62 protein-coding genes, 2 tRNA genes and 1 other annotated feature (1 of these 65 cut by a window edge) are annotated in these 56,089 nt (G+C 42.1%); of the genes, 9 read left to right on the top strand and 55 right to left on the bottom strand.

Going from position 1 to position 56,089, the window contains the following annotated elements; all coding sequences use genetic code 11:
- From ileS to typA, 13 genes are all read right to left on the bottom strand, one after another.
- On the bottom strand, positions 1-1,745 hold the 5' portion of the coding sequence (gene ileS / locus HMPREF2926_RS03165; RefSeq protein WP_070586409.1) for an isoleucine--tRNA ligase. Its footprint begins 1,048 nt before the window's first position; the window shows 1,745 of its 2,793 coding nt (coding positions 1-1,745); the start codon lies at positions 1,743-1,745; the stop codon falls past the left edge of the window.
- A 252-nt stretch (positions 1,746-1,997) separates the two neighbouring features.
- Complete coding sequence (locus tag HMPREF2926_RS03160; RefSeq protein ID WP_070586408.1) at positions 1,998-2,816, bottom strand: DivIVA domain-containing protein; 819 nt, start codon at positions 2,814-2,816, stop codon at positions 1,998-2,000.
- A gap of 9 nt (positions 2,817-2,825) precedes the next feature.
- Entirely contained in the window at positions 2,826-3,617 is a 792-nt protein-coding gene (locus tag HMPREF2926_RS03155; protein WP_070586407.1) for a YlmH family RNA-binding protein, read from the bottom strand.
- Between the two features lie 6 nt (positions 3,618-3,623).
- Positions 3,624-3,887, bottom strand: a complete 264-nt coding sequence (locus HMPREF2926_RS03150; protein ID WP_003011858.1) for a YggT family protein — start codon at positions 3,885-3,887, stop codon at positions 3,624-3,626.
- A gap of 1 nt (position 3,888) precedes the next feature.
- Complete coding sequence (locus tag HMPREF2926_RS03145; RefSeq protein ID WP_003005962.1) at positions 3,889-4,518, bottom strand: cell division protein SepF; 630 nt, start codon at positions 4,516-4,518, stop codon at positions 3,889-3,891.
- A gap of 9 nt (positions 4,519-4,527) precedes the next feature.
- The gene (locus HMPREF2926_RS03140) at positions 4,528-5,196 is read right to left on the bottom strand and encodes a YggS family pyridoxal phosphate-dependent enzyme (protein ID WP_070586406.1); all 669 of its coding nucleotides are present in this window, start codon (positions 5,194-5,196) and stop codon (positions 4,528-4,530) included.
- 2 nt (positions 5,197-5,198) lie between these two features.
- The gene (ftsZ, locus tag HMPREF2926_RS03135) at positions 5,199-6,464 is read right to left on the bottom strand and encodes a cell division protein FtsZ (RefSeq protein ID WP_003005955.1); all 1,266 of its coding nucleotides are present in this window, start codon (positions 6,462-6,464) and stop codon (positions 5,199-5,201) included.
- A gap of 15 nt (positions 6,465-6,479) precedes the next feature.
- Complete coding sequence (gene ftsA, locus HMPREF2926_RS03130) at positions 6,480-7,868, bottom strand: cell division protein FtsA (RefSeq protein ID WP_070586405.1); 1,389 nt, start codon at positions 7,866-7,868, stop codon at positions 6,480-6,482.
- A gap of 142 nt (positions 7,869-8,010) precedes the next feature.
- Entirely contained in the window at positions 8,011-9,216 is a 1,206-nt protein-coding gene (locus HMPREF2926_RS03125) for a cell division protein FtsQ/DivIB (RefSeq protein ID WP_070586404.1), read from the bottom strand.
- Positions 9,200-10,282 (bottom strand): UDP-N-acetylglucosamine--N-acetylmuramyl-(pentapeptide) pyrophosphoryl-undecaprenol N-acetylglucosamine transferase, encoded by a 1,083-nt coding sequence (locus HMPREF2926_RS03120; protein WP_070586403.1) that lies wholly within the window; start codon positions 10,280-10,282, stop codon positions 9,200-9,202. Before HMPREF2926_RS03120 ends, HMPREF2926_RS03125 begins: the two co-directional genes overlap by 17 nt.
- Position 10,283: 1 nt before the next feature.
- Entirely contained in the window at positions 10,284-11,633 is a 1,350-nt protein-coding gene (gene murD, locus HMPREF2926_RS03115) for a UDP-N-acetylmuramoyl-L-alanine--D-glutamate ligase (RefSeq protein ID WP_070586402.1), read from the bottom strand.
- A 90-nt stretch (positions 11,634-11,723) separates the two neighbouring features.
- Entirely contained in the window at positions 11,724-11,972 is a 249-nt protein-coding gene (locus HMPREF2926_RS03110) for a DUF3165 family protein (protein ID WP_004219693.1), read from the bottom strand.
- 23 nt (positions 11,973-11,995) lie between these two features.
- A complete protein-coding gene (gene typA, locus HMPREF2926_RS03105) occupies positions 11,996-13,843 on the bottom strand; it encodes a translational GTPase TypA (protein ID WP_070586401.1) in 1,848 nt (615 codons plus the stop codon).
- 178 nt (positions 13,844-14,021) lie between these two features.
- Between typA and HMPREF2926_RS03100 the strand changes: the two genes are divergently transcribed.
- Positions 14,022-14,747 (top strand): 16S rRNA pseudouridine(516) synthase, encoded by a 726-nt coding sequence (locus HMPREF2926_RS03100; RefSeq protein ID WP_070586400.1) that lies wholly within the window; start codon positions 14,022-14,024, stop codon positions 14,745-14,747.
- Positions 14,748-14,790: 43 nt separating this feature from the next.
- On the opposite strand, the gene HMPREF2926_RS03095 is transcribed toward HMPREF2926_RS03100, so the two are convergent.
- A complete protein-coding gene (locus HMPREF2926_RS03095) occupies positions 14,791-15,174 on the bottom strand; it encodes a rhodanese-like domain-containing protein (protein WP_070586587.1) in 384 nt (127 codons plus the stop codon).
- Positions 15,174-15,392: a YqgQ family protein gene (locus HMPREF2926_RS03090; protein ID WP_003017930.1), complete on the bottom strand. Its 219-nt coding sequence runs from the start codon at positions 15,390-15,392 to the stop codon at positions 15,174-15,176. The genes HMPREF2926_RS03095 and HMPREF2926_RS03090 overlap by 1 nt, the downstream gene beginning before the upstream one ends.
- A gap of 87 nt (positions 15,393-15,479) precedes the next feature.
- On the opposite strand from HMPREF2926_RS03090, the gene HMPREF2926_RS03085 reads away from it, so the two are divergent.
- Positions 15,480-16,139 carry a prepilin peptidase gene (locus HMPREF2926_RS03085; RefSeq protein WP_070586399.1) on the top strand — a complete coding sequence of 220 codons (660 nt, stop codon included), beginning with the start codon at positions 15,480-15,482 and terminating at the stop codon, positions 16,137-16,139.
- Between the two features lie 7 nt (positions 16,140-16,146).
- On the opposite strand, the gene trpB is transcribed toward HMPREF2926_RS03085, so the two are convergent.
- The 14 genes from trpB to asnA form a co-directional block, all read right to left on the bottom strand.
- A complete protein-coding gene (gene trpB / locus HMPREF2926_RS03080; protein ID WP_070586398.1) occupies positions 16,147-17,334 on the bottom strand; it encodes a tryptophan synthase subunit beta in 1,188 nt (395 codons plus the stop codon).
- 121 nt (positions 17,335-17,455) lie between these two features.
- Positions 17,456-17,696 (bottom strand) — a binding site (T-box leader).
- Between the two features lie 62 nt (positions 17,697-17,758).
- Entirely contained in the window at positions 17,759-18,286 is a 528-nt protein-coding gene (locus HMPREF2926_RS03075; protein WP_070586397.1) for a VanZ family protein, read from the bottom strand.
- Positions 18,273-19,361, bottom strand: coding sequence for a dual-specificity RNA methyltransferase RlmN (gene rlmN / locus HMPREF2926_RS03070; protein WP_003005918.1), 1,089 nt, complete (start codon positions 19,359-19,361; stop codon positions 18,273-18,275). Before rlmN ends, HMPREF2926_RS03075 begins: the two co-directional genes overlap by 14 nt.
- 6 nt (positions 19,362-19,367) lie before the next feature.
- Positions 19,368-19,943, bottom strand: a complete 576-nt coding sequence (locus HMPREF2926_RS03065; protein ID WP_045759156.1) for a YutD family protein — start codon at positions 19,941-19,943, stop codon at positions 19,368-19,370.
- A 147-nt stretch (positions 19,944-20,090) separates the two neighbouring features.
- On the bottom strand, positions 20,091-21,803 hold the full coding sequence (locus HMPREF2926_RS03060) for a cache domain-containing sensor histidine kinase (protein WP_070586396.1): 1,713 nt from the start codon (positions 21,801-21,803) through the stop codon (positions 20,091-20,093).
- Positions 21,800-22,534 carry a response regulator transcription factor gene (locus tag HMPREF2926_RS03055; RefSeq protein ID WP_070586395.1) on the bottom strand — a complete coding sequence of 245 codons (735 nt, stop codon included), beginning with the start codon at positions 22,532-22,534 and terminating at the stop codon, positions 21,800-21,802. Before HMPREF2926_RS03055 ends, HMPREF2926_RS03060 begins: the two co-directional genes overlap by 4 nt.
- Before the next feature lie 58 nt (positions 22,535-22,592).
- Complete coding sequence (gene msrB / locus HMPREF2926_RS03050) at positions 22,593-23,714, bottom strand: peptide-methionine (R)-S-oxide reductase MsrB (protein WP_070586394.1); 1,122 nt, start codon at positions 23,712-23,714, stop codon at positions 22,593-22,595.
- 11 nt (positions 23,715-23,725) lie between these two features.
- Positions 23,726-24,286: a redoxin family protein gene (locus HMPREF2926_RS03045; protein ID WP_070586586.1), complete on the bottom strand. Its 561-nt coding sequence runs from the start codon at positions 24,284-24,286 to the stop codon at positions 23,726-23,728.
- A gap of 56 nt (positions 24,287-24,342) precedes the next feature.
- Positions 24,343-24,666 (bottom strand): hypothetical protein, encoded by a 324-nt coding sequence (locus tag HMPREF2926_RS03040; protein ID WP_070586393.1) that lies wholly within the window; start codon positions 24,664-24,666, stop codon positions 24,343-24,345.
- Between the two features lie 26 nt (positions 24,667-24,692).
- Complete coding sequence (ccdA2, locus tag HMPREF2926_RS03035) at positions 24,693-25,403, bottom strand: thiol-disulfide oxidoreductase-associated membrane protein CcdA2 (RefSeq protein ID WP_070586392.1); 711 nt, start codon at positions 25,401-25,403, stop codon at positions 24,693-24,695.
- Positions 25,404-25,565: 162 nt separating this feature from the next.
- Complete coding sequence (locus tag HMPREF2926_RS03030; RefSeq protein ID WP_031575886.1) at positions 25,566-26,648, bottom strand: SepM family pheromone-processing serine protease; 1,083 nt, start codon at positions 26,646-26,648, stop codon at positions 25,566-25,568.
- On the bottom strand, positions 26,632-27,120 hold the full coding sequence (gene coaD / locus HMPREF2926_RS03025; protein ID WP_070586391.1) for a pantetheine-phosphate adenylyltransferase: 489 nt from the start codon (positions 27,118-27,120) through the stop codon (positions 26,632-26,634). The genes HMPREF2926_RS03030 and coaD overlap by 17 nt, the downstream gene beginning before the upstream one ends.
- Complete coding sequence (gene rsmD / locus HMPREF2926_RS03020) at positions 27,110-27,649, bottom strand: 16S rRNA (guanine(966)-N(2))-methyltransferase RsmD (RefSeq protein ID WP_037607783.1); 540 nt, start codon at positions 27,647-27,649, stop codon at positions 27,110-27,112. Before rsmD ends, coaD begins: the two co-directional genes overlap by 11 nt.
- Before the next feature lie 96 nt (positions 27,650-27,745).
- A complete protein-coding gene (gene asnA / locus HMPREF2926_RS03015; RefSeq protein WP_003005888.1) occupies positions 27,746-28,738 on the bottom strand; it encodes an aspartate--ammonia ligase in 993 nt (330 codons plus the stop codon).
- A 159-nt stretch (positions 28,739-28,897) separates the two neighbouring features.
- Here asnA and HMPREF2926_RS03010 point away from each other — a divergent pair, with 159 nt between their 5' ends.
- The 4 genes from HMPREF2926_RS03010 to HMPREF2926_RS02995 are packed head-to-tail and all read left to right on the top strand — an operon-like array spanning position 28,898 to position 31,665.
- Entirely contained in the window at positions 28,898-29,575 is a 678-nt protein-coding gene (locus HMPREF2926_RS03010; protein ID WP_070586390.1) for a helix-turn-helix domain-containing protein, read from the top strand.
- A gap of 2 nt (positions 29,576-29,577) precedes the next feature.
- Complete coding sequence (locus HMPREF2926_RS03005) at positions 29,578-30,990, top strand: Y-family DNA polymerase (protein ID WP_070586389.1); 1,413 nt, start codon at positions 29,578-29,580, stop codon at positions 30,988-30,990.
- Positions 30,987-31,358 carry a hypothetical protein gene (locus tag HMPREF2926_RS03000; RefSeq protein WP_070586388.1) on the top strand — a complete coding sequence of 124 codons (372 nt, stop codon included), beginning with the start codon at positions 30,987-30,989 and terminating at the stop codon, positions 31,356-31,358. Before HMPREF2926_RS03005 ends, HMPREF2926_RS03000 begins: the two co-directional genes overlap by 4 nt.
- Complete coding sequence (locus HMPREF2926_RS02995) at positions 31,339-31,665, top strand: DUF5960 family protein (protein WP_070586387.1); 327 nt, start codon at positions 31,339-31,341, stop codon at positions 31,663-31,665. Before HMPREF2926_RS03000 ends, HMPREF2926_RS02995 begins: the two co-directional genes overlap by 20 nt.
- A gap of 52 nt (positions 31,666-31,717) precedes the next feature.
- Here HMPREF2926_RS02995 and HMPREF2926_RS02990 read toward each other — a convergent pair whose 3' ends face one another.
- From HMPREF2926_RS02990 to HMPREF2926_RS02945, 10 genes are all read right to left on the bottom strand, one after another.
- The gene (locus tag HMPREF2926_RS02990) at positions 31,718-32,434 is read right to left on the bottom strand and encodes a YebC/PmpR family DNA-binding transcriptional regulator (protein WP_003005873.1); all 717 of its coding nucleotides are present in this window, start codon (positions 32,432-32,434) and stop codon (positions 31,718-31,720) included.
- Between the two features lie 120 nt (positions 32,435-32,554).
- Complete coding sequence (locus HMPREF2926_RS02985; RefSeq protein WP_070586386.1) at positions 32,555-33,652, bottom strand: nucleotidyltransferase; 1,098 nt, start codon at positions 33,650-33,652, stop codon at positions 32,555-32,557.
- A 6-nt stretch (positions 33,653-33,658) separates the two neighbouring features.
- Complete coding sequence (locus tag HMPREF2926_RS02980) at positions 33,659-34,399, bottom strand: class I SAM-dependent DNA methyltransferase (RefSeq protein WP_305366795.1); 741 nt, start codon at positions 34,397-34,399, stop codon at positions 33,659-33,661.
- Between the two features lie 322 nt (positions 34,400-34,721).
- Positions 34,722-35,075 carry a ribosome silencing factor gene (gene rsfS, locus HMPREF2926_RS02975; RefSeq protein WP_049474402.1) on the bottom strand — a complete coding sequence of 118 codons (354 nt, stop codon included), beginning with the start codon at positions 35,073-35,075 and terminating at the stop codon, positions 34,722-34,724.
- A 14-nt stretch (positions 35,076-35,089) separates the two neighbouring features.
- Entirely contained in the window at positions 35,090-35,590 is a 501-nt protein-coding gene (locus tag HMPREF2926_RS02970) for a cysteine hydrolase family protein (protein ID WP_070586384.1), read from the bottom strand.
- Complete coding sequence (yqeK, locus tag HMPREF2926_RS02965; RefSeq protein WP_049506414.1) at positions 35,591-36,187, bottom strand: bis(5'-nucleosyl)-tetraphosphatase (symmetrical) YqeK; 597 nt, start codon at positions 36,185-36,187, stop codon at positions 35,591-35,593.
- Complete coding sequence (locus HMPREF2926_RS02960; protein WP_070586383.1) at positions 36,184-36,816, bottom strand: nicotinate-nucleotide adenylyltransferase; 633 nt, start codon at positions 36,814-36,816, stop codon at positions 36,184-36,186. Before HMPREF2926_RS02960 ends, yqeK begins: the two co-directional genes overlap by 4 nt.
- 21 nt (positions 36,817-36,837) lie before the next feature.
- Positions 36,838-37,149: a ribosome assembly RNA-binding protein YhbY gene (yhbY, locus tag HMPREF2926_RS02955; protein WP_070586382.1), complete on the bottom strand. Its 312-nt coding sequence runs from the start codon at positions 37,147-37,149 to the stop codon at positions 36,838-36,840.
- A 222-nt stretch (positions 37,150-37,371) separates the two neighbouring features.
- The gene (gene yqeH / locus HMPREF2926_RS02950) at positions 37,372-38,478 is read right to left on the bottom strand and encodes a ribosome biogenesis GTPase YqeH (RefSeq protein WP_049472983.1); all 1,107 of its coding nucleotides are present in this window, start codon (positions 38,476-38,478) and stop codon (positions 37,372-37,374) included.
- A gap of 2 nt (positions 38,479-38,480) precedes the next feature.
- Positions 38,481-39,008, bottom strand: coding sequence for a YqeG family HAD IIIA-type phosphatase (locus tag HMPREF2926_RS02945; RefSeq protein WP_045759146.1), 528 nt, complete (start codon positions 39,006-39,008; stop codon positions 38,481-38,483).
- Between the two features lie 182 nt (positions 39,009-39,190).
- Here HMPREF2926_RS02945 and HMPREF2926_RS02940 point away from each other — a divergent pair, with 182 nt between their 5' ends.
- The gene (locus tag HMPREF2926_RS02940) at positions 39,191-39,805 is read left to right on the top strand and encodes a TVP38/TMEM64 family protein (RefSeq protein WP_070586381.1); all 615 of its coding nucleotides are present in this window, start codon (positions 39,191-39,193) and stop codon (positions 39,803-39,805) included.
- Positions 39,806-39,874: 69 nt separating this feature from the next.
- On the opposite strand, the gene HMPREF2926_RS02935 is transcribed toward HMPREF2926_RS02940, so the two are convergent.
- From HMPREF2926_RS02935 to rlmD, 14 genes are all read right to left on the bottom strand, one after another.
- Positions 39,875-41,449 carry a hypothetical protein gene (locus HMPREF2926_RS02935; RefSeq protein WP_070586585.1) on the bottom strand — a complete coding sequence of 525 codons (1,575 nt, stop codon included), beginning with the start codon at positions 41,447-41,449 and terminating at the stop codon, positions 39,875-39,877.
- A gap of 77 nt (positions 41,450-41,526) precedes the next feature.
- Positions 41,527-42,747 carry a DNA cytosine methyltransferase gene (locus HMPREF2926_RS02930; protein ID WP_070586380.1) on the bottom strand — a complete coding sequence of 407 codons (1,221 nt, stop codon included), beginning with the start codon at positions 42,745-42,747 and terminating at the stop codon, positions 41,527-41,529.
- A gap of 62 nt (positions 42,748-42,809) precedes the next feature.
- Positions 42,810-43,895: a hypothetical protein gene (locus tag HMPREF2926_RS02925; protein ID WP_141751767.1), complete on the bottom strand. Its 1,086-nt coding sequence runs from the start codon at positions 43,893-43,895 to the stop codon at positions 42,810-42,812.
- 1 nt (position 43,896) lies between these two features.
- Positions 43,897-45,414, bottom strand: a complete 1,518-nt coding sequence (locus HMPREF2926_RS02920; RefSeq protein ID WP_070586378.1) for an AAA family ATPase — start codon at positions 45,412-45,414, stop codon at positions 43,897-43,899.
- A 51-nt stretch (positions 45,415-45,465) separates the two neighbouring features.
- Positions 45,466-48,117: a valine--tRNA ligase gene (locus HMPREF2926_RS02915; protein ID WP_070586377.1), complete on the bottom strand. Its 2,652-nt coding sequence runs from the start codon at positions 48,115-48,117 to the stop codon at positions 45,466-45,468.
- Positions 48,118-48,130: 13 nt separating this feature from the next.
- Positions 48,131-48,601, bottom strand: coding sequence for a ribonuclease H family protein (locus HMPREF2926_RS02910; protein WP_070586376.1), 471 nt, complete (start codon positions 48,599-48,601; stop codon positions 48,131-48,133).
- Positions 48,602-48,612: 11 nt separating this feature from the next.
- The gene (locus HMPREF2926_RS02905; protein WP_070586375.1) at positions 48,613-49,194 is read right to left on the bottom strand and encodes a GNAT family N-acetyltransferase; all 582 of its coding nucleotides are present in this window, start codon (positions 49,192-49,194) and stop codon (positions 48,613-48,615) included.
- Entirely contained in the window at positions 49,181-49,759 is a 579-nt protein-coding gene (locus HMPREF2926_RS02900) for a flavin reductase family protein (protein WP_070586374.1), read from the bottom strand. Before HMPREF2926_RS02900 ends, HMPREF2926_RS02905 begins: the two co-directional genes overlap by 14 nt.
- Positions 49,760-50,131: 372 nt before the next feature.
- Positions 50,132-50,479, bottom strand: coding sequence for a helix-hairpin-helix domain-containing protein (locus HMPREF2926_RS02895; protein WP_003011968.1), 348 nt, complete (start codon positions 50,477-50,479; stop codon positions 50,132-50,134).
- A 180-nt stretch (positions 50,480-50,659) separates the two neighbouring features.
- Complete coding sequence (locus HMPREF2926_RS02890; RefSeq protein ID WP_013903179.1) at positions 50,660-50,914, bottom strand: DUF1912 family protein; 255 nt, start codon at positions 50,912-50,914, stop codon at positions 50,660-50,662.
- 2 nt (positions 50,915-50,916) lie between these two features.
- The gene (locus HMPREF2926_RS02885; protein WP_070586373.1) at positions 50,917-52,263 is read right to left on the bottom strand and encodes a DUF438 domain-containing protein; all 1,347 of its coding nucleotides are present in this window, start codon (positions 52,261-52,263) and stop codon (positions 50,917-50,919) included.
- Entirely contained in the window at positions 52,263-52,496 is a 234-nt protein-coding gene (locus HMPREF2926_RS02880; RefSeq protein WP_003005810.1) for a DUF1858 domain-containing protein, read from the bottom strand. Before HMPREF2926_RS02880 ends, HMPREF2926_RS02885 begins: the two co-directional genes overlap by 1 nt.
- Before the next feature lie 13 nt (positions 52,497-52,509).
- Entirely contained in the window at positions 52,510-52,953 is a 444-nt protein-coding gene (locus HMPREF2926_RS02875; protein WP_021152718.1) for a cytidine deaminase family protein, read from the bottom strand.
- Between the two features lie 7 nt (positions 52,954-52,960).
- Positions 52,961-54,313 (bottom strand): 23S rRNA (uracil(1939)-C(5))-methyltransferase RlmD, encoded by a 1,353-nt coding sequence (rlmD, locus tag HMPREF2926_RS02870; RefSeq protein ID WP_070586372.1) that lies wholly within the window; start codon positions 54,311-54,313, stop codon positions 52,961-52,963.
- 37 nt (positions 54,314-54,350) lie between these two features.
- On the opposite strand from rlmD, the gene recX reads away from it, so the two are divergent.
- Together recX and HMPREF2926_RS02860 are read left to right on the top strand one after the other, a co-directional pair.
- Positions 54,351-55,133, top strand: coding sequence for a recombination regulator RecX (gene recX / locus HMPREF2926_RS02865; protein WP_070586371.1), 783 nt, complete (start codon positions 54,351-54,353; stop codon positions 55,131-55,133).
- Between the two features lie 95 nt (positions 55,134-55,228).
- The gene (locus tag HMPREF2926_RS02860) at positions 55,229-55,762 is read left to right on the top strand and encodes a nucleoside tri-diphosphate phosphatase (protein ID WP_003005798.1); all 534 of its coding nucleotides are present in this window, start codon (positions 55,229-55,231) and stop codon (positions 55,760-55,762) included.
- A gap of 96 nt (positions 55,763-55,858) precedes the next feature.
- Here HMPREF2926_RS02860 and HMPREF2926_RS02855 read toward each other — a convergent pair.
- Positions 55,859-55,932: transfer RNA gene (locus HMPREF2926_RS02855), tRNA-Pro, on the bottom strand.
- A 19-nt stretch (positions 55,933-55,951) separates the two neighbouring features.
- Positions 55,952-56,025, bottom strand: a tRNA-Arg gene (locus HMPREF2926_RS02850).
- Between the last annotated feature and the right edge of the window lie 64 nt (positions 56,026-56,089).

The raw sequence follows: 56,089 nt of genomic DNA, 5'->3' as shown, positions 1-56,089 counted from the left end.
ATTTGTTTATAAGGCGCTACACCATGGTTCGCCACAGAAGTGATAAGAGATGAGTTGAACCAACCACGGTATTGGTCTGAACCTTCCAGGTAAAGATCAGCTGGATATTTGAGTTCTGGACGGTTAACTACAACCCCATTCCATGATGAACCTGAGTCAAACCAGACGTCCATGATATCTGTTTCTTTTGTAAATTCGCCATTTGGTGAACCAGGATGCGTAAATCCTTCTGGCAAGAGGTCTTTCGCTTCACGTTGCCACCAGATGATGGAACCATGTTCTTCAAAGAGTTGCGCTACATGTTCGATGGTTTCAGCTGTCATGATTGGTGTTCCGTCTTCTGCATAGAAGATTGGAAGGGGCACACCCCAGGCACGCTGACGAGAGATGACCCAGTCACCACGGTCACGAATCATGTTATAAAGACGCACTTTCCCCCATTCTGAGTGGAATTTCACTTTTTCAATTTCGTCCAAGATATCTTGACGGAATTTTGATACAGAAGCGAACCACTGTGGCACGGCACGCCAGATGATTGGTTTTTTCGTACGCCAGTCAAATGGGTAAGAGTGAGAGATTTCTTCTTGAGCAAGGAGCAAATCTCCAAGTTTTTCGATAACCGTTGGAACAACCTTGTCATAGAACTGACCTGCAAAGTCAGGACCAGCATTCTCCATCATGATTCCGCGTTCATTAACAGTAACAGCAACTTCGAGGCCATTGGCAATCCCTACATTGTAGTCATCCTCACCAAAACCAGGAGCAGTATGGACGATACCAGTACCTGAATCAAGGGTTACATGCTCACCAAGGATCACCAATTCATCCACTTCCGGATCCCATGGATGTTCTGTCACGATATGGTTCAATTCTTTCCCTTGGTAAGTCGCAAGGACTTCAGCATTTTCCCAACCGAATTTTTCAGAAAGACTTGGTAAGAGTTCAGAGGCTACGACGTACTTGCGGTCAGATCCAGCAGGTTTTACTACGACATAATCAAACTCTGCACCCACCGTCAATCCACGAGAAGCTGTAACCGTAAATGGAGTTGTTGTCCAGACAACGATGTAAGTGTCTGTATCTAGGACACCCTTACCATCTTTAACTTTGTTCGCATAGTAAAGGGAAGTTGAAACCAAATCATGGTATTCAATTTCTGCTTCAGCAAGGGCTGATTCAGAAGACCAAGACCAGTAAACTGGCTTAGCTCCACGGTAGATATAGCCTTTATTGGCCATTTCACCAAAGACGCGGATTTGTGCTGCTTCATAGTCAGGCGTCAAGGTTACATAAGGATGGTCCCAATCACCTGAAACACCTAAGCGTTTAAAGTCTTCGCGTTGTTTATCTACTTGAGAAAGCGCATATTCACGACAGAGTTTCAGGTACTCAACTAAGTCCATTTCTTTACGTTTCACACCTTGTTTAGCCAAGACTTGCTCAATTGGCAAACCATGGGTATCCCAACCTGGAATATAAGGGGCGTAAAATCCTGACATAGATTTGGAACGAACAATGATATCTTTTGAGATCTTGTTCATGGCATGTCCCACGTGAATATTTCCGTTGGCATACGGAGGGCCATCATGAAGGGTAAAATGCGGTTTCCCTTCATTCAACTCTTGACGGCGTTGATACAATTTTGCATCTTCCCATTCTTTTTGCCAAACAGGTTCTTTCGTTGGAAGCCCAGCCCGCATTGGAAAAGCTGTTTTTCCAAGATTCAATGTTTCTTTGAGTTTCATTATGTCTCCTTATTGATTTAAAAGCTATAAAAAAACACGAGCATCCTAAAAAGGACGATTGCTCGTGGTACCACCTTTGTTCGAGAAGTCGCAAGCGACCTTCTCCTCTCATCCCGTAACGAGGGAAACGTCCGTTCTTACTCAAGGGTTCAGAACGAATACTGTAAAAGGATCATCCATTAAGAGGGAGTGCAGACCTTCCACCATCATCTGCTCGCTAGACCTATCATTAATGGACCTGTTTTTACAAAATTATAAAATATTGACAGATTCACGATTCGTTTCGTCTTCTAGTTGAACCGGTTCCTCAACAACCGCCTCATTTTCATGACGAGCGTGCTCTGCTTCTTCTAAAGCGGATTGAACTTTTTCATTCAAACCTTCAAACGCTTGTGTTGCACCCAATTCTAAATTAGCTGCTTCGATGCGTTTTTGCAATTCTTCGATTTCAGCTGGAGAGAATTGACGAGTCAAATCGATATTCTCATTTTCTGGATGATGGTGCACTGATTCACCCAAAGCTTTTTCCACAATTTCACGGAAAGCTTCATCACTTGTCTGAATATACATAGCAGTTGGACGAAGAATTTCATCCCATTCAGGCGTATCGATAATGCTCAATTGGCTTTCGATGGTTGATTTCAAACGTTGATGGAAGACACGTGTCTTGTTTTTCAATTCTTCCGTTTCAACTGCAACTTTCTTGGCATTATCCGTTGCATGACGAAGGATTTCATTTGCTTTTTGTTTTGCTTCATCCACTAAGTGCTGTGCATCTTGTTCAGCTTGACGAACAATATTTTCAGAACGTTCGTTAGCGGCTTGTTTGACACGTTCCGCAGTATCTTGTGCAATCAAAACAGATTGACTCAATGAATCTTTCATTTCATCAAAATAGTTTAAGCGTTCTTCAAGAGCTTGAATTTTTGCTTCTTGATCATGATTTAAACGAACAAGATCTTCATAATCGCGAACAACGATATCTAGAAATTCTTCTACTTCGTTCGCATCATACCCTCTAAATTTAACGCCAAAAGTTTTATCTTTAATTTCTAAAGCAGTAAGAGCCATAACTCCTCCTCATTTTTTACTTAAGAGTATTTCAACAGTTACTTTATATTTTCCACTCTTTGAAATACCATTTTCAGAAACAATTTTAAGACGCCCAAAGCGTCGGACACTGACTAAATCATTCAGACCTACAGCATAGCTAACATTGGAAGTAGTCGCATAGTTAACTTTCACTAGACCAGAACTAATCAACTGACTAGCTTGTGAGCGCGAAAGCTTGAAGGTTCCAGCAATCACCTTGTCTAACCGAAAACTCGACACGAGAATATCTCGGTGCTGGCTTTCTTCCTCTATGATCATTTGTTCAGAGAGAGGAACTTCCCTCAGCTTAACAGGTACCCGAGAAATTTTCTGGATGTGATCCATGAAATAGTGAACAAAACGCTGTTCAACAAATACTTGGATCTTTCCATCACTTGTCAGAATATCTCCAAAGGACTTGCGCTCCACACCTAATTGGTGAACAATGGTCCCCAGTACCTGGGAATGAGTCAAGTGATGAAATTTTGAAGCATAGACCATTTCCAATAGGGCCAGATCAAAGTCACTTGGATCTAATTGGTAATAATCCGGAGCAACGATAACCTTGGCATACTCCATTTTCTGCTCATCACTGGAAGCAAAGACCTGTAATTGGTAGCTTGCCGCGACATTTCGTAAAATAGTGACCTGATGAGGGTTTAAAAAACCCGTCACCTCAACAGAATAGCGTTCCACCACTCTTTCAGACAATTCAATACAACGATCAATGAATTCGTGATCTTCGCGATTGAAATGTTGATAAATCTCTGTCTGTCCCATCGTATTCTATCCAATCAAAAGTAGGAACAAGCGGGCTAATAACTGATTCATCAAGTTCAAGACCAAAAGTGCTACTAGAACTGTAAAATCCAAGCCCCCAAACTGCAATGGTAACTTTCTAAAAAGGCTCAAAAATGGTTCAACTAGGCGGTGAACCATTTGTCCAAGAGTACTCTGAGGTGCCCCAGGGAACCAAGATAGTAAGGCATAGATGACAAGAATGATGGAATAGATTTGAATGATATTGGATAAGTATTGAAAGATAACCATCTTAACGATTACGTTTCATATCATAGTCAAATTCTGTCACTTCCACATCATTTGGAAGGCGGATATCTTCAATGTTAACGACTACATTAATTGGAGTCAACAAGTACATGGTACTTGCAACACGACGAAGATTTCCTGCTAAAACATAACGAGCCCCATCCAAATAATCTAAACAACGACGTGCTTGTACTTCAGTCATATATTGGAAGTCAATCAAGATACTCTCATTAGATAGTAATAGATCAACAATTTCAGTCGCTTCCTCGTATTTGCGGGGATAGCGTACATCAATGGTAATCTTTTCATCTGTATTCGCACGATTAGCAGCCAATTCACGTTGACGTTCATGCAAGCGAGTAATATTTTCAGATGTATTTTTCGTTGTTGAAACAGGTTCCTTCACTGCCGCTGTAGACACTGGAGTCGTAACAGGTGCGACAGGAGTCGGTTTTGGTTTTACTGGTTCTCTTTGACTAATCTGTGGACGTGGAGAAGTCACTTGAGGAGTCGGCTGTGGCTGTGGAACTGGTTGTGTTTCCGCCCCAGCTGCTTTTGCCTCGCGAACTTCTACTTCTTCACCGTCTTCTGTGAAGTAGTCAATAAAGTTGTTAAATTTATCTTTTAATGACATAGTTCTTTCCTATTTAAAAAATGATGTCCCAATTCTTACATAAGTCGCTCCGTTCGCAATGGCTACTTCAAAGTCACGACTCATACCCATACTTAGTTCTGAAAAAGGCATATTTTTTAATTGTTTCTTTTCTAGTTGTTTCTGAAGTTGGTGAGTTTTTGAAAAAATATCCTGCAACTCTTCTTGACTAGCCTCAAAAGGAGCCATCGTCATTAAACCAACAATTTCAATTTTGTCCAGCTGTGCAATTTCCGCTAAAACATCATCCAGTTCATCGGGTGCAAATCCATGCTTACTTTCTTCACCAGAAATGTTCACTTGGAGGAAACACTTGATCGGGTGTTCTGCTCGCTTTTGAATTTCTTGAGCCAGCTTCACCGAATCCAAGGCATGAAAGTAATCGACGAGATTGATCACGTCTTTTACTTTCCGCCGTTGTAGGCTCCCAATCAAGTGCCAAGTGAGGTCATACTCTTTTAGAGCTTGATACTTTTCTAGGAATTTATCGACACGATTTTCACCAATATGTTGGATACCTGTTTTCACCAGTGCTTCTGCTGTGGCAACATCCACATACTTGGTGACGGCTATCACATTAACTTGATCTTGACGGTTAGCTTTGTTTCTTGCTGTTTCTACTTGTTGCCGGACAAGATCAGCATTCTCTACCAGATTCATGATTAACGATTCCGGAAGAATGGTGGTGTTTCCAATTCATCATCATCTGAAGATGAATCTACGTAACGATCAACTTGATGTGTTGATGTTGGTTCAGTTTGGCGAACGATATTCTCACGACGAATATCCCAATCACCAAAGGCTGAGCCACGGTTTGGTTCTACCGCTGGACGACTTGGAGTTGTTGGCAATTCAACATCTTGTTTCAAATCAAATTCACGGTCAAATGGTGCAGCTTGTGGGCGTTGTTCACGTGGTCCTGTTTTATAAGGACGTTGTGAGGAAGCAATTCCGCTAACGCGTTCTACCTTGTCTTGACGGACACCAGTTGCAACAACCGTCACGCGGATTTCATCTTTAAGAGATTCATCAATAGATGTACCCAACCAGATATTCACTCCGTGACCTGCAGCTTGGTTCACAATTTCTGAAGCTTCTTCAGCTTCGATCAATGTCATATCCAAACCACCTGTTACGTTGACGATCACGTCTTCTGCACCATCAATTGTAGTTTCAAGAAGTGGAGAGTAAATGGCTTTACGAGCCGCTTCGATAACGCGTTCTTCACCGCTACCAACACCAATACCCATGAGGGCATTTCCTTTGTTTTCCATAACAGTCTTCACGTCTGCAAAGTCAAGGTTGATCAATCCAGGACTTGTGATCAAGTCAGTGATCCCTTGAACACCTTGACGAAGAACGTTATCTGCTTCACTCAAAGCTTCAAGAAGCGGTGTCTTCTTGTCTACAATTTCAAGCAAGTTGTTATTAGAAATAATCAACAATGTATCTACATGTTCGCGAAGTTCGTTGATCCCTTCAATAGCGAAGTTGCCACGTTTTGAACCTTCAAACCCGAATGGACGAGTGACAACTGCTACTGTCAAAGCACCTACAGCTTTGGCAATACGAGCGATGACTGGTGCAGCACCTGTACCAGATCCACCACCCATCCCTGCAGTGATGAAGACCATGTCTGCACCTTGCAAAGCTTCTGTTAATACTTCTTCGCTTTCTTCAGCTGCCTTACGACCAACTTCAGGTTGACCTCCAGCACCCAATCCACGAGTCAATTTTGGACCCAATTGGATAACTGTTTCAGCTTTTGCACTTGAAAGTGCTTGAACATCTGTATTAGCTGCGATGAATTCTACACCGGCAACGCCTTCGTCAATCATACGATTGATGGCGTTTCCGCCACCGCCACCGACACCGATTACTTTAATTACTGCACCTTGTGCCGCTGCTGTGTCAAATGAAAATGTCATAAATACTTACACTCCTTAATCAAACATATTACCGATCAAATTTTTCATTCGGTCTGTGAATGTAGTTTTTGGTTCTTGTTTGCTATTATTGCTTGCTGCTGGAATTTCTTGAGCATCCACTGGAGATTCAATCTTCTCAGCATTGTATGCAGGTACTACTGGTTGTGCTGGTTGAGCAGGTTGTGGTTGTACTTGTGGTTGCACTGGACGATCAAATTGAATCGGTTGTTGACGCAAAACTTCGTCTCCATGAACCGCAGCTTGAGCAATAATATCCACATCTGTCAAATTGCCTGCATATTCAGACAAGCTAATTACATGGGCAAAAGCTGGATTGCGAATTCCAATTTGATTTGGAACAAACAATTTCACATTTACACCAAAGACTTCTTGAGCCAATTCTTCAACACCAGGAAGGATTGCACCTCCACCGATAATCACAATACCACCAGGAAGATCCAACAAATGTCTTCTCTCAAGGTCTTGTTTGATTTGCTCAAAGATGTGTTTGATACGTGCTGAAATGATTTCAGCTAAGTACTTCTCAGTCACTTCAACCGGCTCTACTTCACCGATGACTTCTACATGGAAGACTTCGTTTCCAGCAGATGGCACATAAGCTTCACCATAGTTGAACTTCAAGCCTTCAGCCAATTTTTGAGAAGTTTTCAATACCTTAGAAATATCTTTGGTAACATAATCGCCACCTTCTTGGTAGATATTTGTAAATTGAAGTTCTTGGCTACGAACAGATGCCACCGTTGTTTGGCCACCACCCATATCGATCACCGTTGCTCCGAATTCACGTTCGCCTTCATTCAAGACTGTTTTGATCATCGCAAGCGGTGAAATGATGATGTTTTCAACTTGTAAGCCTGCACGTTCAACGGTTTTACGTAAATTGTGCAAGATTGTACGAGGTCCTGTATAAAGAAGGCCACGCATTTCAAGTCGGATCCCCATCATTCCGCGTGGATCGCGGATTCCTTGGAAACCATCTACTGTAAATTCTTCAGGAATGAAGGTGATTACTTCACGATCCGGTGTCATACTTTTTGTGAGTGCAGATTTGACAACATTTTCAACATCTGCATCTGTAATTTCTTTCGAATCACTTGTGACTGGAATCATTCCTTGAGTTGCTTCGATTTGTAGTAAGTTTGCAGGCAACCCAACATTGACTAGATTGATTGAAATCCCTGCTTTTTCTTCAGCTTGGCTGATTGCATTTTTAATTGCATTTGAAGCAGCTTCGATATCTACTATAATTCCATCTTTGACGCCAGCACTTTTTGCATTGCTGACTCCAATTACATTCATTTCTCCATTGACATGTTCTGCCACCAATACTTTTATTGAACTAGTACCGATATCTAAACCTGTAAAAAAGCCGTCTCTAGCCATTACACCAGTCCTCTCTCTTTATTTGTTTTCACTTTACATCTATTTATAGCCCTTTTAGTTGGAACTATCCAAACTTCATTATATCACAAAGAAGCCTAAAATGGACATTTTTTCTTCAATTATTTGAGATAATTTATGGGCTTTACTCATTCCCAGAAGAATTCTCTCCTTCTGGATTCTGTACTTGATTCTGTTCTTGGCTTGCTTCCTCGGAATGTTCTTCTTGCTTTTCTGTACTTTCAGCCTTTTCTTTTTCAGCTTGCTCTTTGGCATCTGCAATGGATTGTTCACTATAGCTGAATACTCCAGCCTCCATATCGATAGTCGAATCATCGTCTAATTGCTTACTGATCGCCTTATAATAAGGGAGCTTACGGGTAATTTGGGAAACAGGCACCAAGATTTTATTATCGTTTTTCATAGTGATGGTCACCAGATCCTTGGTAACCTTGCTCGGTGTCAGATCAACCGAAACAATTTTATCCGTAATGGAAGAAGAAATAGACTTCATTTCTTGGACAAATTGTCTAACCAATTCTCGATCTGAGAATTTTAAGCTAATATAGGAGGAAGGCAATTCCGAAGCTGGAGTTACTGTCTCCACTACTTCTCCATTTTCCAATACTGGATAGTGGTCTTCTCCCGTCACATAATAGGCAACCACTTTGTGTTCCACGACATTGACTTTAAAGGTCACCGGGAATTGATAATGCATGTGAACCTCTTTAATCCACGGACTGGCCGTTTTCATATTTTGTTCATAGACCGATTTATGAAGGAAGGTCGTCAGAGTATAATCTTCTTCTTTGATGCGACTTTTTTCATACAAGAGTTGCTGATCAACCGCTTTGTTCCCTGAAAATTCAATCACTTTCTGTGTGGACAAGGGACTTAAAAAATAGATGGAGAGAAGGGCGACAATCGAGCTGATTCCGATTACCGGAAGGGCACGATAGATATGGCGTTTTGCCACTGTCGGTTCCTTCTTTGGCTTTTTCGTCTTTAAGCCTTTAAAGAATGAAGGCTTTTTCTCTTGCTTCTCTGAAGGATCTAGCTCCTCTACAGCCGGATCATCCTCTTCTCCTTCTGAACTTTCTCCATCTACATCTGGATCCTCTTTGGCCTCAGATTCAGATTTATCTTCAGATTCTTCCTCTGAGACGGAAGCTGTTTCTTTTTCTGAAAGGTTTTCGTCTTCTTGTGCTTCTTCGCTTTCAGTTTCCTCTGTTTCAGCTTCTTCCGCTTTTTCAAGCGCTTTTTTTTCTAAATATTCTTTGTTTCTTTTTTGCCAGGCTGACAATTCTGTAATTTTGTCATCCGTTGGCGTTTTTTTATTGTCGTCCGTCATCTTTTCCCTTACTGATATCTTTTTGAAGCAGGCCATAAAAATCGTCTAGTGAAAGGAGCTCTGTCGATTTTTCCATTGCTTGGTGGTAGACTTGGCTTTGCTTCAACATTTCTTGAATGGTTTCATTAAAGGTTTCGAGCGTCAATTGATCTTCCTGCAATTGCTCTGCATAACCTTTATCCACAAAATATTGGGCATTTTCAATCTGATCGCCACGGCTGGCTTCTTTTCCTAGTGGTACAATCAAATGGAGTTTGTTCATGGCCAAGAGTTCAAATAAGGTATTAGCTCCACCTCTAGTGACCACTAAATCAGCCTTCTGGAGCATGGGCAAATACTGATCGGTTACATAATCCACTCGATACAAACCGCCCTCAGCATGATTCAATGTTGAATCACCAGTCAAATTGATGATATTGTAGTGCTGCAAGAGCTCTGCTTGATGCTCTGTCACAAATTCATTAAAGACACGCGCACCAGCAGATCCTCCGACAAAGAGAAGGGTCGGCAAGTCTTTTCGGAAACCTTTTGTTTTTTCTTCTAATTCTTCAGAAGTTGTCGGAACATGATCTGTAACCTTGGTTACCGCACCGATATGCGCACTCTTTGTCAAACCATGTGCTTGCTCAAAAGTCGTGTACATCTTGGTAGCAAATTTATAAGCAATTTTATTGGCCAATCCCATAGAAAGATCGGACTCATGAATATAGACAGGGACACGCGTGAGTCTAGCTGCGATCACTGGTGGCACAGAGACAAATCCCCCTTTTGAGAAGAGGACTTGTGGGCGCACACGAAGCAGGATTGCAATGGACTGGAGCGTTCCCCAAGCCACCTTGAACACATCCATCATATTTTGGAAAGAGAAATAGCGGCGCAATTTCCCCGTTGCAATTGAATGGAAGCGTACGTCTAAGCCAGACTTTTTGATCTCTTGGTATTCGATTCCTTTTTTGTCTCCAATATAATGGACTTCCCATCCATCTTCGATAAATTTTGGAATCAAGAGGAGATTAAGGGTCACATGTCCCACGGTTCCCCCACCAGTAAACATTATTTTTTTCATCTTATTTCAACCCTTTTACTGTAGCAAGGAATTCATCCCCACGCACTTCAAAATTCGGATACATATCCCAACTGGCATTAGCAGGACTTAGTAGCACAACATCTCCAGAGCTAGCCAAGTCGAAGGCTTTCTTCGTAGCATCTGCTACATCTGCCGCATCGACATAAGGGACGCCTGCTTTATCGGCTGCACGTTTCACTCGAGGAGCTGATTCCCCTAGAATCACCATTTCCTTTAAGCCAGTAATGTGAGGCACCAATTCATCAAATTCATTGCCACGATCGAGCCCCCCTGCAATCAAGATCACCTTGCTGTTATCAAAACCAGAAAGAGCTTTTTGTGTTGCTAAAATATTGGTCGATTTGCTATCATTGTAGAATTTGACACCTTGAATTTCATCCACATATTGAAGACGGTGTTTCACTCCTCCAAAGGCTGACAAGGTTTCTTTAATGACCTCATTCTCCACACCACGGACTTTTGCAACCGCAATCGTTGCCAAGGCATTTTCTACATTGTGACTACCTGGAACGCCCAGTTCATCTGCACGCATAACAACTTCTCCCTTAAACTTGAGAAGTCCATCTTCCAAATAAGCCCCATCCACTTTTTCGACCGTTGAAAATGGAAGGACCCTTGCCTTGGTTTTTGTAGCGAGTTCCTTGGCCAAGTCTTGGTTGAAGTTCAAGACAATGACATCTTTTTCTATCATGTTCTTTTGAAGATTCCATTTGGCAGCTACATAATTTTCAAAAGAACCATGATAGTCGATATGGGTTGGCATAAGGTTGGTAATCACTGCAATCTCTGGATGGAAGGCTTCAATTCCCATCAATTGGAAAGAAGACAATTCCATGACCAGAACATCCTTTTCTGTTGCTGTTTGTGCAACTTGACTAGCTGGAAAACCGATATTCCCAGACAATAGACCACCTTGGCCGGCAGCCGTCAAGACTTCCCCGATCATGGTTGTCGTCGTCGTTTTTCCGTTTGATCCTGTAATCCCAATAATTGGCGCATCCGAAATCAGATAGGCCAATTCCACTTCAGTGAGGACTGGAATGCCTTTTTCAAGCGCTTTTTCAACCATTGGATTAGAATAAGGGATTCCTGGATTTTTGACCATGACTGCAAAGTCTTCATCCAACAATTCCAGAGGGTGACCTCCTGTCACAACTTTAATCCCTTCTTCCAGTAAACTTTGTGCTGCTGGATTTTCTTCAAAAGGTTTGCCATCATTGACGGTCACAATCGCTCCTAAGCGATCCAACAAACGGGCAGCTGACTCGCCTGACTTCGCCAAACCTAATACAAGAACCTTTTTATTTTCAAATTGTTTCACAAATTTCATGATTTCTTCGCTCCATTTTTATCACTCTCTATTTTACCTTTTTTTAGCAAAATTAAAAAGCCCAAAGGGCTTTAAAAATCACGTCAGCGTTTATTTTTTCTGTTTGGTCGTCATTTTGGAAATATCCACCAAAGCCAGGTAGCCAACAAAGGCGAGAAAGGCACCGACAAAAAACTCAGACGGTAGTTGGAATATCTGAAAAATGGCCAGACAAGTCAGTACGATAATGGAGACGATCAAGACTACCATTGTGACACTGTTTAAGGTACCACGAATACTTTTGGGGGTCATAAAAAGGTAAAAAAGGAGAATCAAAATCCCTAAGATAAAATAGACCATTTTGTTTCTCCTTTCTCTCCATATTATTCAGCAGCTGCTGATTTTTTCTTTTTATTTGCTTTTTCGCGTTCTGCTTTGTTCAAGATTTGTTTCCGCAAACGGATAGATTCCGGTGTTACTTCCATGTACTCATCGTCGTTCAAGAACTCAAGAGATTCTTCCAAGGTCAAGATACGAGGAGTCTTGATAACCGCTGTTTGGTCCTTAGTAGCGGAACGAACGTTGGTCATTTGTTTTGCTTTCGTAATGTTTACGGTCAAGTCGTTCTCACGAGAGTTTTCACCAATGATCATTCCTTCGTAAACTTCTGTACCTGGATTGACAAAGATCGTACCACGTTCTTCGATAGACATAATAGAGTAAGTGGTTGCTTTTCCGTTATCGATTGAAACAAGAGCACCACGGTGACGTCCACCGATTTCTCCTGGAATCACTGGCAAGTATTGATCAAAGGTGTGGTTCATGATTCCGTAACCACGTGTCATTGACAAGAACTCTGTTGAGTATCCAATCAAACCACGCGCTGGAACAAGGAAGACCAAACGAGTTTGACCGTTACCAGTTGAGATCATATCCAACATTTCACCCTTACGTTCAGAAAGGCTTTGGATAACAGATCCTTGGTATTCTTCTGGTGTGTCGATTTGCACGCGCTCAAATGGTTCACATTGGACACCATCAATTTCCTTGATAATAACTTCTGGACGAGATACTTGCAATTCGTATCCTTCACGACGCATGGTTTCGATCAAGATAGACAAGTGCAATTCCCCACGTCCTGAAACTGTCCATTTATCAGGTGAGTCAGTTGGGTCAACACGAAGAGAGACGTCTGTTTGCAATTCCGCTTGCAAGCGTTCTTCGACTTTACGTGAGGTTACCCATTTCCCTTCGCGACCAGCAAATGGTGAGTTGTTGACCAAGAAGGTCATTTGAAGCGTTGGCTCATCGATGTGAAGGATTGGAAGAGCTTCAACTGTGTCTGTCGGTGTGATGGTTTCTCCAACGAAGATATCTTCCATACCAGAGATAGCAATCAAGTCACCCGCTTTAGCCTCTTGAATTTCACGACGTTCTAAACCAAAGAAACCAAAGAGTTTGGTAACACGGAAGTTCTTAGTCGTTCCATCCAATTTAGAAAGGGTTACTTGGTCCCCAACTTTTACAGTACCACGGAAGACACGTCCGATACCGATACGTCCAACGAAGTCGTTGTAATCAAGCAGGGATACTTGGAATTGAAGAGGCTCATCTGAGTTATCAACTGGAGCTGGGATGTGATCAATGATGGTATCAAAGATCGGTGCCATTGTGTGCTCTTGATCAGCTGGATCATCTGAAAGTGAAGAGGTTCCGTTGATCGCTGATGCATAAACAACTGGGAATTCCAATTGGTCATCATCCGCACCTAATTCGATGAACAGTTCAAGAACTTCGTCTACAACTTCTTCTGGACGAGCAGATGGTTTATCGATTTTATTGACAACAACGATCGGAACAAGATCTTGTTCCAAGGCTTTTTTCAATACGAAACGCGTCTGAGGCATGGTTCCTTCGTAGGCATCTACGACCAGTACAACCCCATCGACCATTTTCATGATCCGTTCCACTTCTCCACCAAAGTCCGCGTGTCCTGGTGTGTCCATGATATTGATTCGAGTTCCGTTATAAGCAACGGCTGTATTTTTAGCAAGGATCGTGATCCCACGTTCTTTTTCAAGATCGTTTGAGTCCATTGCACGTTCTTGCAATTCTTTACGTTCATCCAAGGTGTGCGATTGTTTCAACAATTCGTCTACCAAGGTTGTTTTACCATGGTCAACGTGGGCAATGATCGCAACGTTACGAATATCTTCTCTTAATTTTGTCATGATTTCCTCTATAAAATTTTAAATAATATTTCTAACTGAACAATTATACCACAGTCCTATCTAAAAAACACAGTTCAGCTAGTTGTAAATGTTTTCATCCTCATTTCTTTTCTCCGACTCGATTTCCTTTTCTTTTCATGATACACTGATGATAAGAATTTCAGAAAAAGAGGCTTCCATGAGATTAGATCAATTGATGGCAAACCATCAGTACACTCGCAAAGACATCAAACAACTTCTGGCCCGAAGGCAAATCTTGGTCGATCACCTACCAGCTCAAAAGCTATCCCAAAACATCGACCCTGGACTCCAACAGATTCAAATCGGGGAACGAATCATTCAAGAACCGCGTCACCACTACTACATGCTCCATAAACCAATCGGGGCTGTGACCGCTAAAAGAGACGGCCACCATCCAACGGTGATCGATCTAGTGGACCCTCAGCAAGAGTACCCAGATCTCTATCCGCTTGGTCGCCTCGATCGCGATACCAGTGGTTTGCTCCTCCTCACAGATAATGGTCCCTTAGGCTTTCAACTGCTCCATCCTCAATACCATGTGGAGAAGGTCTATGAGGTAGAAGTCAATGGCCCGCTTTATGCAGCCCACATCGAGCAATTTCAGAATGGGATTTCATTCACGGACGGCCCTATCTGTAAGCCTGCCTCCTTGACCATTCTAGAAAGTACCCCCAGCTACAGCAAGGCCCAGGTCCGAATCTCAGAAGGAAAATACCACCAAGTGAAAAAGATGTTTTTGGCCATCGGAGTCAAAGTAATGACCTTAAAACGCTTGTCTTTTGGTCCCTTCACCTTGGATCCTCAGTTAGCACCTGGCGAAAGCCGGCCTTTGAATGAGGTAGAGCTCACATGGGTCAAAGATTTCCTTGAAAAAACAAGATAAAAAAGCTCTAACCACACATTTGCTGCAGTTAGAGCTCTTTTTATTAAGCGTCTTTTTTCACTTTCCCATTCCAAGAATCAAGACCATAAGACAAGACATAAATGTCTGTATAACCTTTTTTCTTGAGAAAGAGAGCCGCATTGGTTACTCGAGAACTACGGCTATTTTCATAGAGCAAAATTGGTTTATCTTTACGCAAGGCTGCAAGACTCAACTTCAACTGAGTAGAAGGAATGTTGCGTGCTCCTAAAATATGCTTGGCATGAAACTCAGCTGGCTCTCGCAAGTCAATCAACTGCCCTTTACGAATCAGCTCTTCAAAAGTGGCATTATCCACAAATTTAGCAGCTTTACGGATGCGGAAATAATTAAACGCCATCCATCCAAATGCTCCTAAAATAGCCAACCAAACAATGATATTTCCCATCATTCTACCTCACTCTTTTTCAAAAATTCTAATTCTTGCTTGTGTTCTCTTCTTAAAACGGTATCGGCTTCTAAATAATCGAGCCGTTCCATCAGGCCTGCATCATAAAGACGTTGAAGCTCAATTTTCATCAATTCGATGTCATAGAGGCGCTTCCCCACATAAATGATGATTCCAAAACGTTTTAAAAATTGTTGAACATCATACAGGTTTTTCATGTTCATTATTGTATCAAATTTAGAAAGGCTTTACAAGATTTTCAAGCAAATGATGAAATTTTCCGATTGCTTTACGAATAAATAAGTATGATCAACTTTTATTTTTTTACCATCGGTACTTGCATCGCCTCTTTTTTGGGACTAGTTGTCGACCGTTTCCCAAACCAATCTATTCTCGCTCCTCGCAGTCATTGCGATCACTGCCAGCACGTCCTTGGCGTTTGGGATCTCATCCCCATTCTCTCACAACTCCTGCATCGCTTTCGCTGCCGCTATTGTCATCAGACCTACCCATTTTGGTACTGCCTTTTTGAGGTCTGGAGTGGCCTGCTCTTTTTAGCCTGCGCCAATGGTTTTCTTTCCCTGCCTCAACTTCTAACACTACTGGGAGCTGCCGTTTTAGCCATCTATGACCTTCGCTTTATGGAATACCCTTTATTCATCTGGTGCTGTCTCCATTCCCTGGTCCTCTTTTTATCCGGTGGTAATCTCCTCATGCTGGTCTTTTTACTCCTTGCGATCGGAGCTCACTTTTTCTTTATCGGAATGGGAGCAGGAGATTTTCTCTTACTCGCCACCTTTTCGCTCAGCTTTTCTTTTACCAAGATCCTCATTCTCATTCAGATCGCATCCATCTTAGGTATTCTCGTCTTTGCTCTCAAAAAAGAAAGAGACCGGATTCCCTTTGTTCCCTGTCTCTTTCTCAGTTATCACGCTTTACTGCTTTATACGATATTTTGCAGATAAATTCTTTTTATTTTGCAGCCTTCGCTTCTAGATAATCGGCGATGGCAGCCACATCCTTATCCCCACGTCCTGAAACATTGATGATGATGATCTTGTCTTTATCCAATTGTGGAGCACGTCTGACCGCTTCTGCAATCGCGTGTGAGCTTTCAATGGCTGGGAGGATTCCTTCTGTCTTACTGAGAAGAAGAAGAGCTTCTACTGCTTCGTCATCCGTTGCAGCCACATATTCGACACGACCAGAATCTTTAAAGAAAGCATGCTCTGGACCAACCCCTGGGTAGTCCAAACCAGCAGAGATCGAGTACACCGGCGCTACTTTTCCATCTTCGCCAAAGACTGCATAGGTCTTCATACCATCAACCACACCGATAGTCCCTTTGGTCATAGTCGCTGCGTGTTGATCGGTGTCCAAGCCATGACCAGCTGCTTCTACCCCAATCAAGCCGACTTCCCCTTCTGCAACATACTCAGAAAAGGCACCGATGGCATTAGAGCCACCACCGACACAGGCAATCACATAATCCGGCAAACGGCCTTCTTTTTCCAAGATTTGACGTTTAGATTCTTCACTGATCACCTTTTGGAATTCATGCACAATGGTTGGGTAAGGGTGAGGGCCAACAGCAGAACCCAAAACGTAAAAGGCATCCAGATCAGCCATCCATGCTCCAAACGCAGCATCAACGGCGTCTTTCAAGGTCTTAGTCCCGGTTTCAACCGCATGAACGGTTGCCCCCATCATTTCCATGCGAAAGACATTCAAGCGTTGGCGTTCCACATCTTCTGCCCCCATGTAGACATCACAGGCCATGCCAAACTTAGCTGCCGCAGCTGCTGTAGCTACACCGTGTTGACCGGCTCCTGTTTCAGCAATCACGCGCGTTTTGCCCATGCGTTTAGCCAAGAGGATTTGCCCCAAGACGTTATTTAATTTATGCGAACCTAGGTGATTCAAGTCTTCGCGCTTCAAATAAATTTTTGCCCCACCTAAATGCTCTGTCAAACTTTCTGCAAAGTAGAGCGGTGTTTCGCGTCCAGAATAGTCTTTCAAATAATGTTTGTATTCTGCGATAAATTCTGGGTCATTTTTATACTGTTCAAAGGTTTCCTCTAATTGATTGAGCAAGTTTTGAATGGGTTCTGGTACGAAAGATCCACCAAATTGTCCGAAATAGCCTTTTGTTTCTGTCATGATTGTGTCCTCTTTTCTATATCTTCAATCCTGTTTATGATCTTTTTCTCTCGCGGGCCCTTTGAGCTGCAGTCTCACTGGGTTCCTTTGAGATACAAAAAACCTCACACAGAAAAATCTGTGTGAGGACGATTCGATACCGCGGTGCCACCTCAATTGTAGGAAGATATTCTTTCTCCTACATCTCTGACCTGTCTAACAACAGGGTGCACGATAAGGTGTGCTCACCGAATTTTTATTGTTTCAAATTCATCATCATAAACGCATCAGCCCATTTCAAGATTCACCACTGCTTGTTCGCAATCACCACAAGCTCCCTGGAAGTGAGAAAAATCTCTACTTTTCTGATGTCTTGAAGTTATTATAGCTCCCGCTTCTGACTTTGTCAACAAAAATTTTAAAAAGTGGTTAAAATGTTCGGATTTTACATTTCCCCATTTTTTGCTAGCAATCGTGCTCTGCAATACTGAAAGCCTAGATAAGCCAGATAAGCGCCTAAGGTATTGGTCCACAAATCATCTAGCTCAAAGACACGATTGGCATCAAACAAGAGATCTAACAGAACTTGGCTGCATTCAATCCACAAGCTCATGGCAAAGCCGAAGCACAAGACCCGTTTGCGGCTCCTCAACCAGGGCCATAGCCAGAGGAGTTGAAAGACCAGCGGGCTTAACAAAAAGATATTGGCTATGTTTTGGAGAATGACCTTAATGAGTTGGAGGACACTGGTGATCTGACCAAGGTTCATCACCGAATTAAGAGGAACCAGCAGGACGACGATACGACCGAAATGTTGAATACCCGGTGTTTCCATACCTGGCTCTGGCTGTTGGGGCAAAAAACACATCAAACACAAGAGGATAAAATAGAAGAAGCTGCCACTCCGTAACAGCCTTCTTCCTCTTTTTGTTAGTTCTGTATGATCCATCAGCCCTTGTTTAAGGTTGCGCATGTTCAACAATCGCTTTCTCCCGGTCCCGTTTCATGGTATTTGAACGCAATTGGCCACAGGCAGCATCAATATCTGTACCGTGCTCTTGACGCACTACACAGTTAACACCTTGTTTTTTCAAGGTATCATAGAAGGCCATGACCCGTTCTTTTGGACTTCGGCTATATTGGTCATGCTCACTGACAGGATTATAAGGAATCAAGTTAACATAAGACAATTTTTTGATATTCTTGAGCAATTCTGCCAATTCTAAGGCTTGTTCGACCCCATCATTGACTTCATTGAGCATGATATACTCAAAGGTCACCCGACGGTTCGTAGTCTCAATATAGTATTCAATCGCTGCAAACAATTTTTCAATTGGGAAAGCTCGGTTGATCTTCATGATGCTAGAGCGCAAGTCATTGTTTGGTGCATGAAGAGACACTGCCAAATTGACCTGCACACCTTCATTTGCAAAGTCACGAATTTTATGAGCCAAACCAGAAGTAGACACGGTAATATGACGAGCACCAATCGCTAATCCCTTGTCATCGTTGACCGTCCGGATAAATTTCAAGACATTGTTATAGTTGTCAAATGGTTCTCCAATCCCCATGACAACGATATGGCTGACCCGTTCATCTTGGCCACGTTCGTCAAAGTATTTTTGAACCAACATGATTTGAGACACGATTTCTCCATTGTTCAAATCTCGTTGTTTTTTGATCAAACCTGAAGCACAGAAGGTACAACCGATATTGCATCCGACCTGAGTCGTTACACAGACAGATAATCCATAGTGCTGACGCATCAAGACGGTTTCAATCAACATACCATCTGGCAATTCAAAGAGGTACTTGACCGTTCCATCTGCTGACTCTTGCACGATCCGTTGCTTAAGTGGGTTGACGACAAATTGATCATTTAACTTCGCAATTAAGTCCTTAGAAAGGTTGGTCATTTCTTCGAAAGACTGGACGCGTTTGCGATAGAGCCATTCCCAGATTTGTGCTGCACGGAATTTCTTTTCGCCGTTTTCTTCCGCCCAATCAATCATATCTTGGCGTGTTAAACTATAAATGGATGGTTTCATTCTTTCTTACTCCTCTTTTTGTCGAATCACAAAATGACGTTTGTTGTCTGTCTTCGTTGTTTTTTTAGTCTCAGCAGACGGTCTTGTTTTTTTCGAGTTTTTGGCTGGTTGTCCCTTGTCGCGTTCTCGTTTTTGGAAACGATCTTTTTGTTTGCGATTGCGCGAACGCTTCTTAGGCTCTCTTTCTTCTGATTGAGCTTTTTTGACCGGTGATTTCTTATCAAAGGAAGCACGATGAGGCTCCTTATTTTCAAGGACAAAATAAGCACAACCATAGCTACAATATTCTAACAGATAATCGTCTAAGCGACTTAGTTTATCCATCGTTGCAACATCGCGCTCTTCCTTATAGAAGCCACGCAAGCGCAACTGCTCATTGCTCCAATCACCAACAATGTAATCAAACTTGGTTAAAATCTCAGAAAATCGCTGACCAAAAACAGTCGCATCAAAAGCTTCCTTCTCATTTTTCAAGAGCTCAAAGGAGAGGTTTTCTGAACGGATTTGGTCTCCTACCTGATGAAAGACAGGTCCAGGAAATTTATTGTAATTATATAATTCAGGGTCAATCTCTTTTCGCATAGTGTTCCTTCATCAAAATCTATTTACTGTAACACTTTATTTTATCATAAATTTGATGACTTGCGTCAGATTTGACTAGAAAAGAGTTGAAATTCAACATTGAAAGTTTCTAAAAGGAAAAAGAGACAAAGAAGGCAATCTTTGTCTCTATACATGTTCATCAGATGATGAAAGGGGTAAAAATAGAGTAATTTTGGTATAGCTATTGGCCTTAGAATCAATCTCCATATGATAGGCTTCGCCAAATTGAAGATGCAATCGTTGGTCCACATTTTTCAAGCCAACACCTCCTAAACGAAGAAGGGTTTGGTCTGTTGATCCTGATCGGTCAAAGCCTTGTCCATTGTCAAAAATCGATACGCAGGCGTAGTCTCCACTGACTTCAGTTGTCACTCGAATGAGACCTGGCCGATCGATCTCTTTAATGCCATGGTAAATCGCATTTTCCACTAAGGGCTGAAGCACTAATTTTGGAAGCTGATAGTCGCCCAACCGTTCATCTTCTAGAATTTCATAGTTGAGCTTTTCACCATAACGTTGTTTTTGAATGAAAAGATACTGGCGGACATGGTCGATTTCATCTCTCAGTAGGATTTGTTCCTGGCCTTGGTTGAGAGCCAGTCGAAAATATTGAGCCAGAGACTTAGTGATGTCGACCACGCGCCGACTATCATTAAACTCCGCCATCCAGACAATCGTATCCAAGGTATTGTAGAGGAAATGCGGATTAATCTGAGCCGAAAGTGCCCGCAACTCGTAACGCCGTGCGTTCTGCTCCTCTTCCTTGACCTGTTGCATGAGGTTATCGATTTGGTCCAACATGGCATTAAAAGCTTGAGCGAGGTCCACCAATTCTGGAGATCCTTTGGCTGCAGCTCTCACGTGAGCATCTCCTGCTCCAATCCTCAAAATGATAGTCTGAAGGTCTCGTAAGGGTTTGATCCACAAACGCAGAACAAAGCCAATCCCTATTAAACACATAATCAAAGCTAGCAATCCTAGTCCAATGAAAGAGTACAGGAGCTGCGACTGAAGCATCTGAAGTCCTTCAAGTGAAGCCACTCCAATCAAGGTCCAATCACTATCTGGAATCGGAACCTGATAGATAAAATTTTGCCCACCTTTAGCATAGCCATCTTTCACAGCAATATAGGGCTGCATGGCCTGCATTTCTTGGCTGGAGGAATAGACCGCCTTTTTAGGATGGTAGACAAACTCATGCTTTTGATTGATGATAAAACTAAAGCCTTGTTTCCCTAGTTGAAGGTGATCCAAGTAAGCCTGAAGGCTATCGTAGCCAATATCCAAGCGTACTACTCCGAGATTTTGGCCAGTCTGATCGACCACTTCTTGGGTAATAGAAACCACCCATTTTTCTTTTTCCGAGGTCAAGGATTCCTTTCGAGCTGGCGTCAAGACCGGCATGGCTCTTTCCTTAATCGCCTCTTGATACCAACTTTCATTCATCATATCTGAAGAAGTCTGCATGCTGATTTTGGTATCTGTCGCTACCAGACGTCCGTCCTTAGTCACCAGGACTGCTGAGACCAGGTCCGGATCCGTTTCAATCATCGTTCGCATCAAGTGCTGAACCGTTTCTTGATCCGCACTCCTATCTTGGGCAAATTGGCGAACAGCCTGTTCCTTGCTAAGCACTGTTGTGGTCTGCTTTAATTTTTTTAGATAGGAGGTGATAAACTGACTGCTTTGATCGATACTATTTCTTGTCGTCCGCTCTGTTTGCTGGCGGATCGTCCCTGAACTCGTTTGATAATAGAGGCTACCGATAAGACCAAACAGCAAGAGAATGAAGAGAAAAAAGTAGAGGACCAGCTGGATCAGCAAGGGATATCGTTTCATTCATGCTCTCCTTTTTTGTACTGCCTTGGTGTCACCCCAACAACCTGCTTAAAGCGTTGAGAAAAATAGTTCATATCTTCAAAACCCACCTGATCGGCGATCTCATAAATCTTTAAATCCGTCGTGAGAAGCAAGAGTTGAGCCTTCTTCATTCGCTCTTGGATGAGGTAGTCTTGGAAGGGGAGTCCCAATTTTTTCTTGATCAATACACTTAGATAAGAGGCACTGAAACCAAGTTGATAGGCCAGATCCTTTAGGGTTAACTGGGAATCTGCCAAACGAGCATGAATAGCTTCTTCTAAGTCTGTCGAATAACCATGACTGACCAAATCTTCGACTTGCGCCTTCTTTCGCTCTTGATCGAGTTTTCTTTTCACCTTTGCTAACATCTCTTCAATATCATCTTTTGAAAAAGGCTTCAGCAAATAATCATCTGCACCTAACTTAATGGCTTTTCTCGCAAACTCAAAGTCATCATAACCGGTCAAAAAAATGATATGACAAGACGGAGACTGCTCTTTGACGAGATGGGCTAGATCCAAGCCATTCATTTGTGGCATATTGATATCGGTTAGAAGGATATCAGCTGGTTGCTCTTGAAACTTCTCCCAGGCCTCACGTCCATTTTCTGCCTGGTTGATGACAGTCATTCCAAACTGTTCATAGTCCACTAAGGAAGTCAGACCCTGCCGGATAAGCTCTTCATCTTCCACAATCATGATCGCATACATGTCTTTCACCTACTTGTTTTTGCTATACTTATTATAGCAAATTATGGGCTGAATTGTCTCAGACATAGTCCAATAAATAACCGTAGCCCTTTTCTTTCATTTCTGCTTTGGGAATGAAGGTAATAGACAAACTATTGATGCAATAGCGAAGACCGCCTTTTTCCTTGGGACCATCGGTAAAAACATGGCCCAGATGAGAATTTCCCACACGGCTCCGAACTTCTGTCCGCGTCATATTGAAACTCTTATCCTCCTTATAGATTGCCACATCAGGACTAATAGGACGACTGAAACTCGGCCAACCACAACCAGAATCAAATTTATCCTTAGAGGAAAAGAGCGGCTCACCGGTCACGACATCTACATAAATACCGGCATCAAACTGATCCCAGTAACGATTGGAGAAGGCCCGTTCGGTATCATTTTTTTGTGTCACCGCATACTCTTCAGGAGATAACTTCTTTTTGATTTCCTCATCGCTTGGCTTAGAGTAGCGACTAGCATCAATAACAGGATAAGAAGCCTGATTGACATCGATATGGCAGTACCCATTCGGATGTTTCTTTAGATAATCCTGGTGGTAGTCCTCAGCCTTGATGAAATTAGTCAGTGGCTCTTTTTCCACCGCTAACGGTTTGTCGTATTTTTTTGCTACCTCTTCAAAGACTTGGTTAATAGTTGGAAGGTCTTCTTGGGAGACATAATAGACACCTGTTCGGTATTGAGTTCCTTGATCATTTCCTTGTCGATTCTTCGACGTTGGGTCGATAATCCGGAAATAATGCAGGAGCAATTCTTTCAGAGATACCTGCTTGACATTGTAAGTGATATGAACTGTTTCAGCATGGCCTGTTTGAGGGACCAATTCATACTTGGTTGTTTCTCCCTTTCCATTAGCGTAGCCTGATACAGCATCGATCACACCTGGAACACGGGAGAAATATTCCTCTACACCCCAGAAGCAACCACCAGCCAAATAAATTTCGCGCTGATCCTTTGGATCAACCGTTTCCTTTGTTTCCTTTTTGGCTATTGGAGTCTGACTCATCGATGCTTTTTTAATCATCTCAGTGCTTGTTTCTGATTGATCCATTCCGTTTGATCCCTTACTAAAGAAAAAGAAACCAATAGATAATAAGCCAATGAGAAGGATAGCAAACACTTTCCACTTTGTTTCCATTGTCTATCTCCTTACTGCATGTTCTCTAGGGTCTTGAGGATATCCTCTTTATTCATATAGCCAATATGACTCTTTGCTAAAGTCCCATCACTATTGATAAAGAGTGCCGATGGATAAGACCGAATCCCATACTCTTTTAGCAGCTCCCCTTTACTATCCAGCAAGACTGGGAAATCCTTGTAATCCAAAGACTGGTACCAGTTTTTGAAATCTGCTGCTGATTTTTCGCCATTAAAAGTTGGAGCTACAACGGATAAGACCACATAATCCTTACCTGCCTCTTCTTTTGCTAACTCATTGGTATCCTCTAATGTCGATAAGCAAATAGAGCACCAGGAAGCCCAAAATTTGAGGTAAACTTTCTTTCCCTTGTAATCAGACAAGCGGTAGGTCTTGCCATCCACTCCTTGCAGGCTAAACTCCTTCACTTTCTTGCCAGATGTTTGCCTATCCCCAGCTTTGGCTGTTTGTTGGCCCATATCCTTATTGGAAGTAGCCATTCCTTTACTCGAACAAGCCCCCAAAAGTCCAGTACACAAGATTCCTACAGCTACTAAAGCTAATTTTTTCATCATTATCACCTCTTTAAACAAGGAGAAAGTCATCCTCAGATGACCTCTCCCTTCTTTTATTCCTTGTCTGATTTCATATCCGATGATCCACTCTTTTCGTCTTTCATTTCTGAATCGCTAGATTTCATCTCATCTTTTTTCATATCGTCCTTCATTTCAGAACTGCTGTCAGACATCATAGATGAATCTTTCATGTCTTCTTTTTTCATTTTATCATCGGACATGGATGAATCCTTCATATCATCCTTCTTCATATCGTCCTTCTTCATCATACTACTATCGTCCGTTTTTTTCATATCTGAATCCGATTTTTGACCAGAACAAGCTGCTAAAGTAACGAGGCTAAGCGTAGCAATGGTTAGTGTAAGAATTTTTTTCATGATTTTTCTCCTTTAATCCTTTAAGATTAGTGAAACAAAGATGCGAGGCTATTAAGATTTCCAAGCATCAGCAAGATACCCATCAAGATGATGAGGGCACCACCAATTTTTTTCAAGGTTCCCATGTGGGGCTTGAGTTTAGCAAAATGTTGTAGAACCCAGCTAGAAGCCAAGGCCAAGACTAAGAAGGGTAGCGCCAACCCTAATGTATAGACCAGCATCAGGAAGGCACCTTGTAAAGCACCATCTCCTCCAGAAGCGGCAATGGCTAGAACAGAACTCAAAACTGGTCCGACACAAGGGGTCCAACCAAAACTGAAGGTAACCCCTATCAGAAAAGCATTGAAGAATTCATTGCGCTCCCGATTCTTTTTGAGTTGGATGGTCTTTTGTTTTTGGAGTTGTCTCAGATTGATCACTTCCATTTGGTGAATCCCTAATAAGATCACAATCCCTCCTAGCAGATAGCGAAACCATGGAGCATAAAGCACCTGCCCAAGGGCCCCTGCACCGTATCCTAGAATCAGGAAAACAGTTGATAGACCTGCGATAAAACAAAGAGTTTTCACCAAGCCATACCAAGAAATATCTCTTCCAAAAATCCGAACAGTTTTCACACGTTCAGAATCCAATAGAATCCCTACATAGACTGGCATCAGTGGCAAAATACATGGGGAGAAAAAGGATAGAACTCCCGCTAAGAATACTGAAATGGAAAACAAACTGGTTTGAATCATTTCACTACCTCCCTTTCTTTCTGATACCAGTATAAAGAAAAAATCCCTCTAAAAATAGAGAGATTGATAAGCAAAAACTTGAATTTGATTAGAAGGTGAATCTTCCTATCTGCCAACTCTACCTCGTACTTTCAAGTACGAGACTGATCTAGCAAGATACTTCTACTTCTTCTTCAAATAATCAATAGCGTCTTGAAGGGTCTTGACGGGGACAATTTTCATCTTCGAATGAATTTGTTTCGCTGCTTCTTTAGCTGTTTCATAGTTTGATTTGGCCTTGGGATTGGCTTTCTTTTCTTCTTTGGAAACAGGGTTATTAGGGGCAAAGAAAATTTCTGCTCCTTCTTTATCGGCTGCGACGACTTTCTTGTCAATCCCACCGATATCACCAACCGTTCCATCTTGGTTAATAGTTCCTGTCCCTGCAATATGGCGTCCCTGACGAAGATCTGGATCAGCCACTTGAGTGTAGATGGCTAGGCTAAACATCATACCGGCACTTGGTCCACCAATTCCTTGAGTCGCAAACTGGACAGGAACATCGCCTTTGGCTTCAGTCCGGTCGATCAGGCTAATCCCGATTCCGTTTTTCCCGTTGGACAATTTGATGATTTTTCCGTCTGCGGTCTTGGTTTGTCCATCCTCAATATAGGTCACTGAAACGGGATCGCCAATTTTTTGAGAACCGACATAGTCAATCAATTCTTTGGAACTCTTAAAGGTCTTGCCATTCACACCGGTGACGGTATCCGCAATGTTCAAGATTCCCTTAAAGGTCGAGTCATCTGCTACCTGCATGACATAAACACCAAGAAAGTCCATCTGGGTTTCTTTTCCAGCTGTCTTTAACCCTTGGTAGATGGCCATATTTTGCGAGGTTTCCATATAGAATTGGTTAATCCGCGTAAATTCTTGGCTCGAACTACCGCCTGTCATATCCTTGGCAGAGTAGATATCTGTAAAAGGGGTCGCCCAAGCATAGATCAAATCAGCCGGGGTCGCTTCTTTCACTGCTACGGTTACAAAGTCATAAGATCCTGATTTGGTATCCATTTTTCCATCGACTGTCATGACGGATCGAATGTCTTCTGCCGTTCCTGGCATTTCAATATAATAGGGAAGGCGAATCACAAAAGCAGCTAGCAAGAGGAGCAAGAAGAGAACGCCTGCAATCGGCCATCGGTATTCTTTCAATCGGCCTTTTTTCTTTTTAGGGGTCAAGCTTGGTTTATTCGCTTGTGTCATCTTTGATTTCCTCCATTACACTCTCTGGGACATAAGGTGAGATATCCTGCTGAAAAGCCAGCAACTCTCGAATACGCGTTGAACTAATGGCCTGGTAAGGAGGCTGGGCATAGAGATAAATAGTCTCCAATTCAGGCGCCAACTGGTGATTAAAATAATCCATATTGGCTTCGTATACCAGATCCTGTGCATTGCGCAAGCCCCGGATCAAGGTCACCACGCCAAGATTGCGCGCCACTGTCACAGCCAATTCTTGAGTTGACGTCACAATTTCAACATTTTTCAAATGAGCCAAGGCCCCTTCCACCATGCGCACGCGCTGCTCAATGGAAAAGAGTCCGACTTTTTCCGGATTATAAAAAATTCCGACATAGACACGGTCAAACAAGCGACTAGCTCGCTCGATCAATTGCACATGCCCAATGGTAATCGGATCAAACGATCCTGTAAACAATCCATTTCTATCTGACATATACTGTTACCTTACTAATTCCATAGATTTTTTCTTTCCAGATTCCCACTTGTCCGATTTCCTCAGGAAGTTCTACGTGTTTATCGGTTTCACACACAATCATGATGTCCTCTGACAAGAGTTGACGCTCGCACAAGGTTTCGATGTCGCGGACAATCTCTTCCTTGGCATAAGGAGGATCCAAAAACACCAAATCAAAGGTACCCGTTAGAAGCCCCAAGGCTTGCTTGGCCTCCATTTTTAGCAGTTGAAATCGTTCCTTTTCCTTGGTCATGGCAATATTGGCTGCTACAATCTCCTGCGCTCTACGATCTCTTTCTACTAGAACAGCCTCTGACATGCCTCGAGAAACTGCTTCGATAGAGAGCCCACCGCTTCCAGCATAGAGATCCAGCACTCTTCCACCATCAAAGTAAGGACCAATCATATTGAACATGGCCCCTCTGACCTTATCAGAAGTCGGCCTGGTTGTTTTTCCTTCAAGTGTTTTGAGGGGGCGTCCCCCATAGGTTCCAGATACTATTTTCATAGGGACCATTATACCAAAAAAAATCAGAAAATTGCGATTTGATATGGTCAAGCGACAATTAAAAGAGCCGAGCACTCTGCTCGACTCTTTCTTTCCTTATAGGATATTTTCATATTCATCGCGGACAGATTGAGGCCAGACACTGGTTTGGACTTCACCGATATGTTTCTTACGAAGTAAGAACATAGCCAAACGAGATTGTCCAATCCCTCCACCAATCGTGAGTGGGAAGAGACCATTTAACAAGGCCTTGTGCCACTCTAATTGGAGACGATCCTCGTCCCCTGTAATCGCAACTTGACGGCGAAGCGTATCTTCATCGACACGGATCCCCATTGAAGACAACTCAAAGGCTGAACCTAGAACGTCATTCCAGACGAGGATATCACCATTCAAGCCCTTGTAGCCATTTTCAGACTCAGTTGTCCAGTCATCATAGTCAGGGGCACGTCCATCGTGTGGTTTGCCATCTGCAAGCTCTCCACCAATCCCGATCAAGAAAACGGCTCCGAATTCTTTGGCAATGGCATTTTCACGCTCTTTTGGAGTTAAATCTGGGTAGCGTTCCACCAATTCTTCTGTGTGAACGAAGGTAATTTGTTTTGGAAGAACTGACTCAATATCATAGCGCGCCTCTACTGCTAGTTCTGTTAAACGAATCGCCTTGTAGATTTTTTCAACCGTTTCCTTGAGGTAGGCGATGTTGCGTTGACCATTTGGGATGACTTTTTCCCAGTCCCATTGGTCTACATAAACAGAGTGGATGGCATCTAGCGAATCTTCATCTGGACGAAGAGCCTTCATATGGACAAAGAGACCTTCTCCTTCGCCAAAACCAAAACGTGCCAAGGTATGGCGTTTCCATTTTGCAAGTGAATGCACGACTTCATAAGTCTCATCAGGAATTTGAAGGACCTTTACAGATACCGGATGTTCAATCCCAGAAAGGTTATCCTGCATCCCGTCTCCGACCTTGCTCAAAATCGGTCCTTGGACTTCAATGATGTCCAATTTATCTTTTAAATACTGCGTAAACGTCGTTTTAACAAACGAAATTTCTTTTTGTTGGTGGATAAAACTTTTTTTCATATAGTTCCTCATTTATAGACATTTTAGAAATGATTATACTCTTTTTTCAATCAAAATCAAGTCTTTTCATTCGTTTTCAACTGAATTTTTCTCTTGCAAAAAGGATTCATTTTTGATAAACTATACGTAACTTTTAAAACGTTACATAGGAGAAGCGACATGTTTGATGCAAAAAAACTAAAAGAAAGACGCCTGGAAAAAGGCTTGACCCAAGCAGATGTCTACGAGGATCTCAAGATTTCTCGCAAGACTTACTCCAGTTGGGAGAATGGCTTATCGGAGCCACACGAAAAAAATCTCAGGAGGTTGGCCAAGCGCCTCTCCGTTAAAGAGGACTACTTTATTAACAAAGACTCCGCACTCTACACCTACCCTTTATTAACCCCACCTCATCAAAAGAAAGTCGACCAGTTGGCCAGCCAGTTATTGGAACAGCAGCAAAAAGTTGTTTCCTTGACTGCTTATAAGGTTCTTTCGATTGAACTAGCAGCCGGTTTAGGACACACCTTTTATGACAACGAAACGGACTATGAAACTGTCTATTTTGATCAAGAGATCCAGCACGATTTCGCTTCTTGGGTATCCGGAGATTCGATGGAACCTCTTTATCCCAATGGCTCTGTTGCCCTCATGAAGCAGACTGGCTTTGACTATGATGGGGCTGTCTACGCCCTCATCTGGAATGGAAAAACCTACATCAAGAAAGTCTATCGGGAAGCGGAGGGCTTGCGCTTAGAATCCATCAACCCTGATTACGACGATTTATTTGCTCCCTATGAAGACGAGCCCAAAATCGTCGGCATTGTAGTCGGGCATTTTCTTCCACTCGAGGTTTAAATATGCTATTTGATTATTCACGTGAGCCTCATTCTGATATTGCTTTTGTGGATATGAAAAGTTTTTATGCTAGCTGTGAATGTGTCCGTCTGGGGCTCAACCCCTTGACGACTTCCCTTTGCGTCATGAGTCGGAGCGACAATTCAGCCGGCCTGATTTTGGCGAGCTCTCCCGTTTTCAAACAAGTCTTCGGCAAGAAAAATGTCAGCCGTAGCTACGACCTACCTTTTGACCTCAAAACCAGAAAATTTAATAGCTACGCCGCTAAAAAGCAAGGATTGCCCACAGATCCAGTCTTTATTGCATCCATTGAATCCTGGGCTAAGAGGACCCTGATTGTGCCACCACGGATGAATGCCTACATTCAGGTCAATATGGAGATTCAAAAAGTCTTTCAGGAATTTGCGGCACCAGATGATATTTTCCCTTACTCGATTGACGAAGGCTTTATCGATCTGACTTCTTCTTTAAATTATTTTATTCCAGATTCCTCCCTCTCTCGAAAGGAGAAACTGGATCTCCTTTCTGCCAGGATCCAAAAAAGGATCTGGCAGGAAACTGGAATCTACTCTACCATCGGCCTCAGCAATGCCAATCCCCTTCTTGCCAAGCTAGCCTTGGACAATGAAGCCAAGCATTGCCGAAATATGCGCTCCAATTGGTCTTATGAAGATGTAGAAAGCAAGGTCTGGAAACTGCCCCAGCTTACTGATTTTTGGGGCATTGGACGTCGTACTGAAAAGCGATTGCAAAAGATCGGGATCACGTCTATTGCCGAACTGGCTCAAGCTCACCCAGATCTCTTAAAGAAAGAATTCGGAGTCATGGGTCTGCAACTTTGGTTCCATGCTCATGGTATTGATGAAAGCAATGTCCACAAGCCTTATCGTCCGAAATCACGAGGCATTGGTAACTCTCAAATCTTGCCCTTTGACTACCATCTACAAGCCGACATTGAACTGGTGTTTCGGGAGATGGCTGAACAGGTGGCTATTCGCTTGCGACGGAAAAAAAAGAAGACCCAACTGGTCTCCATTCATGCCTCCTACTCCAAAATCGAGGGACTTCCGTCCATTCACTGCCAGCAAAAGATTGAGCCTACCCAATCCACCAAGGTTTTATCCGATACGGTTCTGCGGCTCTTTCGCTCCAAGTACGAAGGAGGCGCCATTCGGCAGATCGGCGTTTTTTATGGAGAACTTGTCGAAGAGTCTCTTCAACTCTTTTCTCTCTTTGATGACCCAGTAACCCTGGAAAAAGAGGAGAAACTTCAGCAGACCATTGACCGCATTCGGGATCAATTTGGCTTTACCTCTCTTCAGAAAGGCTCCTCATTACTAGAAAACTCACGCGCCATTGCACGTAGTAAACTAACAGGCGGACATTCCGCAGGAGGCTTAGATGGATTAACATGATCGACCGTTCTTATCTCCCTTATCAATCCGCCCGCGAATTTCAAGATCGTGGCATGGCCAAATGGGCTGGCTTCTTTTTATCCGAGCACACAACCGCCCTGCATACAAAAGAAATTGACCGCAGTCAGCTCACGGTTCTTCCACTTGCCGAGCAGATCCAGCTGCTGGAGCAGGCCTTTCAACAACAAACGACGATCTCGATTACGACTCTAGAGGGGAATCAATTTGCAACCTACACAGGTTCGATTCACACCTTATCTGCTTCTGAGGTTCTTCTCAAAAGCGACGGCCACTACCACCGTCTCCTCGTAGACTCTATCATTTTTATTGAATCTGAGGAAACACCGTATGAAACCTATTCAGACTAAACACGAATTACAATTTGATTATTTTTCGGAGAATTACCACCAATTTGAGACGGACTTTTACGAGTGGGCCGCTACTTCTACGCCGCTCGTCTTTTTAGAAGACGATATTCTCCACTCTATGGCAGCAGGCCAGCGAAACTACTTTCGTCTTCACCACACCAAAAGTCGGGATCATCGAGACCATTATTTCTATTTTAAGGTTTCCACACTCTCCCAATCACCCCTGACCCGTATTTACGCTTATACAGGACATCACTTACAAAAGATAGATCCTCATCAGACAGAGAAAAAGGATAGCTTGATCTGAGAAGCTATCCTTTTTCTTGATTTATGGAATTCACTACAGTCCTTACGAGTGATTAGAATCCATCTACGTTTGTGTAGATTTTTTGTACGTCCTCGTCGTCTTCAAGAACGCTGTAAAGTTTTTCAAATGTTTCCAAATCTTCACCTGACAACTCAACTTCTGATTGAGGAATCATTTCCAATTCTGTTACTTGGAATTCTTCGACACCTGATTCACGCAAAGCAACGATCGCTTTGTGAAGATCAGTTGGTGCAGTGTAAACAGTGATTGTTCCTTCTTCTGCTTCGACATCATCTACATCAACATCTGCTTCAAGCAAAAGCTCAAAGATGGCATCGGCATCATCACCAGCAAAGACGATAACACCTTTGTTGTCAAAGAGGTAAGATACAGAACCTGAAGCTCCCATGTTCCCACCGTTTTTACCAAAAGCAGCACGGACATTGGCAGCTGTACGGTTAACGTTTGAAGTCAAAGTATCAACGATCAACATCGAACCATTTGGTCCAAATCCTTCGTAACGTCCTTCTGTAAAGGTTTCGTCAGTGTTTCCTTTTGCCTTATCGATCGCTTTATCAATCACGTGTTTTGGCACTTGCGCTTGTTTAGCACGGTCAATAACGAATCTCAAAGCAGTATTTAGTTCTGGATCTGGTTCACCCTTTTTAGCAGCTACATAGATCTCCACACCAAATTTAGCATATACTTTTGAGTTGGCACCATCTTTGGCAGTTTTCTTGGCAACAATATTGGCCCATTTACGTCCCATGAGGATTCTCCTTAAATTTTTTCAAATTATTTTCAATCTTTTATATTATATCACAAATCACAAGACTTGGAAGAGTTTTTTGCGTATCCTTCCAATTGGAGTTGCTCGACTATTCACCCTTTATTTATCTTCCACCCTCACTGGCACCCGGCCCCAGATCTGTTCTGGCAGTTGGGGATGGCCTAGTTGATACACCTGATCCGCTTGTTGGGTCAAAGCATCCCAAGGTTCCTTACCAATTCGGGTCACGATTTCTACTGATTTTTTCAAGCCTTTGAGATGAGCTTGTCCCTTTGCGGAAAAACCTAAGACATGAATGGCGTCGGGAAGGGCTTGTTCCGTTGCCCCTACCAAGATGTAGGTCAAGATGCGGCGCACTCGCGCCTTAGTATAGCGCTTGGTTGCGACTTTCTCCACCATGTCTTCCACAGAACTAGCACTTCGAACCACATCCTTTAGCCGATTGACCAGTTCTTCATTGACCTGAAAAATCTGTGTCAGATCTGGATGGGTTAGGATTTGATAACGGAGCAGTTGGTCAAAATTCTCCCAAGATACCTGTGGAGCTGACTGAAAGAGTTGACTATTGGGCATGAATCTAGCGACAAAGTCCTGATCTTCCTTGTGTAGGCGTAGACTAGTCGCAGAAGCATAGGCCACTTCTTTTTCTTCTGAATGGTAGCCTGCTCCCTGGCGTTGAATAGGCTTGAGCGCAATTCCCTTCCCAGCACAAGCCTTGGCATAGGCCAAACCCAGGATATGATTGGGAGTATCTCCTGTGAACTCCACTCCAGCAAAGGTTTCCCACATTTTTTGGGTCTTTTGTGGATAGGATAAATCGTCTGAAAGACTTCGCAGGAAACCTTCCATTTCCGTTTCTTTCTCCGAATAAACAGTCGCAATTGCTTGGTAATCTAAGACCTCTTCTGTCCCAAAAGTCAATTGGTTGATTCCTAGGCGAGATAAGATTTCTACCGCTCCCTTGGCAAAATGGTCAGCCGACTGAACAGCCACGAGAAAGGGGAGCTCGACCACCAGGTCCGCTCCATTTTCCAAAGCCATCTGCGTGCGAATCCACTTGTCTACAATGGCAGGTTCGCCACGTTGAACAAAATTCCCAGACATGGCAACAATCTTCAGCCCTTCTGCCTGTTTGAGCAGGTACTTGTGACCATTGTGAAAGGGATTAAATTCTGCAATAATACCTGTAACTGTCATGTTTTCCTACTTCTGTGCTACAAAAAACCAACGTTTGCTGGTCTTTGTTGGCTCTTTGTCTTCAAAATCTGCATACAATTTGAAAGATTTAAAGCCAGCCTGCTCCAATAAGATGTCATAGGTTAAAACTTCATAAGTGCGTTCCTCATGAACTTCATCGTGGCGACTAAAGCTGCCATCCTCTTCTTGGACAAAGAAGGTCAGCTCATGGACGATCGAGTGAGGTGCCGCATCCTCATAGGTATCCCAGAGCATGGCAAAGTCTTCGGCATTTTCGTGGTAGGAATAGCCTGGGAAAACCTCATCTGTCTGGTAGGTCGAATGGACATCAAAGATAAAGACCCCATCTTCATTAAGGGCATTGTAGACTTCTTTAAAGACGTCTCCTACTTCCACCTCGTCCTTCATGTAGCAGATAGAATCCGAGTAGCAAGTCACGAAATCATAAGTGCCTGCTTGCGACAGGTCCAGCATATTGCCCTCGATAAAATCAATCTTCTGCTTAGCTGAAGCCGCTCTTTTTTCAGCAATTTTCAGCATGTCAGCACTCAGGTCTAATCCTGTCACATCAAACCCAGCTTGAGAAAAGCGAACAGATTGAATCCCTGTCCCACAAGCCAATTCCAGTAATTTTTTCTTATCTTTTGTTTTTGGGAGATGGCGGAGGGAAAAATCCGTCCACAAATCATACAGACTGTCATCCATGACCGCATCGTAGACCGCCGCAAACGTTTCATAAGTCGCCATATTCATGATACCAAGTCCGCCCGTAATCCGATAGAAAATTAGGAGCACGACGATGGAGCTAAGCTCCAAGGAGAGCTATCTATTTTCCGAGGATTACAGGACGGGTTCAAATCCTTTCTAAGATACAAAGAGCCTTAAAAGCATAGAGAAAATAGGAGACTTTCTGCCGTATCGTCAGATACAAAGGAAGTTACTCTTTTTCTCACAGCTTTTAGCTCGTGTTCAATTATCAAATTAACCAAACACGAGGCCCCATCCTTTCTTTCCATAGAATTTCAATTTAACCAACAAAACTCAGTTGCTACCAACTGAGTTTACCTGCTTATGCTAAGGCTGCTGAAAGATCGACAGCACTTGCTTCGTGCCATAGCTTTTCTAGGTTATAGTGGGCACGCATTTCTTCTGAGAAGACATGGACCACTACACCACCTAAGTCAAGAAGGACCCAACCTCCAGCTGAATCACCTTCGACGTGGCTGGCATTCCCACCAGCTTCAATGACCTTCTCGCGAATATTTTCAGCAATAGCCTCCAATTGGCGGCTGTTCATAGAGCTTGTGATGACAAAGTAGTCTGTCACGCTGGTCAAGCTTTGAACATCCAAAGCGACAATGTCTTCCGCACGCTTTTCATCTGCTGCTTTGACAACTAGTTCAAGTAGTTCTTTTTCTTTCATGTAATCCTCTTTCCTTAAAAAATTGATTTGTAATCTAAGACATCCGCAAAACGTTCTGCCCAAATATTTTCATAAAATTCATTAAGCGTTTCTGCCGGAATATCCTCTCCATCAAAGGTTGTGACAGCTCCTTCTGGAATGACCAGCTTGTAGCCGTATTCAAATCCCACTTTGACGGATGTATCGACACAATATTCTGTCTGCATACCACACAGGACCAGTTGTTCAATCCCTTGTTGATCCAAGTACTCTTTTAATCCTGTCTCTTTAAATATGCTATTGTATCGCTTCTGAAATACCTTTTCATTCTCTTGTCTTTTCAACAGAGGAGATAATTGCCAATCTTCCGAAGTTAAAGCCTCTGGCGTTTCAATATGCTGCATGTAGATGATTTCAATCTGCTGTTTTCTAGCCTGATCTTGCAAATAAGCGATCTTCTCTAAGAGCTTTTCTGTCTCAAAACCTGTTTCCACTAGGATATTTTGTACATCAATAATGATAAAAGCTGTCTTCACTCACTGCTCCTCTTTCAAATACTTCACAAAGGCGTTATAGGTTTCAAGGGTTTGGGGATAAATGGGCAATCCTTGGTGGGCTAGGTGTTCGACCGTGCGAGCCGTCTCATAGGCCACGGCACGATCCAAAGAGACTTGGGCGATATCACGTGCTTGATCTACCCCTGGAAAGGTCCGGTTGTGCTCAATGTAATCAGCCACATAGACAATCTTGTCTAAGGTCGACATCTGTCCACTCCCCACGGTGTGGATCTCAATACTGCGAAGAATGGCTGGATCTGTCAGTCCGAGGTCTTCTTGGATCTTGTAAATCCCGACCATCCCATGCCAGACATTGTTGCCCCAGTTTTTTAATGCTGGATCCAGCTCATAGCGATCGATCAAGTCCAGAAATTCCTGATCTGATAATTTCTTGGCGTAGTCATGTAACAAACCTGCTAGACCAGCCTGCTCTTCATCAGCCCCATAGCGTTTGGCCAAGTCACGCGCAGCCTTCTCAACTCCTAAACAGTGAGTAAGCCGCTTTTCTGGCAGGATTTGGCGCATTTTTTCAAGCAAGACCTCACGAGAAAAGCCTAGATAGTTTTCATAGGTCATTGATACAATCCTTCTTTCTTGATGTAGTCCAAGACTGGTTTTGGCAACATAAAATTCGGCGTCCGGCCTTTGGCTACAAAATCACGCACCATACTAGAGGAGATGTCCATTAGAGGAACATCCACCCAGATCACCGGATAAGAAGTCCCCGCCTTATAGCGTGGTCGCTGTACTCCGACAAATTGCACAATCTCCACCAATTCATCGATGCGGTGCCATTTTGGTAAATAATCCACCATATCTGCACCAATGATGAAGTAATAATCTGTGTCTGGATCCCGTTCATTGAGCAAGAGCATGGTGTCGTAGGTATAGGAAACCCCTTTCCGCTCGAGTTCAATCGTCTCGATCTCCAGACCTTCAATGCCTTCAATGGCTAATTCCAGCATCTTAAGGCGATGGTGCTCTGCAATCGTCCCCTTGGTATCGACATGCGGTGGTTCATATTCAGGCATCAAGAGCACCTTATCTAACCCTAATTGTTGGCGCACTTGATCCGCAACAACCAAATGGGCATTGTGGACCGGATTGAAATTCCCCCCCAAAATACCAACTTGTTTGCGTTTCTTGTCTTTGATCTCTGGCTCTAACTCTACCTTGGTAAAGGGAGTCAATAGTTCAATTGCCATAGGTTTGCTCTCCTCGATGTCTTAAATTTCTTTTACCTTCGCTGAAATTTTACGATTTTCTTTTTTGCTTGATTGTTTGAACAAGATGAGAATGCGTCCAATTTTTTGAACCGTATCCACACCAATTTCTTCTTCCAAGATTTCTGCTACTTCATGGATATTCTCATCCGTATTTTGAAGAAGGGTCACCTTGATCAATTCGCGCGCATCAAGCGCTTGGCGCACACTGGTTTTGATTTGGTCATTGAGCCCGTTTTTCCCGATTTGGATAATGGGTTTGAGGCTGTGGGCTTGGCTGTTGAGGAAAGCCCGTTGTTTAGATGTTAATGTCATATTTTTACTTCCTTTTTTTGATCGTTATTTTAAGTGGTGGGGACGGCCGGAACTAATTTTTCAAATATCTCATCTTTGAAAAATGGATTTCCTCACCTCAAAATGGAGCCTTGGTCTCCATTTTGCCCTTGCCAATCTCACGATTGGCAACTACACCACGGCAATAACGATCTCTTTATGAGCTCACTTTGTTCGCTCTTCAGATATATTTTTTCCTGTTTTTTAAATGATAGCTTTGCGGGTAACGACGGCGACGCCTTCTGGTGCCCAGACGGCTACTTTGGCTTCTCCATTGACGCGGATCCAACCGAGTCCTGAGATGACCAGGTCTGTCTTATCCTTGATGGTAAACTCATGAGAAACCAAGGGTGGGAATTCTTCTTTTTCCTTGCTATTAGGTGGAGTTAATAAGCCACCGACATGCTTGTCATAAAAGGCAGTCGCTCCTTCGAGTTTGGTTCGGTGAAGCTTGAGTTCGTTGTCAAAGAAGGCGGTGAAACCTTGCTTTTCTCCCTTAATAAAGTCAAAACGTCCCAAGCCACCCAAGAAGAGGGTTTGCTCTGGATTGAGCTGATAGGTCTTGGGCTTGATTTCCTTTTTAGGGCTGACATACTTGAGGTTTTTCGCCGTCAAGTAGTGAGCCATCTGGTGGCGATGGATAATCCCTGGTGTATCGTAGATGTAGGACCCATCGTCCAGTGGTATTTCGATCTTGTCCAGTGTCGTCCCTGGGAAGCGAGAGGTCGTGATGATATCCTTATCCCCAGTGATTTCTTGGATGATCGCATTGATGAGGGTTGATTTTCCAACGTTGGTCACACCCACCACATAGACGTCACGGCCTTTGCGGTACTGCTCGATCTTTTCCATCAAGTCCTTGATCGCGCTCTTGTTTTGAGCAGAGGTGAGGACCACATCGACAGGACGCATGCCTTCTTCGTGAGCCCGCTCCATCAACCAATGGGTCACCTTGCTGTCCTTGACAGACTTGGGCAAGATATCTTTTTTGTTCCCGACCAAGAGGACATCATTTCCTGCTACAAAGCGTGGTAAGCCAGGAATGACGGAGCCATTAAAGTCAAAAATATCGACTACATTGACCACGAGTGCGTCACTATCCCCTACTTCGTGAAGGAGTTTTAGGAAATCATCATCTGTCAGATGCACATCTGTGATTTCATTGTAGTGACGTAGACGGAAACAACGTTGGCAATAGACTTCGCCTGTTTCCAAGCCCTTTTCAAGAGCTGATTGGGGAGTATAGCCTAGCCCCTCTTTGTTTTCTGTCTGAATGGGGGCTCCACAGCCAATACAGAATAATTCTTCCATTCTTAAATTCCTTTTTTGTATACAATCGGACCATATTTCTCGGCCATTTGCTTCATGACTCGGCGTTCACGCGCCCGGTTGATCTGCGTCTTGATCGAGTCATGCTCGACCAAAGGCTTGACCAAAATCGAACGAATGCCTGCACGATGGGCAGCCCGGATATCCGTCATCAGTTGATCCCCGACCATGACCACTTCATTTTTTTCATAGTGGAAACGTTTGAGGGCACGATCAATCCCAAAGGTAAAGGGCTTGAGCGACCAGGCTTCATAGTCAATATCAAATTTCTCAACAGCGCGCTTAACCCGTTTGGGACTATTATTAGACACCACGATAACCCGAATCCCTCCATCACGAAGGTCATGCAACCACTGGCGCATCTCAGGGGTACCATCCGGATTATTCCAAGCAATCAGGGTATTATCCAAATCCACAAGGACCGCCTTGATACCCTGTTTTTTCAAGTCTGCAACGGTGAGATCATAAGCTGCTTCCACCGCAAAATCTGGTTTGTAATTTTCGATTGACACGTTTTTCTCCATTTTTTATACTCCTTTCATTGTAGCATAAAAAGGCCCATTTTGCACCCGCTTCACGACTAAAACAGCGACAGACTCCAATCAGGTCGCTTTCACTACTCAAAAAATAGACAAAATACTTACAAAGTTCCAAAAACATGGTATAGTAGAAGAAAAAGAACTCGGAATTTTTTATGAAACAAACAAGCTTAAAAGAGGTCTCACCTCTTCTCCAGCGCATCATCAATTGGTCATCCATCATTGGGGCCCTCGCAACCCTTGCATTCTGTATCTGGGCCTACTTTTCTGGAATCCTTCAATCCAAAGAAACCTTGTCAGCTTTTATTTTGCAAGCCGGAATCTTCGGGCCACCGCTCTTTATCTTTCTTCAGATCCTTCAAACAGTGGTCCCTATTATTCCTGGCGCCCTGACATCTGTCGCTGGTGTCTTTATCTATGGCCATATTATCGGGACCATTTACAATTACATCGGAATTGTCATTGGCTGTGCCATTATCTTTCACCTTGCGAGAATGTACGGGCCTAAGTTCGTCCAATCCATGGTCAGTCAGAAGACTTACGACAAGTATATTAACTGGCTCAATGAAGGCAAGCGGTTCGATCGCTTCTTTATCTTCATGATGATCTGGCCAGTTAGTCCTGCCGACTTCATCTGTATGCTGGCAGGTCTGACCAATATGACCTTCAAACGCTACATGACTATCATCATCCTCTGCAAACCTATCACCCTTGTCATCTACACCTATGGCCTGACCTATATCATCGATTATTTCTGGCAAATGGTCTAAAGCATAACACCACTTCCTAATTGACTAGGAGGTGGTGTTTTTGTAGTTCTATGAATAGTCTGTTACTCTCTATTTCGCAACCCAACCAATCGCATCTGCAGGAGGATTGTCCACATCAATCCAGATGAAATCAATGCCGATTTCACCGTTTTTGTATTTGGAAAGACGAATACCATTGATTTCTAGCTGAGACAGTTTCTTACCCGTTAAGATCTCTCTATCTTTTAGCTGAAAGACCCCACGAAGAATCCAATTACCAAGAATTTCTTGCTTATCAGTTGATTGAATGGCCTTCCCAGCTTCTTGGTTGATATAGGCCGTAATCACATCACCTGATGATAAAAATCGTAGTTTAAAGGTCCGTTCTTCTTTTTGGAGCACAAGTTTACTTGTATCTGGCTCAAACCTTCCAATATCTTTACCAAAAAAGTCCGGACGCTCCTCATGAAAATGTTTGGAGTCTGGAAGAGGAATATACACTTCACTGACTGGACGATACACCAGCTGTTCAATTTCTTTGATTAGTTTTTCATTCCCCGTCTCGTGTACAAAGCGAATCAAGTCCTCGCGAATAGATTTCATCTGGGCTTTTTCTTCCTTGGTAGACCATTTTTTCAAGAGGATTTCTTCTAAAGAAAAAGTCACAAAAGCTAGTTCTTCTGGAGCCAGACTGTCTTTAAATTTTTCCTGAATCTTTAAAATCCGTGGCAAGCGGTCCTTCTTGGCCAACTTTGATCCACCATTAAAGGCATTAAAGCCAGAATTTTCTTCTACATTTCCATGCTTGTCTGTGATCACCCAAGAAACGGTTTCAAGAATTTCCGAATCACTTTTTTCTGAGGTCAATAAGTGAAGGTGTTCAAAAAGATAAAAGGGATCCTCGACATAATTCACATCCCAAGTATCAACCACAATCTCCCTATTCCTAAAGGTCATATGGAGCTGACTATCTGCAGCCGTGTATTTGTAGTCATGCTGGCCGTCCGTAAAACGGAAATTTGTCGGATTGTTCTTGGTTGTTGATCCTAAAATTTTGAGATGGTCCAGATCAACGGGCAAATAAGTCGTCTCTCCTACATGGATCTGAGGCTTGTGTCCCTTCGAGGTCGGCATCAAGACATGATAGACGGCTTCTACATGACCAGCATCAGAATGAAATCCTTTTATGAGTGCTTTAGATGATTCAATCCGTTGATTTCGCAAGGTCGCAATCTCACGGGCCAGTTTTTCATAGCGGGCATCATTTTCTTTATCAGCTGTTTCCTTGTCCGGTGAAATATCAGCATGAAATCGAATTTCACTCAACAACTCATTCCAAGACTGTGAATCTTTCTTGAACTGAGCAATTTTTTGATCCCCTGAGTCCAAACCAAAGGATTTAATCCCAACCAAATATTTATGTTGCTCGTCAACGACCAGCGAAGCATCATAAGAGGTGTTGGCAATATCCTCCCCAACCGCATGAAAAGCTTTTTGGAAAACAGTCTCTTGGAATTTTGAATTGACAATCGGAGCAACGTAGTTTTCTCGATCATTAGAATCTTCGGCTTCTGCCTTTTGAGAAAAGGCCTCACTCAGACTAGCAAAATTGGTAATGAGCGTCTTGTATTTTTCCTTTTGTTCTTGTTTTAGGTGTTCCCACATCATTCAATCCTCACTTCTTATTTAAGTATATCAAAAGAAGACTAGTTTTTCACTAGTCCCCTTACTTATATAATTCGTTAAATAATGCTGTAAAACTCTAAATTCCCACGTTTTTTTACCAATCTGAAATAATCTTCGTCGGATAAAATCGCAAGCCCATCCTCATAGGAAGCAATCTTCTTCTCTGCTTCCTCATAAGTAGAGACAAAATCTTTCACATAAGACTGGCCTTCAAACTGACCATTCATCTTGGTGTAGATGATGGCAAATTTTCCTGAGCGATCCAGTTGAGACGGCCCTTGACTTTCATTCAAAGCTTTGGCAACATTTTCCGCGATACGTTTAATCACGGGAACAACTACGCTATTTCCAGCTTGTTTGTAGAGCTGACCATTGGAAACCCCTTCTGGGATTTTAAAGGACTTAGGATACCCTTGGACATTAAAGGTTTCTTTGGGAGTCAACTTCCGAATCTCGCCACTATCTGTCAAAATCAATGGAACGTTATGTCCACCTGTTCCCATATTGGCTGTCAAGGTAGGTACGACACCGTTTTTGTTTTCACGGACATATTGGCGACGCCATTGGTAGACCGTATCTTGACTAGTCACTTCAAACTTCAACTGATCGTAGAAATTCTGCTTGCCTTCACGATAGTAGTAAATCTCATCAAGCTTATCGCCGAAGTTAATGACGTCTTGAAGAGAAGTCGTGAGCTTGATTTCCTCTGGAAATTCAAACAAGTCATAAGCTTCCTTTGTATCAAAACCGACAATGTAAATACGCTCACGGTTTTGTGGGATATTTCCATAGTCTTTCCCGTTGAGAACCTTCCACTTGATGAAGTAGTTGTTCTCGGTCAAGGCTTCACGAATAACTTTGAAGGTATTGCCATGGTCATGACCGACCATGTTCTTGACGTTTTCGATGAAGATGGCACGAGGTTTACGCCCCTCAATCATGCGAAGCAACTCAAAGAAAAGATCGCCACGATCATCATCAAAGCCCTTGCGGTAACCCGCAATGCTAAAGGCCTGACAAGGGAAACCTCCCATAATCACATCCACGCGCTCAGCCGGAATATCCTCTGGCTGAACATCGTGAATATCGCGATCATCCAAATAGGTATCTGGATGGTTTAACTGATAAGTCTGACGCGCATACTTATCAAACTCATTGGCATACACCACTCTGAACTCGTTGGTCTGTTCAAATCCCAACTCAATTCCCCCAACACCTGAGAAGAAAGCTGCAATATTGTACTTCTCAGATCGGTTCGAACTTACAGAATTTGTCATGTAGTAACCTGCTTTCTAAAAATATATAACTAAATAGTATAACAGCTTATATAAAAACAACATTATGAAATTCTTCTACCAACACAACCCCAAGTAAAAATTTCTTTTCCAATGGCGGTCCATTTTGAATCGACAAATGTATCTTTTACAAAGTTTTCAAATATGAAAATTAAATCATCACAGTTCCCTAAACTCTTATCAGGAAGGTATCCAATGACTTTTTTCAATAAATCACATCGACTAATAATAACTTTTGAAATATATAAACTTTTTAAAGTTTCACTTACTTTAAATGATTCAACACAATCTTTCCAACAAGCATTATATTCATCAGTATATGTTTTATTGGCTTGGTAGATACCCTTTTTCATATCAAAGTAAAAATACAAATTTGATCTTTCCTCATACAATCTATTTAAAAACTTTATAGTATTTTGTGCATTAATTTCTCTACTATCATATATTTCTTCAATGAGTTTTAACGGAATTAAGTTCTCGGCTTCATGGACACCCTGCTCAGCTAATGAAATACATTCAAAAAACTTTCTATCTTTTGAGTCTATTATCTCTAGTACAGCTTTTAACGTTCCACCTATTGTATCCCCGGGATATTTTTGGTCGCCATCAAATATACCGAGTAATAATCTATTTTCTTGCTTAATTAACCCATCAAGAATAGTAGCAGAATTTTGTCCACCTCCGGGGACTATATCAAACGAAAGGTGATAATTAATTCTATTTTTAGAGGCAAAATACAATCCAATATAGTGATAAAAATCAAAGTCGGTCGAATCTTCAACTAAAAGTTGTGTTTTCGATGAAAACTCATTTTTAAGAATATCTGATACTGTAATAATATGACAATTATCACATTCGATACTATTATTAGCAACAATTGTATAGTATCTACTTACAACTTTTTTTAATTCTTTTGTTTCGTGACTTTTTCTTCTTAGATAAGCAAATAACCTCTGAGCATTAACCTCAAGAAGTGTACAGTTTTTTAAGTAATCTAGCACATCACGATCTGCAATAATTACGTTTAATCCCTTTCTCCTATTTGTCGCTAAACTATTTAGCATAGAACATACGTCTGGATCTTCCTCTGCTAATAATTGCAGACAACTTTTATGAATTTCAAATATCATTTTAGAGATAATTCCCCTCATCAAAGAATCCAATAGGCCAGTTTTTAAGAAATCCTTCCTTATCATATGATGCGGACTCAACGATTGTTTCCATTTTCCCATTCCTCTTTGAAAAAATTTGTATGTTTACATCTTTGTTTCCTATTTTTTTATTGTAGATTAAGTCTCCAATTTTGTTAATAATTGTTTCACTGTGAGTTTCAATAATAAATCGGAAATTATGATTAGCCAAACTACATATCGCTGAAATCAGCTTACTTTGTAGTTTTGGATGTAAATGAAGCTCTGGCTGTTCAATAATAATTGTAGTAGGGTATCTCAATAAATATAATCTTTTCTTCGGATTATTAGCAATAAACCAAAGTTGAGTTACAATTGGAAGGATTTGACTATAGCCAAATCCAGTATCAGACAGGTTATAACGGTTTTGATCACCACTTTTTCTAATATAAATAGACACATATCCTTTATTAATACCATCGTAACCTATTACATCTTTTTCTACTTGGAAGCCTAAAAATACATTTGTCCATTTCTGAAATTGTTGAAACATTTCATTATCAAGATTATACAAAAAGTCAACAAGATTCCCACCACTAGAGTCTACTTCTTCAATTGATAAATTTCTTAGCCTATAATATCTTTCAGCAGTAGCTCTAATAGGAGCAATATAAACAGACTTATTAAAATAGGACGTGATATAGTTATCAGAAATCTTCAGAATTATCTCCAAAAATTTAATCAGTAGTATATCTTTATAAATTATTAACTCGTTTTTTGATAATTCCTTAACATTTATAATTTCAAACTCGTCATTATCATGGTTTACTTTAAATAACTTTTCCAAATCTCTTTTTATAATATCATGATATTCCCAAAAGGTCGGTATATCATCACTGTTTATTTCATTAATTATGTCTCCTAATTCTTTTTCGAGAATCTCTTCTGAATCAAGTAAATTATTTAGTTGAAAAACACTATCTAATCTATGTATATATCCATTATCTGAAGTAAGTAATCCATATTCTCTATCACCTATATTTATTTTCTTACTTTGCACATCAATCGTTATGTCTTCACCCAATATAGAAATAGTTACTCTTGAAATTCTCTCTAATTCATTACTTTTATTTTTTTCTAAACAAATTGAAATAGTTGTTTTGTTGAATTTAGGTACTTTTTCAAAAAAGGATCGTTTGTTTAATTTGTAAAAACGAGCGTATTTTATTATTTCGTTCTTAGAAACGTCAAATGAAAATGAAAATTCCATTTTATCGTGTCCCTTTTGATTATTAACCGCTGTGTCAAAATCACCAAAATCTACGTCGTTTTGATCATAACCACTCCAAAACAAAACACCTCGAATCTTTCTATTAATAGTTTGTTTTAATAAAGGAAAAAAACGTAGAAAAGTACTTTTACCCGAGCTATTAGACCCCAAAATAATATTTAATGGTTTAATTTCAATATCCCCAGTATCTACAAGGCTTCTTAAATTCTTAAGTCTAATCGAATCCATATATCCGCTCCACTTCTTTTGTTCAGTTATAGAAATTAAATCACTTCCACACTACTTAACCAACTTCTTCATCTCATCAATACGTGCAACAGTCGCATCGTACTTCGCTTGGTAGTCGGCTTGTTTGTCGCGTTCTTTTTGGACGACTTCTGGTTTGGCATTGGCTACGAAGCGTTCGTTAGAGAGCTTCTTACCAACCATGTCGAGTTCTTTTTGCCATTTGGCTAATTCTTTTTCAAGACGAGCCAATTCTTCTTCGACATTGAGAAGGTCAGCGAGTGGCAAGTAGATTTCTGCGCCTGTGATAATGCTTGACATAACCAAGTCAGGTACTTTGACATCTGCTGCAATTTCCAAGTGTTCTGGGTTTGTGAAGCGTTTGATGTAGTTGACGTTATCATTGAAGAAGGCATCAAGCTTGCTGTCGCTTGTCTTAATCAAGATAGTGATTGGCTTGCTTGGCGCTACGTTCACTTCTGCACGTGAGTTACGAACAGAGCGAATCACATCTTTAAGAGCTTCAACGCCGGCTGCTGCTTCTTCGTTTTCAAACTCTGGACGAACCACTGGGTATTCCGCAGTCACGATCGTTCCTTCAGAGATTTGGCCATAGATTTCTTCAGTCACAAATGGCATGATTGGATGAAGGAGACGCAAGATTTGATCCAAGGTGTAAAGAAGGACAGAACGAGTGATGACTTTTTCGGCCTCATTATCACTATAAAGCACTTCCTTAGTCAACTCAACATACCAGTCCGCAAACTCATCCCAGATGAAGTTGTAGAGGATGTGACCAGCCACACCGAATTCAAACTTGTCAAAGTTTTCAGTGACCTTACCGATCGTTTCATTGAGGTTGTGGAGAATCCAGCGGTCTGTCACGTTACCTGCTTGACCAGCAGCCACTTTAGCCACATTTTCACGAGCCACATCCAAGGTCAACCCTTCATTGTTCATAAGGATATAGCGAGAGATGTTCCAGATCTTGTTAATGAAGTTCCATGACGCATCCATTTTCTCGTAAGAGAAACGCACGTCTTGCCCTGGTGCAGAACCGTTTGAAAGGAACCAACGAAGGGCATCGGCACCGTATTTCTCGATAACATCCATTGGGTCAATCCCGTTACCGAGTGACTTAGACATCTTGCGTCCTTGCTCGTCACGAATGAGACCGTGAATCAGAACGTTTTGGAATGGCTGACGGCCTGTGAATTCCAATGATTGGAAGATCATACGAGATACCCAGAAGAAGATGATGTCGTATCCTGTTACCAAGGTTGATGTAGGGAAGTAACGTTTGAAGTCTTCTGAGTCGACATCCGGCCAGCCCATAGTTGAGAATGGCCAAAGGGCTGAACTAAACCAAGTATCCAAGACATCTTCATCTTGTTTCCATCCGTCACCTTCTGGCGCTTCTTCGCCAACGTATATTTCACCCTCAGCATTATACCATGCAGGGATTTGGTGACCCCACCAGAGCTGACGTGAGATTACCCAATCATGAACATTTTCCATCCATTGAAGGAAGGTATCGTTGAAACGAGGTGGGTAGAATTCTACCTTATCGTCTGTGTCTTGGTTAGCAATGGCATTCTTAGCTAATTGATCCATCTTCACGAACCATTGCGTAGACAAGCGTGGCTCAACCATAACTCCTGTACGCTCTGAGTGACCAACTGAGTGGGTCATCTTCTCAATCTTAACAAGGGCACCAATTTCTTCTAACTTCTTGATAACAGCCTTACGAGCTTCAAAGCGGTCCATGCCGTTGAATTCGCCAGCCAATTCATTCATGGTACCATCATCGTTCATAACGTTGACTTGCGGAAGATTATGACGTTGACCAACCAAGAAGTCATTAGGGTCATGGGCAGGAGTGATCTTCACCACACCAGTACCAAATTCAGGGTCTGCGTGTTCGTCCCCTACGATTGGGATTGGCTTGTTCAAGATTGGCAAGATAACATTTTGACCAATCAAATCTTTATAACGGTCATCATTTGGGTTAACCGCTACAGCAGTATCCCCAAACATAGTCTCAGGACGAGTTGTTGCTACTTCAAGAGCACGTGAACCGTCTTCCAACATGTAGTTCATGTGGTAGAAGGCACCTTCGACATCCTTGTGAATCACCTCGATATCAGAAAGGGCTGTACGGGCTTTTGGATCCCAGTTGATGATAAATTCACCACGGTAGATCCAGCCCTTCTTGTAGAGCTCTACAAAGACCTTACGAACGGCTTTTGACAACCCTTCATCAAGGGTAAAACGCTCACGAGAATAGTCTACAGAGAGCCCCATCTTGCCCCATTGTTCCTTGATAGTAGTGGCATACTCGTCTTTCCATTCCCAAACTTTTTCAAGGAATTTTTCACGACCCAGGTCATAACGAGAGATGCCGTCCTCAGCCAAACGGGCTTCTACTTTAGCTTGAGTGGCAATCCCAGCATGGTCCATACCAGGAAGCCAAAGCGTATCAAAACCTTGCATGCGTTTTTGACGGATGATGATATCTTGCAAAGTTGTATCCCAAGCGTGACCAAGGTGAAGTTTACCAGTTACGTTTGGTGGTGGAATAACGATAGAATAAGGCTTAGCCTTTTGATCGCCAGAAGGCTTGAAAACATCTTCGTCAAGCCATTTTTGGTAACGACCAGCCTCAACCTCGGCTGGATTGTATTTAGGTGAAAGTTCTTTAGACATGTGTGTTCTCCTTTTATCTATGATAGCCCAAATCAGCGGGATTAGAATCTCCTGAAATTTTCCTAATTTCTCCCCCAGATTTTTCAAAATTATTACGTTGTTTAGTTACTTTTTCTATCAATTCAATAGTTTCATAATTTTTGATATTTTTCTTATTATACTGTCCTTTTGACCAATATTGAATCGCATTATTACTGTCTCCACAAATAACTTTTGCTTGAATCCGTTCCGCGATTTTCATAGCAAAGAATAGCGCTAATAATTCTCCATGATTATTTGTTAATCCTTCTTTTAAAATTGCTATGCCACTTTTATCATCAACACTTTCGACACCATAAGGGCTAGTACGATATTCTGATATATCTAAACTTAAAAGTAATGGAGCTTTTGATTCGTCCAAAACATTTACTTTAGTTTGTTCTCTATCGTTATTACCGTTATGACCAATCGTACTTGCATCAAAATAGATTATTTTTTCGTTCATTATCTACACCCCTAAATATCAATTCCAATTATATCTTTATCCTCCCACTCACTCTTCAGCAAGCCGTATCTCAAATCATCACAACGATTGCCTTGGGCATCTTTACGGTCACGGATACGAGCTTCAAGGGTGAAGCCAAGTTTCTCAGCGACTCGTTGACTTTGAAGGTTGTAACCAAAGCAAGACAATTCTATCTTGTGTAGGTTCAATTCTTTAAAAGCTAAATCAATCAAGGCACGTGCTGCTTCGGGCACATAGCCCCGGCCCCAATAGTCTGGGTGTAAGGTATAGCCAATCTCCAGCACATCGTCTTCGTGGCGATGGTTGAAGTCAACAGAGCCAATGATTCTATCGGTTCCTTTGACCACAATGCCGTAACCAGCTGGAAGATTTTCTTTTTGATTGCGATCGGGAAGGATATGCTCTAGATAATAGATCTCGTCTTCCAAGGTCTTGACGGGTGGAAAGCCTGCTGGGTAAGAGACTTCTGGAAGACTGGCGTAGGCATGGATGTCCTCAGCATCCGCCACTGTTCGGACTCGTAAGACCAGACGCTCCGTTTCGATTTTATCTGGCAACTCAGCTCTTGTCATTCTTCTTCCTCGCTTTCTTCATAAAGCTTCCCATGGGGTCGACTCGGTCGTCTAGATAACGATAAACGCGCTGATGGCCGTCCCCCATAAAGTAAGTCGGTGCAAAACGGTCATTTTTAAAATGTCCCTTGTCATCCAAGAGTTCTGGATCAACCAGACGGTCTATAATCTTGGCAAAGATATGGCAGATGCCATCTTCCTCGATAATTCGATCTACCTGGCAATCCAAAACGACTGGACAAGCTTCTAAAATCGGAGCTTGAGTCCGTTCAGAAATCTCGTAGTCCAGCCCTAGGTGTTTCAATTTCTCCCGATGGCTGATAAAGCCAGCCTGCTCCATCTCCAGCATAAAGTTTTCATCAGGGATGTTCACAGTGAACTGTTGGTAATGCTTAATCTGGTCAGCCGCATTTTCCTCAGCACCAACCCCGATGACCAGCCAATCTCCCAAGCTATAAGAGGAACTGCAGGTCGTGATATTATGCCCAAAGTTCTGGTCCTGATACCCCAAGATGAAAATCGGAAAGCCATAGTAGAGTTTACTAGTGTTAAAAGATTGTTTCATGACAAGCTCCTTCAGCCAGGGTTGCAAAAAGAAAAATCGCCCCTGTCATCAATCTGACAGGGACGAATGTGTTGATCCGCGGTACCACCCAAGTTCGGGCAAAGCCCGCATCTTTAATTTTCTTGTTTCACTTTTATGACGTCGTTAGCTCGTCTTGGCGTACTTGAGTACAGCCTGCAACTCGCCTCCTAGTCCTAAAAGGAAACAAAAAGGTCTTTATTCATTTTTTAATTTCATCCATTAGCAACCAGTTTTGACACATTTGTGGACTTCTCAGCACCGCCACTTTCTGTAAAATGTGGGATTCAAAACACCTCTAATAGGTTCATTTTATCAAGTTTTCCTGGAAATAGCAAGAAATCACAAAAGCGATTATTTAAATTTAACGCCTAGTTCTTTCAATTTCTTGATTGTAGCTGGGCCGATTCCTTTAAGGGCCAACAACTCTTTTTCTGTCCAGTTTGCGAAGTCCGCAACAGAGCGAATACCTTCATCATAGAATGTTTGCGCACGATCAAGTGCCACACCTTCCAAACTTGCAGCAAATTCTTCCACTGAAGAAGCCGCTTGTTTCACTTCTTTCGCCACTGCTTTTGTAGCTTTCTCAACCTTTTTAGGTGCTTCTTTCACAGCTGCAGTTACAGTTGCGACAGCTTTTTTCAAAAGATGTCTATTTTGATGTTTGTATTGTTTCGCACGGTTTACGTTCTTCTTTGCCATTTTTCCTCCTAAATTCAGTGATCAATTCCTAAGGCAACAAGGTTTCATCACTATCATTCCATTCAAAAATCCGTTGATGTCATTTCAACTTTTTTATTGTATCACAATCCCCTAAAAAATCAAGTCATTGCTCAATTTTCAGGTAAATCTAGCTAGTAAAACGCCTTCAATAAGGTGTTTTTAATATTTTCTTTCACCAAAGAGGCCATCTGGTAAATCATGAAATCCTTTTCCAGCATGGAAATTTTCAAACTTCCCTTGCAAGAACTGATAAGCGTCCAAACGGCTTTCATAGCGAATCATAGCGATTTTAGCTCGTTCATCCTGGTCTTCATCAAAAACTTTTTTACTTTCTTCAAGAGCCATTTCATTGATCATGACTTGGGTCTTGATCCACTCCTCAAACTCCTTCATAAACTCTGTTTCGTAACTCATCTTTATTCCATTCCTCTATAAAAATCCGTATCGATCTCCCGATAAGGTTGAATGTCCTGAACATATTCCAAGACGCCTTGAAAGTCTCCCGCTTCATCACGCACTGCTGCATAGGTGACATGGACAAATTTCCCACGCGATTCTGATTTGAACCACATTTCATACTTGTCTTTTTTCCCTTCACGAAGCCCCTGCATGATGGCTTTGACCTTCTCCAAATATTTCGGTGGGTGACACAGCTCAACATTGCGTCCTACCTGCGATGGCGTCCTCTTAAAAATCATTTCCTCAAAAGGCGCAGCATCATTGTAATATTGGAAAATATCATCCTTATTGACAAAGGTGATCTCCATTGGTAACTGGTTCAAGATTAAATTCGCTTGCTCCACCGATAAAAATCCATGGCCAAAAGCTTGTGGTTGCTTGCGGTCGAAGCTCTCTTCTTTTTTCTTAGGCGTGAAGGTAATCGTCAACTGCCCCTCAGGAGTCTCAATGACCTGACGGTGCTCATCTCCATTTGAAGAAGAAAGCGATTCAGTTGAACCTTCTGACTCTTCAGACGCTTCCTCTTTGAAGTCAACGCGTTTTGGCACCCACTTTTCACTCGGAAGGATAATGGCATAACCATAAGCATCACTTTCTTCTGCAATGGAGAGCCAGTCATCCTGGGTAAAGGACTCCAGCAAAATCATCAAGAGGATCGACTCTTCCTTGAAGATCATGCCCTCAAACTCTTGCGCAAAGGCTTCAAAGCGTTCCTTGACTTCAGAAATACTAGAATCCGGTAATTTCTTTGCCGCATCCAAAGTTTTAGCAAAGAGTTCCCGAATCTGGTCATCTACTCCCCACATCACTTTTGGTGGGGAATCATGACCATATTTTTCCATAATCGGAAACATCAACTCTTCCTTACGACGGTAATGCCGGTCAAATTGACCCACCAAGCCCAGCTGACGTAACAAGCCCTTATGAATCTCCTGAACCATCTCAGGATCCTCAGTCGTCTCATAATTGTCTAGCAAGCGACGTACCCGCATCATAGCGGCTCGAAGGGCTAAGTTCTCCTGTTTAAAGATTTGAACAGGATGCCCTGGGTGGTCAGTATCTGCTACTTCGACCCCTTGAACCGCATTCTTAAAGAGATTGGCATGGACATCACAAAGCTCCATAACATCTTCAAAAGTAACCCCTGCATCGGAGTTCATCAGTTCATGCTCCATAAGAGAGATCTCAATCGCAGAAACCCCTGCAAAGGTCGCATCAAAGCGCTCCTGAACCGACTCAGGGGAAGCTCCATGATGAAGCTCTAATAAGATATCTCTTAAGACGTGAATTCGTTCATCACTCATTAGTCTAGCCCCACTACTTCATAGCCATTAGCCTCTAGTGTTCGCACAATCTTCTCCATAGGCGTACCTTCTAATTTTGATCCTTGTTTCAAAGAAACCTTGCGCCCAACTGTATTGCGCATGATCGGATTAGCTAAGGGTTTAAAGCCCAACTCCACCAACAAATCCAATACTTCCGGATGTTGATCAATGACTTGAGCAACTGGAATCGATACATCAATAACATTGTCCATTTTTCTATTTCCTCTACTCATTCCCTTTATTTTCTCTTTGACGAGCCCGTTCTTCCCCCCACCAAAGAGGCATCAGTTCACCTAAAGTAATGGTCTTGCGACTTTCATAATCCACCATAAATTCTAGATGACGATTCTCTGCATCTAGCTCAAGGAGAAATTCGCGACAGGCCCCACAAGGCATCCCTGAACCTTCTCCATAAGGAGGTTTGTCTCGAAAAGCAATAATGCGCTTGACCTTAGTTTGTCCTGATTGTTGATACATATTGAAAAGGGCCGCTCGTTCGGCACATAAATGAAAGACGCCGCAAGTTCCTTCCATACAAAAGCCCGTAAAAATCTGACCATCTGCAGCCTCAACAGCAGCAACCACATGTCGAGCATAGACAAAATCTGAAACCTCTTGAGGCGCATAGAGAGCTTTCGCCTCAAGATAAAGTTTTTCCCAAATATCCATTCTTCTTTCACTTCTTCACTAATTTCACAACTGCTTCTGTCCGTGCAGTATGGGGGAACATGTCCACTGATTGAATGTATTCAACCTGATAAACCTTCGTCAAAGCCACTAGATCCCGTGCCAAAGTAGAGACATTACAAGAGACATAGACCATCTTTTCAGGTGCATAGTGCAACAAGGTCTCGATTAATTTTGTCCCCAAGCCCGTACGAGGTGGATCCACGATCACAGCATTAGCCCGATAGCCTTCTTGGTACCAGCGAGGAATGATCTCTTCTGCTGTACCAGCCTCATAGTGGGTATTCTCAAATCCCATCCATTTAGCATTGTATTTGGCATCTTCAATCGCTTCAGGAATAATATCCATCCCCCGAACACTTTTCACTCTATTAGCAAAAGCAAACCCAATCGTTCCAACCCCACAGTAGGCATCAATCAGGTGATCCTCTGGAGAAACATCTAGAGCCTTGACAGCCTCACTATACAATACTTCAGTTTGTTCCGGATTCAACTGGTAAAAGGCTCGAGGAGACAGGGAGAATTCATAATCCAAAACACCTTCCAAAATGGCCTCTTCTCCCCAAATAATCTGCGTTTGTTCCCCATAGATCTCACTGGAACGAGACGTATTTTTATTAACGGCAACTGTGACAATCTCAGGGTGTTTCGTGACCAAGTCTTGCACCAAATTATTTATGTTAATCTGACGACTAGTGACCACAATGATCTGAACTTGACCAGACTTCCGCGCCCGTCGAACCATCATGGTTCTGACACCCAGTTCTTTACGCTCATCAGCAATCGGAATCTGATAATAGGTCAATAAATCCGCTAGATCATTGGCAATAGCTTGAATAACCGGATCTTGAACCAAACAATCTTTTAATTCAACTAAATAATGTGAATTTTGAGCATAGAGTCCTGCCTTCACCTGGCCCTTGAATTTCCTTGTTTGAAATTGCAATTTTGCCCGATAGTAAAGCGGTTCCTGCATTCCGATTGTCGGCCGAATATCATACTGTTCAAATCCTTCAGGTGAGAACTTTTTCAAGGCCTGTTGCAATAAATCTGTCTTAAACTCCAGCTGCTTGTCATACTTCAAATGCATGATTTGACAGCCACCACAGGTCTCATAGATATCACACATGGGCGTCACACGAAACTTAGACGCCTTATTCACAGATAGGAGTTTGGCTTCCGCAAAATTTTTCTTAACACTTGTAATTTGACAGAAGATATCTTCTCCCTTCAAAGCACCTGGCACAAAGACAAGTGTTTTTTTATAAAAGCCAATCCCTTCTCCGTTAATTCCCATTCGTTTAATTTTCAAAGGAATTTTTTGTTTTACTTTAACGTTCATATCCCTATCTTAACACATTTTTCGGTATAATAAAAACATGAAAATTACAAAACTAGAAAAGAAAAAAAGACTCTACCTCCTAGAATTAGACAATGATCAAAAACTTTATATTACAGAAGACACCATCGTCAAATATTTCCTTTCCAAAGATAAAGAAATCAGTGAAGAAGAACTAAAAGAAATCCAAGAGTTTGCTCAATACTCCTATGGTAAAAACCTGGCCCTTTACCATCTTTCTTTTAAAGCTCGAACAACAAAAGAAGTCCGAGACTACCTGACAAAATATGAGATTGATAGTGGCATTATTGATAAAGTGGTCCAACACCTAAAAGAAGACAAGTGGTTAGATGATCGTCAATATGCAAGAAACCTGATAGAGGCCAACCTTCTCAGTGGCGATAAGGGCCCTGCCTTATTACAACAAAAAATTCAACAAAAAGGGATCCCAAAATCTGTCCTTCAAGAAACTCTTGCAGACTATGATTTTTCAGAAGTGATCGACCGTACCGCAATAAAACTCCTAAAAAAATACCAAGGAAAATATCCGTTAAAAGCCATTGAAACGAAAATTATCCAAACACTCATTTCAAAAGGTTTTGCTTACAATCAAGCAAAGATAGCATTCCAAAATCTCGAGCTCGAAACAGATGAAGAAACAACCAATGAGCTCATTCTAAAAGAGTTAGAAAAACAATACCGTAAATACAGTAAAAAATATGAAGGCTATGACCTCAAACAACGCTTAACTCAAGCACTGGCCAGAAAGGGATACGATTATAGTGATATAACGTCAGCTATTAGAGAATACTTAGATTCATAAACCAAATTGAAAATTAAATAGAAAAATAAGAAAAAATTTGAAAAAATATGATACAATATAGAGGATATACTTAGATTGTAGAAAGTTGGTAAGTTATGAAACTACCTAAAGAAGGCGACTTTATTACAATTCAAAGTTATAAACATGATGGCAGTTTACACCGTACATGGCGTGACACCATGGTATTAAAGATAACCGAAAATGCAATTATTGGAGTAAATGATCATACACTTGTGACTGAAAGTGATGGTAGACGTTGGATTACACGTGAACCAGCGATCGTATATTTCCATAAAAAATATTGGTTTAACATCATCGCCATGATCCGTGACAATGGTGTGTCTTACTACTGTAACCTAGCAAGTCCTTTTCACATTGATCAAGAAGCCTTAAAATATATCGACTATGATCTCGATGTCAAGGTCTTTACCAATGGTGAAAAAAAATTGTTAGATGTTGAAGAATACGAGCAGCATAAAGAAAAAATGCACTATTCAGATGACATCGACTTTATTTTAAAAGAAAATGTTAAGGTTCTAGTAGATTGGATAAACCAAAACAAAGGTCCCTTTTCTGAGGAATATATCAAAATTTGGTATAACCGTTATGTTGAACTGCGAAATAAATAAAGTTGGAAAGAGCGCAAGCTCTTTTTTCTTGTAAATTAATAAAAAATAACTACAAAAAAAGTCTAATGACAACCATTAGACTTTTTCGATACACTATCGGGAAGACAGGATTCGAACCTGCGACACCTTGGTCCCAAACCAAGTACTCTACCAAGCTGAGCTACTTCCCGATCTAAAGCTACCGCTTTATGCACCCTAGAGGAGTCGAACCTCTAACCGCCTGATTCGTAGTCAGGTACTCTATCCAGTTGAGCTAAGGGTGCTCGTTCCTATTCAATTATTACATAGCCTTGCGACTATGCACCCTAGAGGAGTCGAACCTCTAAC

It is taken from the genome of Streptococcus sp. HMSC078D09 (genome assembly GCF_001813675.1).
In the GTDB taxonomy this organism is placed as follows: Bacteria; Bacillota; Bacilli; order Lactobacillales; family Streptococcaceae; genus Streptococcus.
The sequence above is the reverse complement of the archived record's forward strand: the minus strand, read 5'-3'. Positions and strand labels throughout refer to the sequence as shown.

Excerpts from the sequence above, each read along its gene's own strand:
- HMPREF2926_RS03160 (WP_070586408.1), bottom strand. The coding sequence starts at position 2,816 with ATGGCTCTTACTGCTTTAGAAATTAAAGATAAAACTTTTGGCGTTAAA.
- HMPREF2926_RS03155 (WP_070586407.1), bottom strand. The coding sequence starts at position 3,617 with ATGGGACAGACAGAGATTTATCAACATTTCAATCGCGAAGATCACGAA.
- HMPREF2926_RS03150 (WP_003011858.1), bottom strand. The coding sequence starts at position 3,887 with ATGGTTATCTTTCAATACTTATCCAATATCATTCAAATCTATTCCATC.
- HMPREF2926_RS03145 (WP_003005962.1), bottom strand. The coding sequence starts at position 4,518 with ATGTCATTAAAAGATAAATTTAACAACTTTATTGACTACTTCACAGAA.
- HMPREF2926_RS03140 (WP_070586406.1), bottom strand. The coding sequence starts at position 5,196 with ATGAATCTGGTAGAGAATGCTGATCTTGTCCGGCAACAAGTAGAAACA.
- ftsZ (WP_003005955.1), bottom strand. The coding sequence starts at position 6,464 with ATGACATTTTCATTTGACACAGCAGCGGCACAAGGTGCAGTAATTAAA.
- ftsA (WP_070586405.1), bottom strand. The coding sequence starts at position 7,868 with ATGGCTAGAGACGGCTTTTTTACAGGTTTAGATATCGGTACTAGTTCA.
- HMPREF2926_RS03125 (WP_070586404.1), bottom strand. The coding sequence starts at position 9,216 with ATGACGGACGACAATAAAAAAACGCCAACGGATGACAAAATTACAGAA.
- HMPREF2926_RS03120 (WP_070586403.1), bottom strand. The coding sequence starts at position 10,282 with ATGAAAAAAATAATGTTTACTGGTGGGGGAACCGTGGGACATGTGACC.
- murD (WP_070586402.1), bottom strand. The coding sequence starts at position 11,633 with ATGAAATTTGTGAAACAATTTGAAAATAAAAAGGTTCTTGTATTAGGT.
- HMPREF2926_RS03110 (WP_004219693.1), bottom strand. The coding sequence starts at position 11,972 with ATGGTCTATTTTATCTTAGGGATTTTGATTCTCCTTTTTTACCTTTTT.
- typA (WP_070586401.1), bottom strand. The coding sequence starts at position 13,843 with ATGACAAAATTAAGAGAAGATATTCGTAACGTTGCGATCATTGCCCAC.
- HMPREF2926_RS03100 (WP_070586400.1), top strand. The coding sequence starts at position 14,022 with ATGAGATTAGATCAATTGATGGCAAACCATCAGTACACTCGCAAAGAC.
- HMPREF2926_RS03095 (WP_070586587.1), bottom strand. The coding sequence starts at position 15,174 with ATGGGAAATATCATTGTTTGGTTGGCTATTTTAGGAGCATTTGGATGG.
- HMPREF2926_RS03090 (WP_003017930.1), bottom strand. The coding sequence starts at position 15,392 with ATGAAAAACCTGTATGATGTTCAACAATTTTTAAAACGTTTTGGAATC.
- HMPREF2926_RS03085 (WP_070586399.1), top strand. The coding sequence starts at position 15,480 with ATGATCAACTTTTATTTTTTTACCATCGGTACTTGCATCGCCTCTTTT.
- trpB (WP_070586398.1), bottom strand. The coding sequence starts at position 17,334 with ATGACAGAAACAAAAGGCTATTTCGGACAATTTGGTGGATCTTTCGTA.
- HMPREF2926_RS03075 (WP_070586397.1), bottom strand. The coding sequence starts at position 18,286 with ATGCGCAACCTTAAACAAGGGCTGATGGATCATACAGAACTAACAAAA.
- rlmN (WP_003005918.1), bottom strand. The coding sequence starts at position 19,361 with ATGAAACCATCCATTTATAGTTTAACACGCCAAGATATGATTGATTGG.
- HMPREF2926_RS03065 (WP_045759156.1), bottom strand. The coding sequence starts at position 19,943 with ATGCGAAAAGAGATTGACCCTGAATTATATAATTACAATAAATTTCCT.
- HMPREF2926_RS03060 (WP_070586396.1), bottom strand. The coding sequence starts at position 21,803 with ATGAAACGATATCCCTTGCTGATCCAGCTGGTCCTCTACTTTTTTCTC.
- HMPREF2926_RS03055 (WP_070586395.1), bottom strand. The coding sequence starts at position 22,534 with ATGTATGCGATCATGATTGTGGAAGATGAAGAGCTTATCCGGCAGGGT.
- msrB (WP_070586394.1), bottom strand. The coding sequence starts at position 23,714 with ATGGAAACAAAGTGGAAAGTGTTTGCTATCCTTCTCATTGGCTTATTA.
- HMPREF2926_RS03045 (WP_070586586.1), bottom strand. The coding sequence starts at position 24,286 with ATGAAAAAATTAGCTTTAGTAGCTGTAGGAATCTTGTGTACTGGACTT.
- HMPREF2926_RS03040 (WP_070586393.1), bottom strand. The coding sequence starts at position 24,666 with ATGAAAAAAATTCTTACACTAACCATTGCTACGCTTAGCCTCGTTACT.
- ccdA2 (WP_070586392.1), bottom strand. The coding sequence starts at position 25,403 with ATGATTCAAACCAGTTTGTTTTCCATTTCAGTATTCTTAGCGGGAGTT.
- HMPREF2926_RS03030 (WP_031575886.1), bottom strand. The coding sequence starts at position 26,648 with ATGACACAAGCGAATAAACCAAGCTTGACCCCTAAAAAGAAAAAAGGC.
- coaD (WP_070586391.1), bottom strand. The coding sequence starts at position 27,120 with ATGTCAGATAGAAATGGATTGTTTACAGGATCGTTTGATCCGATTACC.
- rsmD (WP_037607783.1), bottom strand. The coding sequence starts at position 27,649 with ATGAAAATAGTATCTGGAACCTATGGGGGACGCCCCCTCAAAACACTT.
- asnA (WP_003005888.1), bottom strand. The coding sequence starts at position 28,738 with ATGAAAAAAAGTTTTATCCACCAACAAAAAGAAATTTCGTTTGTTAAA.
- HMPREF2926_RS03010 (WP_070586390.1), top strand. The coding sequence starts at position 28,898 with ATGTTTGATGCAAAAAAACTAAAAGAAAGACGCCTGGAAAAAGGCTTG.
- HMPREF2926_RS03005 (WP_070586389.1), top strand. The coding sequence starts at position 29,578 with ATGCTATTTGATTATTCACGTGAGCCTCATTCTGATATTGCTTTTGTG.
- HMPREF2926_RS03000 (WP_070586388.1), top strand. The coding sequence starts at position 30,987 with ATGATCGACCGTTCTTATCTCCCTTATCAATCCGCCCGCGAATTTCAA.
- HMPREF2926_RS02995 (WP_070586387.1), top strand. The coding sequence starts at position 31,339 with ATGAAACCTATTCAGACTAAACACGAATTACAATTTGATTATTTTTCG.
- HMPREF2926_RS02990 (WP_003005873.1), bottom strand. The coding sequence starts at position 32,434 with ATGGGACGTAAATGGGCCAATATTGTTGCCAAGAAAACTGCCAAAGAT.
- HMPREF2926_RS02985 (WP_070586386.1), bottom strand. The coding sequence starts at position 33,652 with ATGACAGTTACAGGTATTATTGCAGAATTTAATCCCTTTCACAATGGT.
- HMPREF2926_RS02980 (WP_305366795.1), bottom strand. The coding sequence starts at position 34,399 with ATGGCGACTTATGAAACGTTTGCGGCGGTCTACGATGCGGTCATGGAT.
- rsfS (WP_049474402.1), bottom strand. The coding sequence starts at position 35,075 with ATGAAAGAAAAAGAACTACTTGAACTAGTTGTCAAAGCAGCAGATGAA.
- yqeK (WP_049506414.1), bottom strand. The coding sequence starts at position 36,187 with ATGACCTATGAAAACTATCTAGGCTTTTCTCGTGAGGTCTTGCTTGAA.
- HMPREF2926_RS02960 (WP_070586383.1), bottom strand. The coding sequence starts at position 36,816 with ATGGCAATTGAACTATTGACTCCCTTTACCAAGGTAGAGTTAGAGCCA.
- yhbY (WP_070586382.1), bottom strand. The coding sequence starts at position 37,149 with ATGACATTAACATCTAAACAACGGGCTTTCCTCAACAGCCAAGCCCAC.
- yqeH (WP_049472983.1), bottom strand. The coding sequence starts at position 38,478 with ATGGAAGAATTATTCTGTATTGGCTGTGGAGCCCCCATTCAGACAGAA.
- HMPREF2926_RS02940 (WP_070586381.1), top strand. The coding sequence starts at position 39,191 with ATGAAACAAACAAGCTTAAAAGAGGTCTCACCTCTTCTCCAGCGCATC.
- HMPREF2926_RS02935 (WP_070586585.1), bottom strand. The coding sequence starts at position 41,449 with ATGTGGGAACACCTAAAACAAGAACAAAAGGAAAAATACAAGACGCTC.
- HMPREF2926_RS02930 (WP_070586380.1), bottom strand. The coding sequence starts at position 42,747 with ATGACAAATTCTGTAAGTTCGAACCGATCTGAGAAGTACAATATTGCA.
- HMPREF2926_RS02925 (WP_141751767.1), bottom strand. The coding sequence starts at position 43,895 with ATGATATTTGAAATTCATAAAAGTTGTCTGCAATTATTAGCAGAGGAA.
- HMPREF2926_RS02920 (WP_070586378.1), bottom strand. The coding sequence starts at position 45,414 with ATGGATTCGATTAGACTTAAGAATTTAAGAAGCCTTGTAGATACTGGG.
- HMPREF2926_RS02915 (WP_070586377.1), bottom strand. The coding sequence starts at position 48,117 with ATGTCTAAAGAACTTTCACCTAAATACAATCCAGCCGAGGTTGAGGCT.
- HMPREF2926_RS02910 (WP_070586376.1), bottom strand. The coding sequence starts at position 48,601 with ATGAACGAAAAAATAATCTATTTTGATGCAAGTACGATTGGTCATAAC.
- HMPREF2926_RS02905 (WP_070586375.1), bottom strand. The coding sequence starts at position 49,194 with ATGACAAGAGCTGAGTTGCCAGATAAAATCGAAACGGAGCGTCTGGTC.
- HMPREF2926_RS02900 (WP_070586374.1), bottom strand. The coding sequence starts at position 49,759 with ATGAAACAATCTTTTAACACTAGTAAACTCTACTATGGCTTTCCGATT.
- HMPREF2926_RS02895 (WP_003011968.1), bottom strand. The coding sequence starts at position 50,479 with ATGGCAAAGAAGAACGTAAACCGTGCGAAACAATACAAACATCAAAAT.
- HMPREF2926_RS02890 (WP_013903179.1), bottom strand. The coding sequence starts at position 50,914 with ATGAGTTACGAAACAGAGTTTATGAAGGAGTTTGAGGAGTGGATCAAG.
- HMPREF2926_RS02885 (WP_070586373.1), bottom strand. The coding sequence starts at position 52,263 with ATGAGTGATGAACGAATTCACGTCTTAAGAGATATCTTATTAGAGCTT.
- HMPREF2926_RS02880 (WP_003005810.1), bottom strand. The coding sequence starts at position 52,496 with ATGGACAATGTTATTGATGTATCGATTCCAGTTGCTCAAGTCATTGAT.
- HMPREF2926_RS02875 (WP_021152718.1), bottom strand. The coding sequence starts at position 52,953 with ATGGATATTTGGGAAAAACTTTATCTTGAGGCGAAAGCTCTCTATGCG.
- rlmD (WP_070586372.1), bottom strand. The coding sequence starts at position 54,313 with ATGAACGTTAAAGTAAAACAAAAAATTCCTTTGAAAATTAAACGAATG.
- recX (WP_070586371.1), top strand. The coding sequence starts at position 54,351 with ATGAAAATTACAAAACTAGAAAAGAAAAAAAGACTCTACCTCCTAGAA.
- HMPREF2926_RS02860 (WP_003005798.1), top strand. The coding sequence starts at position 55,229 with ATGAAACTACCTAAAGAAGGCGACTTTATTACAATTCAAAGTTATAAA.